The 57,671-nt window shown below is 38.6% G+C and carries 52 protein-coding genes, 3 rRNA genes and 4 riboswitches (2 of these 59 cut by a window edge); of the genes, 44 read left to right on the top strand and 11 right to left on the bottom strand.

Annotated features, from left to right (window positions below; genetic code table 11):
- The 3 genes in view from MHB65_RS21855 to dapF are tightly spaced (at most 55 nt apart) and all read left to right on the top strand, a layout consistent with a single transcriptional unit that may run on beyond the window.
- Nucleotides 1–294, top strand: the 3' end of a protein-coding gene (locus MHB65_RS21855) for an iron chelate uptake ABC transporter family permease subunit (protein ID WP_016993711.1). The gene continues 753 nt to the left of window position 1, outside the view; only the last 294 of its 1,047 coding nucleotides appear in the window; its start codon lies off the left edge, out of view; it ends in the stop codon at nucleotides 292–294.
- A 5-nt stretch (nucleotides 295–299) separates the two neighbouring features.
- Complete coding sequence (locus MHB65_RS21850; protein WP_205445813.1) at nucleotides 300–1,091, top strand: heme ABC transporter ATP-binding protein; 792 nt, start codon at nucleotides 300–302, stop codon at nucleotides 1,089–1,091.
- 55 nt (nucleotides 1,092–1,146) lie between these two features.
- Nucleotides 1,147–2,004 carry a diaminopimelate epimerase gene (gene dapF / locus MHB65_RS21845; RefSeq protein WP_342441702.1) on the top strand — a complete coding sequence of 286 codons (858 nt, stop codon included), beginning with the start codon at nucleotides 1,147–1,149 and terminating at the stop codon, nucleotides 2,002–2,004.
- A gap of 90 nt (nucleotides 2,005–2,094) precedes the next feature.
- Here dapF and MHB65_RS21840 read toward each other — a convergent pair whose 3' ends face one another.
- The 3 genes from MHB65_RS21840 to MHB65_RS21830 form a co-directional block, all read right to left on the bottom strand.
- Entirely contained in the window at nucleotides 2,095–2,409 is a 315-nt protein-coding gene (locus tag MHB65_RS21840) for an SMR family transporter (RefSeq protein ID WP_342441701.1), read from the bottom strand.
- Nucleotides 2,409–2,762: an SMR family transporter gene (locus MHB65_RS21835; RefSeq protein WP_342443777.1), complete on the bottom strand. Its 354-nt coding sequence runs from the start codon at nucleotides 2,760–2,762 to the stop codon at nucleotides 2,409–2,411. Before MHB65_RS21835 ends, MHB65_RS21840 begins: the two co-directional genes overlap by 1 nt.
- Nucleotides 2,763–2,836: 74 nt before the next feature.
- Complete coding sequence (locus MHB65_RS21830) at nucleotides 2,837–3,415, bottom strand: TetR family transcriptional regulator (RefSeq protein WP_342441700.1); 579 nt, start codon at nucleotides 3,413–3,415, stop codon at nucleotides 2,837–2,839.
- Between the two features lie 201 nt (nucleotides 3,416–3,616).
- Between MHB65_RS21830 and MHB65_RS21825 the strand changes: the two genes are divergently transcribed.
- The 4 genes from MHB65_RS21825 (at nucleotide 3,617) to MHB65_RS21810 (ending at nucleotide 7,235) form a co-directional block, all read left to right on the top strand.
- Nucleotides 3,617–3,787: a hypothetical protein gene (locus MHB65_RS21825; protein ID WP_205445806.1), complete on the top strand. Its 171-nt coding sequence runs from the start codon at nucleotides 3,617–3,619 to the stop codon at nucleotides 3,785–3,787.
- 71 nt (nucleotides 3,788–3,858) lie between these two features.
- Complete coding sequence (locus MHB65_RS21820) at nucleotides 3,859–5,025, top strand: endonuclease Q family protein (protein WP_342441699.1); 1,167 nt, start codon at nucleotides 3,859–3,861, stop codon at nucleotides 5,023–5,025.
- A 109-nt stretch (nucleotides 5,026–5,134) separates the two neighbouring features.
- A complete protein-coding gene (locus tag MHB65_RS21815; protein ID WP_342441698.1) occupies nucleotides 5,135–6,760 on the top strand; it encodes an S-layer homology domain-containing protein in 1,626 nt (541 codons plus the stop codon).
- A gap of 106 nt (nucleotides 6,761–6,866) precedes the next feature.
- Nucleotides 6,867–7,235, top strand: coding sequence for an ion channel (locus MHB65_RS21810; RefSeq protein WP_342441697.1), 369 nt, complete (start codon nucleotides 6,867–6,869; stop codon nucleotides 7,233–7,235).
- Nucleotides 7,236–7,283: 48 nt separating this feature from the next.
- On the opposite strand, the gene MHB65_RS21805 is transcribed toward MHB65_RS21810, so the two are convergent.
- Both MHB65_RS21805 and MHB65_RS21800 read right to left on the bottom strand, forming a co-directional pair.
- Entirely contained in the window at nucleotides 7,284–7,571 is a 288-nt protein-coding gene (locus MHB65_RS21805; RefSeq protein WP_004224435.1) for a DUF2653 family protein, read from the bottom strand.
- Nucleotides 7,559–8,023 (bottom strand): hypothetical protein, encoded by a 465-nt coding sequence (locus tag MHB65_RS21800; protein WP_205445799.1) that lies wholly within the window; start codon nucleotides 8,021–8,023, stop codon nucleotides 7,559–7,561. Before MHB65_RS21800 ends, MHB65_RS21805 begins: the two co-directional genes overlap by 13 nt.
- Before the next feature lie 184 nt (nucleotides 8,024–8,207).
- Between MHB65_RS21800 and MHB65_RS21795 the strand changes: the two genes are divergently transcribed.
- The 10 genes from MHB65_RS21795 (at nucleotide 8,208) to MHB65_RS21750 (ending at nucleotide 23,917) form a co-directional block, all read left to right on the top strand.
- Nucleotides 8,208–9,224 carry a YdcF family protein gene (locus tag MHB65_RS21795; RefSeq protein ID WP_342441696.1) on the top strand — a complete coding sequence of 339 codons (1,017 nt, stop codon included), beginning with the start codon at nucleotides 8,208–8,210 and terminating at the stop codon, nucleotides 9,222–9,224.
- Nucleotides 9,225–9,296: 72 nt separating this feature from the next.
- Nucleotides 9,297–10,583: a tetratricopeptide repeat protein gene (locus tag MHB65_RS21790; protein WP_342441695.1), complete on the top strand. Its 1,287-nt coding sequence runs from the start codon at nucleotides 9,297–9,299 to the stop codon at nucleotides 10,581–10,583.
- Nucleotides 10,584–11,212: 629 nt separating this feature from the next.
- Complete coding sequence (locus MHB65_RS21785) at nucleotides 11,213–12,505, top strand: globin-coupled sensor protein (protein WP_342441694.1); 1,293 nt, start codon at nucleotides 11,213–11,215, stop codon at nucleotides 12,503–12,505.
- Nucleotides 12,506–13,313: 808 nt separating this feature from the next.
- Nucleotides 13,314–14,708: a protoporphyrinogen oxidase gene (locus MHB65_RS21780; RefSeq protein WP_342441693.1), complete on the top strand. Its 1,395-nt coding sequence runs from the start codon at nucleotides 13,314–13,316 to the stop codon at nucleotides 14,706–14,708.
- Between the two features lie 99 nt (nucleotides 14,709–14,807).
- A riboswitch (SAM riboswitch) is annotated at nucleotides 14,808–14,908 on the top strand.
- A 92-nt stretch (nucleotides 14,909–15,000) separates the two neighbouring features.
- On the top strand, nucleotides 15,001–16,848 hold the full coding sequence (locus MHB65_RS21775) for a bifunctional homocysteine S-methyltransferase/methylenetetrahydrofolate reductase (protein ID WP_205445791.1): 1,848 nt from the start codon (nucleotides 15,001–15,003) through the stop codon (nucleotides 16,846–16,848).
- A complete protein-coding gene (metH, locus tag MHB65_RS21770) occupies nucleotides 16,841–20,272 on the top strand; it encodes a methionine synthase (RefSeq protein ID WP_342441692.1) in 3,432 nt (1,143 codons plus the stop codon). Before MHB65_RS21775 ends, metH begins: the two co-directional genes overlap by 8 nt.
- A 96-nt stretch (nucleotides 20,273–20,368) precedes the next feature.
- Nucleotides 20,369–20,869 carry an N-acetyltransferase family protein gene (locus MHB65_RS21765; RefSeq protein ID WP_342441691.1) on the top strand — a complete coding sequence of 167 codons (501 nt, stop codon included), beginning with the start codon at nucleotides 20,369–20,371 and terminating at the stop codon, nucleotides 20,867–20,869.
- 109 nt (nucleotides 20,870–20,978) lie between these two features.
- A complete protein-coding gene (locus MHB65_RS21760; protein WP_205445786.1) occupies nucleotides 20,979–22,010 on the top strand; it encodes a fatty acid desaturase in 1,032 nt (343 codons plus the stop codon).
- 271 nt (nucleotides 22,011–22,281) lie between these two features.
- Nucleotides 22,282–23,289 carry a sensor histidine kinase gene (locus MHB65_RS21755; protein ID WP_342441690.1) on the top strand — a complete coding sequence of 336 codons (1,008 nt, stop codon included), beginning with the start codon at nucleotides 22,282–22,284 and terminating at the stop codon, nucleotides 23,287–23,289.
- A gap of 16 nt (nucleotides 23,290–23,305) precedes the next feature.
- A complete protein-coding gene (locus MHB65_RS21750) occupies nucleotides 23,306–23,917 on the top strand; it encodes a response regulator transcription factor (protein ID WP_205445782.1) in 612 nt (203 codons plus the stop codon).
- A gap of 45 nt (nucleotides 23,918–23,962) precedes the next feature.
- On the opposite strand, the gene MHB65_RS21745 is transcribed toward MHB65_RS21750, so the two are convergent.
- From MHB65_RS21745 to MHB65_RS21735, 3 genes are all read right to left on the bottom strand, one after another.
- Entirely contained in the window at nucleotides 23,963–24,937 is a 975-nt protein-coding gene (locus tag MHB65_RS21745; RefSeq protein WP_342441689.1) for a proline dehydrogenase family protein, read from the bottom strand.
- A 74-nt stretch (nucleotides 24,938–25,011) separates the two neighbouring features.
- Nucleotides 25,012–25,764 carry an iron export ABC transporter permease subunit FetB gene (fetB, locus tag MHB65_RS21740; protein WP_205445779.1) on the bottom strand — a complete coding sequence of 251 codons (753 nt, stop codon included), beginning with the start codon at nucleotides 25,762–25,764 and terminating at the stop codon, nucleotides 25,012–25,014.
- Nucleotides 25,761–26,492 (bottom strand): phosphate ABC transporter ATP-binding protein, encoded by a 732-nt coding sequence (locus tag MHB65_RS21735; RefSeq protein ID WP_342441688.1) that lies wholly within the window; start codon nucleotides 26,490–26,492, stop codon nucleotides 25,761–25,763. Before MHB65_RS21735 ends, fetB begins: the two co-directional genes overlap by 4 nt.
- 94 nt (nucleotides 26,493–26,586) lie before the next feature.
- Here MHB65_RS21735 and MHB65_RS21730 point away from each other — a divergent pair, with 94 nt between their 5' ends.
- Nucleotides 26,587–27,087, top strand: coding sequence for a methylated-DNA--[protein]-cysteine S-methyltransferase (locus MHB65_RS21730; RefSeq protein WP_205445776.1), 501 nt, complete (start codon nucleotides 26,587–26,589; stop codon nucleotides 27,085–27,087).
- A 24-nt stretch (nucleotides 27,088–27,111) separates the two neighbouring features.
- Here the strand turns inward: MHB65_RS21730 and MHB65_RS21725 are convergent, their stop codons facing one another.
- The 3 genes from MHB65_RS21725 to MHB65_RS21715 form a co-directional block, all read right to left on the bottom strand.
- Nucleotides 27,112–27,414, bottom strand: a complete 303-nt coding sequence (locus tag MHB65_RS21725; RefSeq protein ID WP_342441687.1) for a hypothetical protein — start codon at nucleotides 27,412–27,414, stop codon at nucleotides 27,112–27,114.
- A gap of 96 nt (nucleotides 27,415–27,510) precedes the next feature.
- A complete protein-coding gene (locus MHB65_RS21720; RefSeq protein ID WP_205445772.1) occupies nucleotides 27,511–28,809 on the bottom strand; it encodes an ammonium transporter in 1,299 nt (432 codons plus the stop codon).
- Between the two features lie 14 nt (nucleotides 28,810–28,823).
- Nucleotides 28,824–29,165: a P-II family nitrogen regulator gene (locus MHB65_RS21715; protein WP_205445770.1), complete on the bottom strand. Its 342-nt coding sequence runs from the start codon at nucleotides 29,163–29,165 to the stop codon at nucleotides 28,824–28,826.
- Between the two features lie 312 nt (nucleotides 29,166–29,477).
- Here MHB65_RS21715 and MHB65_RS21710 point away from each other — a divergent pair, with 312 nt between their 5' ends.
- The 26 genes from MHB65_RS21710 to purL form a co-directional block, all read left to right on the top strand.
- Nucleotides 29,478–30,938 carry a nicotinate phosphoribosyltransferase gene (locus MHB65_RS21710; RefSeq protein ID WP_342441686.1) on the top strand — a complete coding sequence of 487 codons (1,461 nt, stop codon included), beginning with the start codon at nucleotides 29,478–29,480 and terminating at the stop codon, nucleotides 30,936–30,938.
- A gap of 19 nt (nucleotides 30,939–30,957) precedes the next feature.
- Entirely contained in the window at nucleotides 30,958–31,782 is an 825-nt protein-coding gene (nadE, locus tag MHB65_RS21705; RefSeq protein ID WP_342441685.1) for an ammonia-dependent NAD(+) synthetase, read from the top strand.
- Between the two features lie 160 nt (nucleotides 31,783–31,942).
- Nucleotides 31,943–32,263 (top strand): NAD synthetase, encoded by a 321-nt coding sequence (locus tag MHB65_RS21700; protein WP_205445765.1) that lies wholly within the window; start codon nucleotides 31,943–31,945, stop codon nucleotides 32,261–32,263.
- 206 nt (nucleotides 32,264–32,469) lie between these two features.
- Nucleotides 32,470–33,105, top strand: a complete 636-nt coding sequence (locus MHB65_RS21695) for a hypothetical protein (protein ID WP_342441684.1) — start codon at nucleotides 32,470–32,472, stop codon at nucleotides 33,103–33,105.
- Nucleotides 33,106–33,163: 58 nt separating this feature from the next.
- Nucleotides 33,164–34,435 carry a NosD domain-containing protein gene (locus MHB65_RS21690; RefSeq protein ID WP_342443776.1) on the top strand — a complete coding sequence of 424 codons (1,272 nt, stop codon included), beginning with the start codon at nucleotides 33,164–33,166 and terminating at the stop codon, nucleotides 34,433–34,435.
- Nucleotides 34,432–34,884 carry a nitrous oxide reductase accessory protein NosL gene (locus MHB65_RS21685; RefSeq protein ID WP_342441683.1) on the top strand — a complete coding sequence of 151 codons (453 nt, stop codon included), beginning with the start codon at nucleotides 34,432–34,434 and terminating at the stop codon, nucleotides 34,882–34,884. Before MHB65_RS21690 ends, MHB65_RS21685 begins: the two co-directional genes overlap by 4 nt.
- The gene (locus MHB65_RS21680) at nucleotides 34,884–35,684 is read left to right on the top strand and encodes an ABC transporter permease subunit (protein ID WP_342443775.1); all 801 of its coding nucleotides are present in this window, start codon (nucleotides 34,884–34,886) and stop codon (nucleotides 35,682–35,684) included. Before MHB65_RS21685 ends, MHB65_RS21680 begins: the two co-directional genes overlap by 1 nt.
- Nucleotides 35,681–36,361 (top strand): ABC transporter ATP-binding protein, encoded by a 681-nt coding sequence (locus tag MHB65_RS21675; RefSeq protein ID WP_342441682.1) that lies wholly within the window; start codon nucleotides 35,681–35,683, stop codon nucleotides 36,359–36,361. Before MHB65_RS21680 ends, MHB65_RS21675 begins: the two co-directional genes overlap by 4 nt.
- A gap of 194 nt (nucleotides 36,362–36,555) precedes the next feature.
- The gene (locus MHB65_RS21670) at nucleotides 36,556–37,500 is read left to right on the top strand and encodes a MoxR family ATPase (RefSeq protein ID WP_205445760.1); all 945 of its coding nucleotides are present in this window, start codon (nucleotides 36,556–36,558) and stop codon (nucleotides 37,498–37,500) included.
- On the top strand, nucleotides 37,497–38,678 hold the full coding sequence (locus MHB65_RS21665) for a DUF58 domain-containing protein (protein WP_342441681.1): 1,182 nt from the start codon (nucleotides 37,497–37,499) through the stop codon (nucleotides 38,676–38,678). Before MHB65_RS21670 ends, MHB65_RS21665 begins: the two co-directional genes overlap by 4 nt.
- Nucleotides 38,675–40,858 carry a transglutaminase domain-containing protein gene (locus MHB65_RS21660; RefSeq protein ID WP_342441680.1) on the top strand — a complete coding sequence of 728 codons (2,184 nt, stop codon included), beginning with the start codon at nucleotides 38,675–38,677 and terminating at the stop codon, nucleotides 40,856–40,858. The genes MHB65_RS21665 and MHB65_RS21660 overlap by 4 nt, the downstream gene beginning before the upstream one ends.
- 32 nt (nucleotides 40,859–40,890) lie before the next feature.
- A riboswitch (purine riboswitch) is annotated at nucleotides 40,891–40,992 on the top strand.
- 156 nt (nucleotides 40,993–41,148) lie between these two features.
- Complete coding sequence (gene guaA / locus MHB65_RS21655) at nucleotides 41,149–42,702, top strand: glutamine-hydrolyzing GMP synthase (protein WP_205445755.1); 1,554 nt, start codon at nucleotides 41,149–41,151, stop codon at nucleotides 42,700–42,702.
- 175 nt (nucleotides 42,703–42,877) lie between these two features.
- On the top strand, nucleotides 42,878–43,546 hold the full coding sequence (locus tag MHB65_RS21650) for an MOSC domain-containing protein (protein WP_205445753.1): 669 nt from the start codon (nucleotides 42,878–42,880) through the stop codon (nucleotides 43,544–43,546).
- Between the two features lie 209 nt (nucleotides 43,547–43,755).
- Nucleotides 43,756–43,857: riboswitch (purine riboswitch) on the top strand.
- Nucleotides 43,858–43,988: 131 nt separating this feature from the next.
- Nucleotides 43,989–45,290: an NCS2 family permease gene (locus tag MHB65_RS21645; RefSeq protein ID WP_205445752.1), complete on the top strand. Its 1,302-nt coding sequence runs from the start codon at nucleotides 43,989–43,991 to the stop codon at nucleotides 45,288–45,290.
- Nucleotides 45,291–45,737: 447 nt separating this feature from the next.
- A 16S ribosomal RNA gene (locus MHB65_RS21640) occupies nucleotides 45,738–47,289 on the top strand.
- A gap of 180 nt (nucleotides 47,290–47,469) precedes the next feature.
- Nucleotides 47,470–50,397 (top strand): 23S ribosomal RNA (locus MHB65_RS21635).
- A gap of 111 nt (nucleotides 50,398–50,508) precedes the next feature.
- Nucleotides 50,509–50,624 (top strand): 5S ribosomal RNA (rrf, locus tag MHB65_RS21630).
- Together the 16S, 23S and 5S rRNA genes form the textbook arrangement of a ribosomal RNA operon.
- Nucleotides 50,625–50,773: 149 nt before the next feature.
- Nucleotides 50,774–51,040, top strand: a complete 267-nt coding sequence (locus MHB65_RS21625; RefSeq protein ID WP_205445750.1) for a hypothetical protein — start codon at nucleotides 50,774–50,776, stop codon at nucleotides 51,038–51,040.
- A 141-nt stretch (nucleotides 51,041–51,181) separates the two neighbouring features.
- Nucleotides 51,182–51,376, top strand: coding sequence for an NETI motif-containing protein (locus MHB65_RS21620; RefSeq protein ID WP_205445749.1), 195 nt, complete (start codon nucleotides 51,182–51,184; stop codon nucleotides 51,374–51,376).
- Nucleotides 51,377–51,469: 93 nt separating this feature from the next.
- Nucleotides 51,470–51,568, top strand: a riboswitch (purine riboswitch).
- Between the two features lie 216 nt (nucleotides 51,569–51,784).
- A complete protein-coding gene (purE, locus tag MHB65_RS21615) occupies nucleotides 51,785–52,273 on the top strand; it encodes a 5-(carboxyamino)imidazole ribonucleotide mutase (RefSeq protein ID WP_205445747.1) in 489 nt (162 codons plus the stop codon).
- On the top strand, nucleotides 52,270–53,394 hold the full coding sequence (gene purK, locus MHB65_RS21610) for a 5-(carboxyamino)imidazole ribonucleotide synthase (protein WP_205445745.1): 1,125 nt from the start codon (nucleotides 52,270–52,272) through the stop codon (nucleotides 53,392–53,394). The genes purE and purK overlap by 4 nt, the downstream gene beginning before the upstream one ends.
- A gap of 13 nt (nucleotides 53,395–53,407) precedes the next feature.
- A complete protein-coding gene (purB, locus tag MHB65_RS21605) occupies nucleotides 53,408–54,703 on the top strand; it encodes an adenylosuccinate lyase (RefSeq protein ID WP_342441679.1) in 1,296 nt (431 codons plus the stop codon).
- A gap of 128 nt (nucleotides 54,704–54,831) precedes the next feature.
- Nucleotides 54,832–55,542 (top strand): phosphoribosylaminoimidazolesuccinocarboxamide synthase, encoded by a 711-nt coding sequence (gene purC, locus MHB65_RS21600; RefSeq protein WP_342441678.1) that lies wholly within the window; start codon nucleotides 54,832–54,834, stop codon nucleotides 55,540–55,542.
- Between the two features lie 2 nt (nucleotides 55,543–55,544).
- On the top strand, nucleotides 55,545–55,793 hold the full coding sequence (gene purS / locus MHB65_RS21595; RefSeq protein WP_342441677.1) for a phosphoribosylformylglycinamidine synthase subunit PurS: 249 nt from the start codon (nucleotides 55,545–55,547) through the stop codon (nucleotides 55,791–55,793).
- Nucleotides 55,794–55,795: 2 nt separating this feature from the next.
- Nucleotides 55,796–56,479 carry a phosphoribosylformylglycinamidine synthase subunit PurQ gene (gene purQ, locus MHB65_RS21590; protein WP_205445741.1) on the top strand — a complete coding sequence of 228 codons (684 nt, stop codon included), beginning with the start codon at nucleotides 55,796–55,798 and terminating at the stop codon, nucleotides 56,477–56,479.
- Nucleotides 56,466–57,671 carry the 5' portion of a phosphoribosylformylglycinamidine synthase subunit PurL gene (gene purL, locus MHB65_RS21585; RefSeq protein ID WP_342441676.1) on the top strand. The gene runs 1,029 nt beyond the window's last position, so only the first 1,206 of its 2,235 coding nucleotides appear in the window; it begins with the start codon at nucleotides 56,466–56,468; the stop codon falls past the right edge of the window. The genes purQ and purL overlap by 14 nt, the downstream gene beginning before the upstream one ends.

Raw genomic sequence — 57,671 nt, 5'->3', positions numbered from 1 at the left:
ATATTACTCGTTTCTCTGTTAACAGGTGTGCTTGTCGCAGTTAGTGGTTCTATTGGATTTGTGGGATTAATTATTCCCCATATTGTGCGATTAATTGTGGGCTCAAACTATAAATATGTAATACCTATTAGTGCTTTAATAGGTGGAATATTCTTAGTGTGGGCAGATGCCTTTGCTCGAATCATCATCGCTCCTCAGGAAATGCCAATTGGTATTATTACAGCTTTTTGTGGAGGACCATTTTTCATTTGGCTACTCCGTCGTAACAACTATTCTTTCGGTGAAGGAGATTAATTTCCATGACATTAGAAGCGAAACAAGTATCATTCTCCATTTACGATCAGCGTATACTACATGATGTAAGTATTCAAATAAAAGAAAAGCAATTTGTTGGATTAATTGGCCCTAATGGAAGCGGAAAATCAACATTGTTAAAAAATATGTATCGTCTCCTAAAACCCGAAAGCGGTACGGTATTATTAAATGAGCAGGATATTTTAAAGCAAACAAGTAAAGCAATTGCAAAAAATTTGGCCGTTGTTAGCCAAGAAACACCCGTTTTATTTGATTTCACTGTGCATGATTTAGTCAGTATGGGGAGAACGCCACATAAAAAGCTATTAGAGCTTGATCAAGAGCAAGATTTCCAAATTGTTAAAGATGCTCTTAGACAAACGGGTATATCTCATTTAGAGAAACGAAGCTTTAGCTCTCTTTCAGGAGGCGAGAAAAAGCGCGTAATGGTTGCACGAGCACTCGCTCAACAAGCACAGGTACTAATATTAGATGAGCCGACGAATCATTTAGATATTCAACATCAACTTCAACTCATGGATTTAATTCAGACCTTACATTTAACCGTAGTGGCAGCTTTGCATGACTTGAATATCGCTGCTATGTACTGCGATCAAATTTACGTTTTACAGCAAGGGCGGATCGTTTGTCATGGTACACCAGAGGAAGTGCTGACGCCAGCATTGTTGCAAGATGTATTTGGTGTCTTTGCCGATATTCAAACACACTCACTGACAGGTAAGCCTTATCTCACATATGTCCCTGACCAATTTGCGAAGAAGGTCAGCCAAGTTTAGGAAAGCAAGATCTTCTATTTAAATACATATAACATCCTTTATAGGGAGTGACTGTATGCAAATAGCCTTTACGAAAATGCATGGTATTGGCAACAGCTATATCTATCTTGATCTTTTTCAATATGATTACAAGGAAGATATCTTTTTTGAATTGGCTCAGAAAATGGCCAATGTTCATACAGGTATTGGCTCAGATGGATTAATTATTATCCAACCATCCAAAATTGCTGACTGTTGTATGCGTATTTTTAATAAAGATGGCTCTGAGGGGACAAATTGCGGTAATGGTCTTCGCTGTGTTGCTAAGTATATCTTTGACCGTCATATTATGCGAAAAGAGCTAATTACGATTGAAACAAAATCCGGAATTATGCTGGCACAGGTAGTGGTTCAAAACAATAGTGTGATAGAAGTGATTGTCGATATGGGCAAACCTCTCTTATTGCGCAAAGACATTCCGATGCTAGGAAACCCAAATGAACATGTCATCAATGAGGTATTTCCGTTACCCCAACAATCTCTTTTGGTAACGGCGTTGTTTTTGGGGAATCCAAATGCCGTCATTTTTGTGAATGCTATAGAACAGGCACCACTAAAAACATTAGGGGGGATTATAGCAAATGATGTGAGATTTCCTCATCATAGCAATGTTGAATTCGTAGAGGTCGTTCATGCGAAAGCATTAAAATGCCGAGTTTGGGAGCGAGGTTCAGGTATAACAGAGGCATGTGGGACAGGTGCTTGTGCAGCGGTAGTGGCTGCTATATTAAATGGTTTTTGTCAGAAGGAAGAAGAGATAGTAGTCCAACTTAGTGGTGGTGATTTAGTCATACGATGGGCCGAAAATGACCATATCTGGATGCGTGGTCCAGCAGAGTTTATTGCGGATGGAATCTACGAATTTTTATCTTAATTACTTCAATACTTCTTCGCCATGCCATATTAAATAAAATGAATAAAGGACGCCTCCGATTTAAGAGTGGCGTCCTTTATTGTAGAAACATTAAGATACTGCTTTTAAGCCTGCTACACCTATGATAATCGCTAGGATACTAATAATACGTGATAGATTTTTGGATTCACCAAAGAAAATGATATTTACTAGCACAGCTCCAACAGTGCCAATTCCTACCCATACTACATAGGCAATACTTAACTGTAAATAGTTGAAAGATGCATATAAAAGAGCAAAGGACACACCAAAGCCACCAATATATAAAATAAAGTTTCGTATTGTTTTATGCTGACTATAGAAGCGTAAGCCGATTACACCTATAATTTCAGACAATGCAGCTAAAATAATAAATACCCAACCCATTATACATTCGCTCCTTTCGTTTGATCTTGCTCTTTAGAGGAATTATCCGCTAATTTTAGACCAATCACACCTAATATTAAAATAAACATAAACAGTCCTTTAATGGCATTAAACTCTCCTTCGAAAATGAAAATATCCATTAATGTAGTACCGATTGCACCTGCTCCGGCGAAAATAGCATAGACTGTTCCAGTAGGTAAGCTCTCACAAGCCTTCGATAAGAAGTGAAAATCTATAGCAATGATTGTCACAATAATTATCCAGTGCCACCATGAGCTTGCAACATTAAAGCCAAATACCCAAAGCAATTCAAATAAACTTGTTAATACGACGTACATCCATTCTTTTTTCATCATTAAAATCCTTTCATGGGATAAGATTAAATGACTGACGTTCAGTCATTTTTAGAATAAAAGAGAACGTCACTTTATGGGTGACGTAGGCCAAGTGCATGATATAGGAAATCGATAAGCTCCAGCTTGAGCAATTTCATTGTTTCATCCTTGCTATCATCAAATAAATAAATTTGTTCGGCAGCAGATTCAATTAGACCAATCATCAGTTTAGCTGAACGAGTTGGATCAATAGAATCACGTATCATTCCTTGTTGCTGGCCAGATAGTAAGAAATGACTCATCCAGTCATAATAGGGAGCATAGATACTTTCCCATTCTTTTAAATGCTCTGTTTGTGCAATACCCGCATAAATAAGGGCAACGATATCTCCATATTCTTTCGTTATTAAGAAAACCATTTCCACAACCTCTTCAAGTTGCTGTTCAAAAGGCCTATGACTTGAAATACCTTCGTCTAAGGTAGCTATAATTCTTTCTACCATATTTTTTGCAATAGCAGGCATAACAGAAAGGCGTGATGGGAAATAAAGATAAAATGTTCCTTGAGCGATCCCAGCAGCTTTAACGATATCTGAAACCTTTGTTTTTTCTATTCCTTTTTCACGAAAAACCTCAATGGCAGCTTGAATAATTTTTTCTTCCTTTGACATGCAATCCCTCACTTTTGCCTTACTTATTTAGTATGTTACAGAATAAGAAAACCAATGTCAACAAAAAAATGACTGATAATCAGTCATTTTTTTTGTTCAATGTTCGTTTGAAACGCCATTATACAATCAGACACCATTATGCGGAGCAGGAGTATATTTTCTATATTTCGGGGAATTTTATGATTGAAAGGATTGATGATCATGAAAGAAATTAAGTTTGCACAATTAGACCCGCAGCAACTCGAAAAAATTAATGAGCTTGAAAAAAAGATTGGTGTGACATTAGTTGCCTATGATGCTTCCTCCACACCATCACATGGTTCTGGCGCTTTTGAGGCAAATAATAGCACTACTCAAAATCATCCATCATAATAAAGTGAGAAATGCCTTGCAGTAATGTAAGGTATTTTCATTTTATAGACGTACTAAAAGGAGTGATTGGATTGAAAGAATTCTATGCGGATTTACATATTCATATTGGACGTACTTCTAGTGGAAGAGCAGTGAAAATTACTGGCAGTAAAACGTTAACATTAGCACGAATTTTAGAGACGGCTAGTGCGAGAAAAGGATTAGATATTATTGGGATCATTGATTGTCACTCCCCAGACGTAATTGAAGAAATGATGGAGATGATTGCACATGGTGAACTGCAAGAACTAAAAGAAGGTGGTCTACGTTTTCAAGAAACAACTTTGATTCCAGGATCGGAAATTGAAATTTATGATCAACATTGTCATGGTCCTATTCATGTGCTTGCTTACTTTCCTACACTAAAGCTTATGAGGCAGTTCTCAGACTGGATGTCACAACATATGAAAAATATCCATTTAAGTTCACAGCGTATTTATTGTGACGGCCAGACCTTGCAGCAAAAGGTGCATGAATTGGAAGGGATTTTTATCCCTGCACATGTATTTACACCATTTAAAAGCTTGTTTGGCAAAGGGGTCCGTCGTAGTTTAACTGAAGTCTTTGATCCACACCTGATCGATGGCATTGAACTAGGTTTAAGCTCTGATACAAATATGGTAAGTCATATCAAAGAGTTACAAGCATATACATTCGTTAGCAATTCTGATGCTCATTCGCTTGGAAAACTGGCAAGAGAGTATCAGAAGTTACGATTAGCAGAAGCGAATTTTGTGGAATTAAAAATGGCCCTACATGAGCAACAGGGGCGAGCGGTAATAGCTAATTATGGCTTAAATCCTTTGCTTGGCAAATATCATCAAACAGTTTGTGCAAAATGTAGTGAACAGCTAAGTAAAGAAGCTGCGGTTTGTACAGTCTGTGGAAGTACTCAAATCATCAAGGGAGTAGCTACACGTATACAGGAGTTATCTGAAGATATCCCCAATGAGCGAAATAGACCACCTTATATTCATCAGGTACCACTTGATTTCATTCCAGGTGTTGGACCTAAAATGATGGAACGTTTAATCGAAGCATTTGGTACAGAAATGAATATTTTGCATCGTGTAACAGTAGATCAACTTGAACAAATTGTGCCACGTAAAATAGCCCAATTAATCGATTTAGCGAGAACGGGTCAATTAGCCATCGAAGTTGGTGGAGGTGGAATTTATGGAAAGATACAGATTGACTAGATAAAAAATGAAAAGTTTCAAAAAGATTGTTGTAATTTAACCTATTTTTAACGCTCCTCTAGTAAAATAGTGAAAACAATGACTATTTTATAAGTGGAGGAGAGAGTAAATGCGATTATCAAAGAAATTTCGTTTTTTAGCCTCAAGTATATTGGCTTTGCAATTAGCTATACCTGTAGCAGCTAATGCAGAAGAAATACAAGGTGACCACATAGCACCAAGTTGGGTTGTACAGACCGATTATGTTGCACTTGGTGATTCATTAGCGCATGGGATGAATGAAGTAGGTGTAATTGGATTAGGTTATACCGATTTTATTGCACAGGCTTTACAGCAAGATGGTTTCCTTACTTCTTTTAATAAGGGCTTTGCTATGTCAGGCTACACAACTAAAAATGTTTTAGCAGATCTACAAAATGATGTAGCAAAAACAGTGACTGGTTTCGGTTATACAAAGGAACAAGCAAAGTTACGAGCTTCTATTAAAGAAGCTGAAATCATCACATTAACAGCTGGAGCAAATGATTTATTGCCAATATTAAAAGAATCTCAAGCAACGGGCATTGACACTGTGGCTATCATAAAAGCTTCTAAAGAAGCTGTATCGAACATTGCTACTATTCTATCTGAAATCAAAAAGATTAATCCACAAGCTGAAGTATATGTGATGGGCTATTATAATTCCTTCCCATACTATAGTGAGAGCTTACAAAATCAATTTAAACTGTTATTAGCTACATTGAATTCAACAATCAAAACAACGACTGAAAAAGCAGGCGCTATTTTTGTTCCTACATATGATGTTGTTGCAAAGGATGTTGCTAACTATCTACCAAACCCAGAAAATATTCATTTAAGTGAAGCTGGTTATTTAGCGGTAGCAAATGAAGCATTTTTACCAATCATTAAAACAAGCTCTTTATGGGATGTAACGCAGGCTATTGGAGTAGAAATAAAAGATCGTACAACGGTAGAGGTTAGTTGGCAAGAAGCGACAGATAATGTAGGCGTGGCAAATTACAATGTCTATGTGAATGGAAAATTAACTTCAACATTAAGTGCTGATACTACTACGATTACGCTCGAAGATTTAACAGAAAATACAGCCTACAATGTATCCATCAAAGCAATCGATGCTGCTGGTAATGAAAGTGTTCAAAATCCTACAGTTACTTTCACTACGAAAGGAACAGTAAGTTTTACAGATACACAGAATCATTGGGCAAAAGACTATATTCAAAAAGCAGCAGATACGGGTATAATGAATGGCTATACAGATGGGACATTTAGACCTGAGAGTAGTGTTACACGTGCCCAAGCTGCAGCTATTCTTGTAAGAAGTTTAGGCTTAACTACAGAAGAAAAAGCACCATTTACTGATATTACAAATTATGATGCAGCAACACAGTCAGAAATTGCGGCTGCATATGTACATGGTCTTATCAAGGGAACGGGTGGAAAATTTAAACCTGGACAGCCTGTGACACGTGCTCAATTAGCTTTAATGATTCATCGCGCCTATGAGCAGCAATTTAATCAGCCGTATATTGCAAAAGGTGATGTGCCATTTGCAGATGTAGCTTCATATAATGCAGAAACAAAACGTGCAATCACAATGCTGTATGAGTTAGGAATCGTGACAGGGGATGGAGAGAAGTTCTTACCAGAGGCTGTCACAACAAGAGGTCAAGCAGCTAAAATATTTACAAACCTTAGTCAGCACCTCATTCAATAATAATTAAAAGGTAGGGGGAGTGTCACCTCTACCTTTTGACGTTTTCGTAAAAAACGAAGTATAGTCTAACTATGCTGTTGAACGTCCATCGATAAAGGAGAATGGGATGCTGTCATTTATATTATCTGCTAAAAGATTAGTAAAAGGTTTGTGGAGGTCCTTTAAACGTCCACAGTTCATATCATTATTTACTACACTATTCTTAATCATTCTATCAGGAACTCTATTCTACAAGGGGACAGAAGGGTGGTACTGGTTGGATGCCATGTATTTTGCTGTAGTGAGCTTGATTCCAACAGGTGTAGAAACAGGGCTATACCCAACAACAGCTTATTCTAAAGTATTTACAATGATCTATTTAATTGTTGGTACAGGAGTCATGTTTATCATGTTATTAATGCTGGGCCGCTCTATCGTAGATTTTTCTCTTAATGAGGAAGAAAAAGAAGAGGTTAAAAAACGTTTGAAAAAGTAAAATAGCAGTACAATGAATCTTTTGGACGATTCATTGTACTGCTATTTTTTATGATAGTTTGGCAATAATGCCTTCTTCGTCATCTAAAACAAGCTCAATCCCTGTCGAGAATGGATCACCATGCAAAACATCCTTGATCCAAACACGTAAGGCACCAATCATGGCTGCTGTATTAAGCACTTCTATTTGACCATTAACTTCAACCTCTGCACCAAAGCCTGCGTCATCTTCGTAAGTCAATTCAACAAGAACATCCTCTGGGCGAATGTTTTGATAATAGGCTTGAGATAAACAAATAGCATTAATAATATCTTGTTCGTTGATTATTTGTGCCATTGTGCTTCCTCTTTGCGCTTTTTATCTTTAAACATATTCATTATTTTTACAACAAGCATTACAATAACCGCAATTGCTGCCACGTTAATAAGTAAACCTAAAATATTCCCCAATATCCCCATACCACCAAATAGACTACCGAATAATAAACCAGCAAGTCCACCAAGCATTAATCCTTTCATCAGACCGCCTGAGAAAAAGCCACCTTTTTTAGTAGTATCTGCTTTATTAGTAGATGTTGAGTTGTTTTTATTTGTTGTTGCATTGTTTTGATCTTTAGAAGTATCCTTCGATTTTTGGATATTCGAGCTATTATTGTTGTTAGAGAAGCCTTTTTTACCCGATTTATACGATTTTGCTTCTGCCGTTGGTGTATCAGTAATAAATAATGTTGCACCAACAGTTGAAAATATCAGTGTCGCTGCAAAAAGAGCGGCAAGAATTTTTTTCATTACATACATTCCTCCAATATAATTTTGAATTTAATCATAAACTAGTTCTTATATAGTAATATTACATGAACTATATTAAAAAATAAAACAAACGCTTTCAATAATTGAGCTATATCAAAAAATATGAACAAATAGTGGCAGATGTAATGATTGTGGAAATTATGCAATAGAAAGGAGTGAAACGATGCTACTAACTTTATCAATCTTCATCACCATTTTTATCATTTTGTACTTAACAGAAAAAAGGCGCTTCCTCAACGCGGTAGCTCTTGGTCTGATAGGTATATATATTGTCAGAGCGCTTATTATTCATTATCCTTTATTGCTGCCAAATAATCAGGGAATTATTTCTGAAATGGGGATATTTATTATATTAGGAAGCTTTCCAAGCATTATGTTTATTTTATCGATAGCCATGTTTTTCAATAGTAAAGTATTATTAGAAAAGGAAGGGCGTAAATTTCGTAATTTAATGTTAGCCATATTGGGGCTAAGTTTTGTTATTATGATGATATGGTATGTATTTGTCATTTTTATTCAAATTGAAAATGTATTTTGGCATATTCTTTTCTTCTATGCGTTTTTGATTTTTGGCTATACAATGTTCTTATATACTAGTGTCCTTGCTTATGCGACATTGTATCATTTTACACCTATACGTTATGAACCAAATTACATCATTGCATTAGGCTCAGGGTTAATTGGCGATAGAGTACCTCCGCTTTTAGCAAGTCGCTTAGATGAAGCAGTAAAGCAATATATAAAGTATGCGAAGAAGCCTTTTATCATTGTCTCTGGCGGTCAAGGAAATGATGAAAAGGTATCAGAAGCATTTGCAATGAAACAATACTTAATAGAAGTTCATCATATTCCGACTGACAAGATTCTAATGGAAGATCGTTCAGCCAATACAGAACAAAATATGATCTTTTCAAAGAAAATGATGGACCACCATTCTCCTGAAGAGAAGTATCGTTCCATTTTTGTTACGAATAATTTTCATGTGTTTCGCGCAAGTATTTATGCTAGGAAAGCAGCATTAGATGCCGAGGGCGTTGGCTCAAAGACAGCTTTTTACTATGTTCCCAATGCATTTACGCGAGAATTTATAGGTTTATTAGTAATGTATAAATGGACCCATATCACAGTATTTTTAATTATTACGCTATTCGTAGGCTTACTATTGAGAGCATATGTGTAACCAAACTTCAACTGTCTTCCATATAATAGTGGCAAGGCAGTTTTTTTACATAGTGTGCAAGGGAGGAAAATAATGTACGAGCAAATTTTAGCCAAGCGAAATAAAGAACGAATAGATTCCCTACAAAATCTTACACAAACAGAAGATCCATGGTTTGCTCAAAATATAAAATTACTTACATTCGCTGAAATTAACCTAACAGCCTTGCAGAAAATTCTGTATCAAGTAGTGCGGGGGCTATTAAAAGAACAGCAACAGCGCCATTTGCAGATTGTCCATACAGCACAATCTCAATCCATACAGGAGAATGTATTAACGCTGTTAGCAGAATATGATGATGTCTTACGTGATGCCATATCCCAGCCTATCTATATACTTATCTGGCAAATTTCTTCGCTAGAAAAGTTAAAAAACAGTATAGAAGTAGTAGATGATGTGCTTGATATTGTCGAGTGGTACTTTTGCCATCAAGATGAACAAATCGCTATTTTAGATGAAGAGGATTTAGATCATGAGGTCATTATTGATTTGTATAAAGAGGCGGTTGAAGAGCAGGATGGAGATGCACAATATCAACTGGGAGAATATTATAATTCTAGAGAGGGTAAACATTTTCAACCAGAAAAATCATTGAAATGGTTTGAGCTAGCAGCAGCTCAAGGAAATGCAGATGCTCAATATGTGATGGGGAATTTTTGCTTTGGGGGCATAGGTATGGAGGAGAATTATTCCCTTGCCTTTTCATACTATGAAAAAGCGGCTTTACAGGGACATGCGGATGCCGCCAATAATTTAGCGGATATGTACTTTAATGGCGAGGGCGTACCAACGAATTATACATTAGCAAAAAAATGGTTTGACTATGCTGCAAAAAAGAATGTGGCAGAGGCAATGTTTACGTTAGGCATTATTTATGAGCAGGGGTTAGGCGTTGAGATAGATGTGGAAGCAGCTTTTAATGCCTATAAAAAATCAGCTGAGGCAGGGTATGTCGAAGCACAATATCGACTTGGTGGAATTTATTTAGAGGGGCGCTTAGGTCAAGCGAAAGATGTCAATCGTGGACTATTTTGGTATGAAAGAGCTGCGGAACAATATCATGTAGATGCCTTTTATGATTTAGGCTATATATGGAGTAATGGTCTAACAGGAATACGCAATATTGAAAAAGGTATTCATTGGTTTAAGCAGGCTGCCCTTCAAGGGGATGTGGATGCCAAGTTACAATTAGGACATATTTTCAATAAAGATAAAGGAATAGATAGAAATCTGAAAGAAGCTATCAAATGGTATGGACTCGCAGCAGATGCTGGCTCCGAAGAAGCGGCTAAAATATTACAGGAACTTAAAGGTTTGTAAATTTAGTGTTAAAAAGTATAGGTTTTTAGAATGATTTATACAGCAGTAGCGAATGGGTCTTTTAGTCTTGTAATGACTACTGTTTATGGGTATGTAGATAGATGTTAGTTGAGGGTAAAAAATATTAATATAGTGAAAATTAAAGATAACCAATAAAAAAATAGAATAAATATAAAACAAGTAAGCATAATAAACAAAAAAATGGTTAAAAAAGCTACCGAATAGTATTGTGGTAGCTTTTTTATTGTTTAGTACGGTTTATTTAACAACAAGGACTTTTTATACATTTTATGTAAAATAATGGTATTAATAAGATTGACAGCCATTTATAAAATGATTAATGTATATGAGTGATTTTGAAAAGAAGCATACGTAAATAAATTTACTGCTAGTCATGTAGTGACTATATCTGTTTGTTGAGAACAAATGACCTTATGAGGATTGAACAAATGGGTACTCGACACACTTTTGGAGGCAGTGTGTCATTTGAAATTGTACGAACCGATGTAACCATTAAATCTGGCCAAAGTTATTTTATCGGTATTTTTTCATGTATTCATCAATATGTTAAAAGGGATTTGATGTTTCTCAGCCTGATGAAAGTAAACGGAATGAAAGAGGGAAGATGTGTGATTTTTCAAAAACAGAGAAAGACGAAGGTATTGGATTTACAGCAATACACAGTGAAAATGGATTTGTCTTCTCGCCAATCAATGGCGAAGCAAATTGATATGCTGAACTTAACGAAGAAAGACTTACAATATTTAAAAGCTTTCCAGCCATATGTTATGGACAATGTAGATCACATCGTAAACCGTTTTTACAACATGATAGGAACAGAGCATCATTTGGTAGATATTATTAGTCATCATAGTTCTGTAGAAAAGCTTAAAGTAACATTACGGCAGCATATTATTGAAATGTTTAACGGAACCATTGATGAGTTGTATTACCAAAGACGTGTAAAGATTGCAAAGGTGCATGTCCACATTGGGCTTAGAACACAGTGGTATATCTGTGCATTCCAAGATTTATCGATATCATTTATTGATTTAGTCGAAAAAAATATAGAGTTTCCACAAGATCAATTCAATACGATCAGAGCTATATCGAAAATTTGTAATTTTGAGCAACAACTTGTTTTAGAAGCTTTTGAAAACACGGTGGAACAGCTGAAGGAAAAAATGGTGCATGAAAAAGATGCGATTGAACGACAAATTGTAGATTCTTCGGAAGCTCTTGCAACAATCTCGCAGGAAACAAATGATTCATTTTGCTGCTTAAGCAAACAATCTGACGAAATTAAACAATTGGCCAAAAAATCACTCGAAGTGTCTACATTGGCTGAAAATCAAGCACTTGAGGGTCGCGAACGTTTAAAAAATCAATCACAAAATATGCTCAATATTATTCATTCTCTTCATGATATAGAAGAAAATATTGAACAATTATCAGGTATGTCTAGGGAAATGGAAACAATCATGAGTGTTGTGACCAATATTGCGAATCAAACGAATCTGTTGGCTTTGAATGCTGCAATTGAAGCAGCACGCGCTGGGGAAGCAGGGAAGGGCTTTAGTGTAGTGGCTGACGAAGTGCGTAAATTATCGATTCAAACAAAAGAATCAGTTACAGCGGTTGCTTTGTTATTGAAAAAAACGGGTGAACGAACCGAGAAATTAGAGCATTCTTTGACAAATATTCAAGATGAAGTAGCAGCTGGTGAGGAAAATATGTTACAAACTGAAGGTCAATTTACGAGTATATTGGGAGCCATGACAGAAGCAAAAGATCAAAATGATTGTATGGCAACGAAAATACAAGCAATTGTAGGCATATTAAGTGAATTAGGCACTTCATTTACTGAGGTAACGAATTCAGCAGAAAAATTAGCGAACTTTGCGCAAAATTTAAAAGGATAGACTACTAACATTTACATCTATTTGTATTTTTAGAAGTATTAAACACTATAGTACCTATTAAAATGTTTGTTGTGTAAATATTGCAATAGAGGATGGATCTTTTAGAGATTCAGAAAGCAAGAGCTATTTCACTGATGAAATAGCTCTACATGTTGTTGAAAAAAGAGGATGTCAACGGCAGAAAAGGCAACTTTGCAGGGTGAGGGGTTGATTTCCGTTCCGCCAGCGTCCTTTCCAGGGGGCGTCCGAGGAGCCGCTTCACTCACTTCCGTTCGTTCCAGGGTCTCCTCTGTGACGCTAAATCCCCTAGGAGTGACGCTGGCTCCACTCCAATCATCCATTCTGCAAAGTGTCTTTACTTTTTTTCATAGTAGCATAGCGATCAAATCGCCTATTATCTGTATTCTTAGCGGGGATAAGCTCTTATTTTCAGTGTGGAGAAGTGATGCGTGACAACACCTCTTCATAAAGAGTAGTGAGCACCTTCACTTTATTTGAAAACCTTTGCTAAAAAGTTAGTGGGTTGAAGTGGAAGGCTACTTGACTCCCGTGGGATAGCGAGACAGGCGAAACCCTGCACGGAGCGGTAGCGGAGGAAGCGATTCGGCGCTCGCCCACAGGAAAGCAAGTAGACTGCAACGGAAATCCATTTCTACCTTTCAATTGACTGTTTTGTTTTTCAACACTAAGGAGAGCTATTTCACTGATGAAATAGCTCTATTTTTGCTAAATTTGTAAAGGGTTTAACGTAATTTTCAATGAAAAAAAGATTATACTGTAGAAAGAACTAAAAATAGGGGCGGTTACTATGAAAACAGTTGTTGTTTTAGGCGGCGGAATTACAGGACTATGTACAATGCATTATTTACAACGTCAAGTGAAGGAGAATAATTTAGATGTTCGTCTAGTGCTTGTAGAAAAAAATACATATTTAGGAGGCAAATTATATTCAGCACATGAACAAGGCTTCATTATGGAAACAGGTGCTGATTCTATTGTAGCCCGTCATCAAGGCGTTATGGAACTCGTACAGGAGCTTGATTTTGAAGCGGAGCTAGTTTACAACGAAACAGGTATTTCTTATATTTATACGAATAATGAGTTACACGCTATACCAACAGATTCAACATTTGGTATACCGATGAGTTTGGCATCCTTAGAAGAAAGTACACTTATTTCAGAGCAAGGAAAGAAAGAAGCGTTAAAGGATTTAACATTACCAAACAACGGCTTCACAAAGGAAAGTTCAATAGGAGAATTTTTAACTTACTATTTAGGGGAAGAACTGGTGAAAAATCAAATTGCACCAGTACTTGCAGGTGTTTATTCAGGAGATTTACATCAGCTTTCCATTGGCTCTACTTTACCGTATTTAATTGATTATAAGAATAATTATGGAAGTATTATTAAAGGTTTTGATGCGAATCGTGAGCAATTTGTTAAAGCAGCGAACAAAAAATTTATATCCTTTAAAAATGGTTTATCTTCTTTAATTGATCGACTTGAACAAACATTATCAGATGTAGAAATCATCAAGGGCGTTACTACTCTAAATGTTCAAAAACAAGATAAAAACTACACAATTTCCTTAGCTAATGGTGAAAATATTGAGACAGATTTTGTCGTTTTAGCATTACCGAATGATGCTGTTCAAAATCTACTACAGGATGAATCTTTAAACCGCTATTTTGACCAATTTACCACAGCGTCAGCCATTACCATCTATTTAGGCTTTGATGTGCCAGACTCTAGATTGCCAGCAGATGGAACGGGCTATATTGTTTCGCATAATTCGGATGTTACTTGTAATGCAGCAACCTGGACGAGTCGTAAATGGAAGCATACATCGAAAGAACATAAATTACTTGTACGACTCTTTTATAAGAGCATCAATCCAGCCTATGAGCAACTACGTGCCATGACGGATGAGGAATTGGCAGCTGTAGCTTTAGAGGACGTGAGAAAAAGCCTAGGAATTGAGGAACAGCCAACAGTTGTGAATGTAACAAAATGGATTGATCAAATGCCTAAATATGATCTAGCTCATCGTGAAGCGTTACAAGGATTACTACAGGAATTACATGAAAAGTATCCACATTTATCGATTGCTGGGTGCTCATATTTTGGCGTAGGTATCGGCGCTTGCATTCAAAACGGGAAAAAAATTGGTGAAGAGCTTGCGAAGGAACTTGCCAATTTCTAAGGTTTTAAGTGGAAAAAAACTTTGTTATGTGAAATAGTCTTGACTCATTCGTCAGTAAACGATATGATTCTTTTAATTATTTAAAAAATTCATACTTAATTCTTATCAAGAGAAGCAGAGGGACTGGCCCATTGAAGCTTCAGCAACCAACTTTATTGTCAGGTGCTAAATCCAGAAGACCGTTGAGTCGAAGATGAGAAGGAACAACAATGATGAATCGTTAAAGCCTTCTTTTTTTATGAAAGAAGGCTTTTTATTATTATATAGAGACATAGGAAGAGAGGCTAGTTTTATGGGATTGCTTGAAAGGTTAAAAACGCATGTATTGACAGCAGACGGTGCAATAGGCACAGTGCTATATGGCTATGGATTGGAGTATTGCCATGAGGAAATGAATGTTCAGAGACCTGAGTTAATTGAAAAGATTCATAGAGAATATATTGCAGCTGGTGCTGACATCATTCAAACGAATACGTACGGTGCAAATGCCATTAAATTAGCTCGCTATGGATTAGAATCACGGGTCCAACAATTTAATGAAGCGGCTATTACCATTGCAAAACGAGCAGCGGCAGATGGCGGTCAATTTGTCTTAGGGACAATTGGAGGTATTCGAGGAATTCGTAAAAGTGATGCAACATTAGATGAAATATTAGCGACAGTTGAAGAGCAAGCAAATGTTTTACTTGCAGGAAATCCAGACGGCCTTTTACTCGAAACCTATTATGATTTTGAAGAATTAACTGCAACCTTAAAGATGCTACGTGCAAAAACAAATTTACCGATTATTGCACAAGTATCTATGCATGAGCCTGGTGTTTTACAAAATGGAATGTCTTTAAATAATGCCCTGCATGAGCTAGAAACACTCGGTGCAGATATCGTGGGTGTCAATTGTCGACTAGGTCCACATCATACGATTCAAGCATTTGAAGGTGTAGAACTTCCTAACAAGGCATTTATGTCTGCCTATCCGAATGCCTCACTTCTTGACTTAGAAGATGGACGTGTCGTTTATGAATCAGAATCGGATTATTTTGGTCGAGCGGCTGTCGAATTACGTGATCAAGGCGTACGCTTAATAGGGGGCTGCTGTGGTACGACACCGAAACATATTGCAGCAGCAAAGAAGTATTTAGAAGAGTTATCACCGGTTCAGGAGAAGCATGCGAAACCTGAAAAGATTGAGATTGTTCGTGAAGCAGAGCCACCAAAGTATGAGCCTCTTCATGAAAAAGTAAAACGTGAACGCTCTGTCATAGTAGAATTGGATACACCTAGACATTTAGAGATTGATGGGTTCCTTGAAGGAGCAAAGCAACTGTATGATGCAGGTGCAGATGTAGTCATGATGGCAGACAATTCACTGGCCTCTCCACGTATTAGCAATATTGCAATGGGAGCATTGTTAAAGAGTACACACGGTGTACGCCCACTAACACATATTACATGTCGAGACCGTAATTTAATTGGTCTACAATCGCATTTAATGGGATTAAATGCTTTAGGTATTCATGACGTGTTGGCCGTTACGGGTGATCCAACAAAAGTTGGAGATTTCCCAGGTGCGACAAGTGTTTATGATGTATCTTCAATGGAGTTAATCCAATTAATTAAGCAGTTAAATGAAGGGGTTTCTTTCTCAGGCAAGCCACTTCGTAAAAAAGCAAATTTTTCAGTTGCTGCTGCATTTAATCCAAATGTCCGTGTGTTAGATCGTGCTGTGACACGCTTAGAGAAGAAAATTGAGCATGGAGCAGACTACTTCATTTCTCAACCAGTATATACGAAAGAAAAAATTGTAGAAATTTATGAGGCAACAAAGCATTTACAAGCACCAATTTACATCGGCATTATGCCTGTTACGAGTTATAAAAGTGCTGAGTTTTTACATCATGAAGTGCCAGGTATCAAATTATCCGAAGATGCCTTAGCAAGAATGAAGGCATGTGGGGAAGATAAGGAACGGGCAACATTGGAGGGAATTGCTATTGCCAAAGAATTAGTAGAAGTGGCTGCGCAATATTTCAATGGTATTTACCTTATTACACCGTTTTTACGTTATGATGTGACCCTAGAGTTGATGAAATATATAGAGCAATTGGATGAACAGAAAAAAGGAGTAAGTATACATGGCTAAGCACTCGATTGAAGAGCAACTAGAGAAACGTATTTTAATTCTTGATGGCGCAATGGGAACAATGCTACAAAACGAAAATTTATCAGCAGAGGATTTTGGTGGCGAGGAGCTTGATGGCTGTAATGAAAATCTTGTCCTTACTAGACCTGATGTCATTGAGAAAATTCATCACAAATACTTAGAGGCAGGCGCAGATATTATTTGTACAAATACATTTGGTGGGACGCCTCTTGTGTTAAATGAATATGATCTTGGCGCAAAAGCCGAAGAAATTAATAAGCGTGCAGTGGAAATTGCTCGCCAAGCAGTGGATAGTTATTCGACATCGGATTGGCCACGTTTTGTCGCAGGGGCTATGGGACCAACAACAAAAACCTTATCAGTTACAGGTGGTATTACATTTGATGAGCTAGAGGAAAATTTCTTTGTACAGGCAAAGGCATTAATTGAGGCAGGAGCCGACGTTCTGTTATTAGAAACAAGTCAGGATATGCTCAATGTCAAAGCAGGCACCCTAGGCGTAAAGCGTGCTTTTGAGGAAACTGGAAAAGAACTACCAGTCATGATTTCTGGAACAATAGAACCAATGGGTACGACACTTGCAGGGCAAACAATTGATGCCTTTTATATTTCAATCGAGCATATTAAACCATTATCAGTTGGCCTAAACTGTGCGACAGGACCAGAGTTTATGACAGATCATATTCGTTCATTAGCAGAGCTTTCAACAGGCTATATTAGCTGTTACCCGAATGCAGGCTTACCAGATGAAGAAGGATGTTATCATGAATCACCAGAATCGCTATCGCAAAAATTAAAAGGTTTTGCAGATAAGGGTTGGCTTAATATTGTAGGTGGATGTTGTGGAACGACTCCAGCTCATATTGCAGCCATTCGCGAGGTTTTAAAAGATGAACAACCTCGACAATTACCTGAAAAAACACATGGTCATGCGGTATCGGGAATCGAACCCTTATTGTATGACGATTCTATGCGTCCGTTATTTATCGGGGAGAGAACAAATGTTATCGGCTCTCGTAAATTTAAGAATTTGATCATTGATGGAAAGTTTGAGGAGGCAGCAGAGATTGCACGTGCACAAGTAAAAAATGGTGCTCATGTAATCGATATTTGTTTAGCCAACCCTGATCGTGATGAATTAGCCGATATGCGTGGATTTATGCAGGAGGTTGTAAAAAAGGTTAAGGTGCCTCTTGTGATTGACTCGACTGATGAAAAAGTTATTGAGGAAGCGTTAAAGTTTTCTCAAGGGAAAGCCATCATTAACTCTATTAATCTTGAGGATGGTGAAGAACGATTTGATGCAGTAATGCCACTCGTGAAGAAGTACGGAGCCTCATTGGTAGTTGGAACCATAGATGAGATAGGAATGGCCGTTGATCGTCATCGCAAGCTTGAAATTGCTGAACGTTCCTATAAACTATTAACTGAGAAATGGGGACTTGCACCGGAGGATATCATTTTTGACCCGTTGATGTTCCCTGTAGGAACTGGGGATGAACAGTATATTGGTTCAGCCCTTGAAACGATTGAAGGCATTCGTCTCATCAAAGAAAAATTGCCGCAGACATTGACGGTACTTGGCGTAAGTAATATCTCATTTGGTTTACCACCAGTTGGCCGTGAAGTACTGAATGCTGTCTATCTCTATCATTGCACACAGGCAGGCTTAGATTATGCCATTGTGAATACAGAAAAACTGGAGCGTTATGCATCCATTCCTGAAGAGGAAATTAAACTTGCAAATGACTTGCTATTTAATACAAATGATGAAACATTAGCTGTGTTTACAGATTTTTATCGTGATAAAAAGAAGGAAAAAACGGAAGCGGATATTCCGAAAACGGTTGAAGGTCGTTTAGCTTACTATATATTAGAAGGTACCAAAGAAGGGCTAATAGAGGATTTAGATGCTGCACGAGAAATCTTTGAGGCACCGTTGGATATTATTAATGGCCCTTTAATGGAGGGCATGGCTGAGGTAGGTCGATTATTTAATGATAACCAGCTCATTGTAGCGGAGGTTTTACAATCAGCAGGTGTAATGAAGGCCGCTGTTGCTCATTTAGAGCAATTCATGGAGAAGGATGAAGAGAGTGCTGGTAAAGGGAAAATGGTACTTGCTACCGTAAAAGGTGATGTCCACGATATTGGGAAAAACCTTGTTGATATTATATTAAGTAATAATGGCTATAAGGTTGTCGATTTGGGCATTAAAGTAACGCCTGCCCAATTGATTGAAGCGATTCGTAAGGAAAAACCAGACTTTATTGGGCTGTCAGGTTTACTAGTGAAATCAGCGCAACAGATGGTCATTACTGCTCAGGATTTTAAAGAGGCGGGGATTGATGTACCTATTTTAGTTGGTGGAGCTGCACTTTCTCGACGTTTTACTGAAACAAAAATTGCAGATGAATATGGCGGTCCTGTTATTTATTCAAAGGATGCCATGCAAGGCTTAGAGCAAGCTAATTTATTAATGGGTGAGGGGACACGTGCAAATTTCTTAGCAGAAATTGAAGAATCCCGTCAAAAACGTTTAGAGGCCGATGAAAAAAGAGCTGCTCGTCCCGCAAAAGAGGTAACAATAAAGCCTGTACGAACAGTAAAGGGAGCGCCAGTATTTTTACCAGCCGATTTACGACGTCATGTAAAAAAAGACTACTCTGTATCGCATTTATATCCTTATGTTAATATGCGTACATTACTGGGACACCATTTAGGCTTGAAAGGGCAAGTTCAGCAATTGCTTGATGCGGGCGATTCAAGAGCAACAGAGCTAAAGGATTTAGTAGATGATTATTTAAAAAGTGATCTATTAAAGCCATCAGGTTTGTATCAATTTTTCCCTGCTCAAGCAGATGGTGATGATGTCGTTGTGTATGATCCGGCTGATAGTAAGACAGAAATTGAACGTTTTACCTTCCCTCGTCAGCAAGTTGAACCATTTTTATGTCTTGCAGATTTCTTAAAAACAGTAGAGAGCGGTGAAATGGACTATATTGCACTCATGGTAGTAACAGCAGGTCAGGGAGTTATGGCTAAAGCTCGCCAGTTAAAAGAGGATGGTAAATTCCTTGAAAGCCATGCCTTACAATCGACTGCATTAGAATTAGCAGAGGGCTTTGCTGAACGTATGCATCAGGAAATTCGTGACCAATGGGGCTTCCCTGATGCAACAGATTTCACTATGAGAGATCGTTTTGCAGCAAAATATCAGGGACAACGTTTTTCATTCGGTTATCCTGCATGTCCTAACTTAGAGGATCAAGAAAAACTATTCGGCTTATTAAAACCCGAGGATATTGGCGTTCATCTTACAGAAGGCTTTATGATGGAGCCAGAAGCATCTGTATCTGCAATCGTTTTTGCTCATCCTGATGCTCGCTACTTCAATGTTTAAGGCATAATAATAGGAGGAGATAGATAGTCAATGCTATGACTGTCTATCTCTATTTCATTGCGGATGATGACAATTTGGTTAAGGGAAGTGAGCAGGATGATTCGATTCATGGAAGAAAAAGATATACCTGAGGTTTTGGACATCTATAATGATATTATTTTAACAAGCAAGGCGGTCTATCGATATGATATACAAACTTTAGATGAAAAAGTACAATGGTTTAAGGAGCAACAAGTATTAGATAATCCTTTGCTTGTATTTGAGGAAAATGGGCTTGTCGCTGGCTTTGCTACCTATAGTCAATTCCGTCCTTATCCAGGTTATCAATATACAATGGAGCATTCTGTCTATGTGCATAAAGAGCATTATCAAAAAGGAATTGCGACAAAGCTTATGCACAAGCTGATAGCGATTGCTGAAGAAAATGGTGTGAAAACGCTTGTCGCTGGCATTGATGGAGAAAACATTGGTAGTATTAAAGCACATGAAAAATTAGGTTTTGAATATGCGGGAACAATCAAAAATGCAGGTTATAAGTTTGAGCAATGGCTAGACCTTGTGTTCTATCAATTGCATTTGACTGGACCGAAATCATAAAAGGATATGACAAATGTCATATCCTTTTTGTGATGTTTGCGTCTGTTGCTGACTTGTACTCTTGTTTTATGATGAGGTCATAAGAAAAAAAGAAACGAGGGAGTAAAAGATGGCAACTATTAAAGAAAAAACAAAAAAGTTACGCCAAGATGTAGCGCCATTTGCTAAATCAGATACGCGTAAAAGTGTTTTTCAGATTATAAATACAATTGTTCCGTTAATTGCATTATGGGTGGCTGGTTACTTGTTAGTGGATGTATCACCTTGGCTAACAGTCGGCTTAAGTGCCATTTCAGCAGGTTTTGTCGTACGAACTTTTATTATTTTTCACGATTGTACACACGGGTCATTTTTCAAAAGTAAAAAGGCAAACGACTGGGTTGGATTTTTTACTGGGGTGCTAACATCATTCCCCTATGAAAAATGGAAACGTGAGCATACAATTCACCATGCAACAAGCTCAAACTTAGACAAGCGTGGTATTGGTGATATTGATATGATGACAGTGGAAGAATATATGCAAGCCTCAAAAGGTCAACGTCTATGGTATCGCTTTTATCGTAATCCATTTGTGATGTTTGGTTTAGGCCCACTTTATATGGTACTTGTTTTAAATCGCTTTAATCGTAAGGATGCTAAGAAGAAGGAACGTTTAAACACAATTTTAACGAATATCGTCATGGTCGGAATTTGTGCAGCTTTAATTTTCTTCATGGGCTGGCAAGCGTTTTTATTAGTGCAAGGCGTTACTTTATTTATTGCTGGTTCTTTAGGAATTTGGTTATTTTACATTCAGCACACATATGAAGATTCTTACTTTGAACATGATTCTGAGTGGGATTATGTTAAAGCCGCAGTAGAAGGTAGCTCATATTATAAATTGCCAAAAATTTTACAATGGGTAACAGGGAATATTGGTTTCCATCATGTTCACCATTTAGCCCCTCGTGTACCTAACTATAATCTTGAAAAGGCACACAATGAAACACCGCCATTACACATGGCAACTACGATTACTTTACGTACAAGTTTAGAATCACTACGTTACAAGTTATATGATGAAGAACAAGGTAAATTTGTTACGTTTAAAGAGGTAAATGAAATTATAAAACGCAAAGCAAGAGGCAGTATTGCCGCTTAGTTGATAACAGCCATCTCTGCAAGGGAGATGGCTGTTTTATGTAAAGAGAAGAGTCTTAGTCAAAGCGTGTACAGGCATAAATTTAATTTTCTTGTTATAATAAGGGAAAAGTAGGAAAGAGCGTGAGATTATGTTGAGGAAATGGCATAGTATTATTCCGAATAGTCCTATGCTCAGTGTATATTTGTGGATTATTTTTTGTTTCCTACCGTTTTTCTTCATTTTTAGGAAATCATCTTATATTGAAATCTCGATAGGGATTACGTTTTTAATGCTTTATTTTATTTTCTATCGATTTTCCATGAATTCGAAAAGCGGTTTAGTTTATATGTGGATCAGCTTTGAAATGGTCATCAATATTATCATGACCATCTTATATGGCTATGTGTATCTATCCATTTTCACAGCATTTTTTATTGGCAATATCCGAAGACCCGTCGGCTTTTATATTATGTATGGTCTACATATTGGGTTTACAGTTATTTCTACCGGAGCTGGCTTTTTTGTGGAGCTTCACCTATTTTTATCGCAGCTACCTTTTGTTGTGTTAACCATTTTAGCTGTTGTCCTTTTACCGTTAACGATTTATTCCAAAAATAAACGTGAAAATTTAGAGGGGCAGTTGGAAACGGCCAATGAACGGATTGCTGAGTTAATTGTTTTTGAGGAGCGACAACGGATAGCTCGAGATTTACATGATACATTAGGGCAAAAATTGTCCATGATTGGTTTGAAGAGTGATCTAGCTTCTAGGTTGATTGAACGAGATCCTCAGCAGGCTTTGATTGAGATTAAGGATATACGCCAGACGGCAAGTATTGCTTTAAAAGAGGTTCGGGAATTAGTGTCAGATATGCGCACGGCAAAATTTGAAGATGAGTTAATGCGTATTTCACAAATACTAAAGGCGGCTGAAATGGAGTTTGTCTTTGAGGGCGATAAAAACGCATTGCAAGTTCCACCACTTGTAGAAAATGTTTTATCTATGTGCTTAAAAGAGGCGGTTAATAATGTTGTTAAACATAGTGGGGCAACAAAATGCGAAATTGCTTTCCATCAAAATTTTAAAGAAGTTTACTTAGTAGTGCGCGATAACGGACAAGGCATTAAGAAAAAACAAGCATGGAGAACTGGTAACGGATTGAAAGGAATGCGGGAACGTTTAGAGTTTATTAATGGGTCCTTTAAAATTGAAAGTGTTGAGGGCACTACATTAACGGTAACTATCCCAGTAGCTATTACGCATCAGAATGTCAAAGACAATCTGAAGAACATATAGAAAAGAGGATTGTGACATGATACGAATTGTGATTGCTGAAGATCAGGGGATGCTATTAGGCGCCCTTCGCTCTTTACTTAGTATGGAGGAGGATATGGAGGTCGTTGGCTTAGCAAAAAATGGTGAGGAAGCATTGATGCTTGTGGAAGAGCATCGACCTGATATTTGTATTATGGATATTGAAATGCCAGTTAAAACTGGACTAGACGCTGCAGAAGAAATACATAGCACTGGCTCAGATTGTAAAGTTATTATTTTAACTACATTTGCTAGACCAGGTTATTTCGAGCGTGCTAGAAAAGCGAGTGTAAGAGGCTATTTATTAAAAGATAGCCCTATAGAGGAGTTAGTAAGTGCAATCCGTACAATAATGGATGGTAAACGTATTTATGCGCCAGAGCTCGTTGATTTTGTCTATGAAGATGATAGTGAGAACCCTTTGACGGAGCGAGAGAGTCAGGTACTGACACTTGTGGCAGAGGGCAAGACGACAAAGGAAATTGCTGCAGAGCTGTTTTTGTCTGCTGGAACGGTTCGTAACTATATTTCAACGATTTTAGAAAAATTAAATGTTGGCAATCGAATTGAGGCCATTGCGCGCTTTAAGGAAAAAGGATGGAATAAATAAAATGAGAACCTTATCGCATCATAAGCGACAAGGTTCTTTTTAATTTTACTTTTTGCTTTTTGTTAAACGTCCCAGAACGAATGCACCTGCTGCTACTGCAAGAACTGTATTCGTTTTTTTCGTAAATACTTGTTTTGTGACAAGGTTAAGATTTTGAGGACGCTCAGCTAAACGGCGCATGAAATAGCCGTACCAATCTTCGCCGAATGGCACGTACACACAGAAGTTATAGCCTTCTTTTGCAAGTTCTTTTTGCATATCAGTACGGAAACCATATAGCATTTGGAATTCAAATTTATCTAGTGGGATATTATGATCAGCTACAAAGCGTTTTACGTGCGCAATAATATTGTGATCATGTGTTGCGATTGACGTAAATTTGCCGTTTAGTAGGTGATATTCAATTAACTCAATAAAGTTTAAATCAATATCTAATTTATCTTGATAGGCCACTTCTACTGGCTCTTTATAAGCACCTTTTACAATACGTAAACGGTAGTCCTTGAATTTTTCAATATCATCTTTTGCACGGTAGAAGTATGATTGGATGACTGTACCAACATTATTAAATGTTTTAGATAATTCTTCCACCATATCAAAGGATGTTTGTAGACGGCCATAGTCTTCCATATCAAAGTTAACAAAGATATCATATGAAGCGGCTTTTTCTACAATTTCATACAGATTGTCATAACAAAAATCAACATCAATATCTAAACCTAATTGAGATGGCTTTAAAGAAACATGTGCAGCTACACCGTTTTCATGAATAGCTTCAATCACAGCAAGGATTTTTTCTTTAGCAGCAGTTGCTTCTTCTTTACTTGAAACAAATTCACCTAGGTTATCTACTGTACAAGAAATATTATGTGCATTTAGTTCTTTGATGCTTGCAATTGTTTCTTCGATATTTGTACCAGCTACTACACTTTGTGCTCCTAATTTTAGGCCATATTTCTTTGCAGCACTATTTAATAGTTGGTTCTCAGATAAATGGATGAAAAAATCGCGTAATAACATGGTCATTCTCCTAACTGCATTTTCTTTTTAGTATAACATAAATTATTTAAACTATATTCATTTCAGCCTAACAATTATTTCATTTCAAGTAATTGCATACGTTCATTAAATAGCGCAGGATAGCTTAAAAAACCAATCATAATACTGGATAATGTTGCAGTTGTTAAGAGAGCAAAGATGATTAAAAGTTGAAATTGGACCGCATGAATAGGGTCAGCTCCCCCGATAATCTGACCACTCATCATACCTGGTAGCTGTACTAAGCCGATTGTTTTTTGACTCTCAATAGTAGGAATCATACTAGCTTTTATGGCATTAATCAGTTGGCGATGAATCGCTTGTTTTGGAGTGCCACCTAGCGATAAAATTAGTTCCATTTGATCTTTCTGACTAGTAATTTCAGCTATAAAACGATTTAAGAATAAAATGGATAGCACCATGGAATTACCGATTAACATCCCGCTAATAGGGATGATATACTGAGCAGTTGCTGGAACAATTTTAAAGCCTAGCAAGACACCTTGTGTAACCATTTCTATCACAATAAGCGTCAGTGCTATTTTCCAAGTGATTCCTTTTATACCTGTTCCTTTTTTCCTTGCATTGAAGGTAGCAACGATAATCATTAGCGCTACCATGAGAAAAATATAGATGTAACTATTTGCGTCAAAGACAAATTTTAATATATAGCCGACAGCAAGCAATTGAAAGATGGAGCGCAATGTTGCAATGAGCGTATCTTTTTCAAGCTCTAACTTTAATATTTTGGATAAGAGTAAAGGAATACAAACAAAAATTAATGTCAGTGATAAAGCTGTATAGGTCATTTGTTTACCCCCTGTACAAACTCTGCAACACGTGGATTCGTTGGTGCACTGAGCAAAGTACTTTTACCAGTTTCAATTAACTCCCCATTCATCATAACCCATGTATAGTGACCAATCGTTAATGCTTGTTGCAAATTATGCGTAATCCAAATCATGGTGACATTGTATTTTTTGTTAATGGTGACAATCAATTTTTCTATGTCCTGTACGGATTGACGATCCAGGGCAGATGTTATTTCGTCTAATAATAAAATAGAGGATTGATTGATAAGCGTCCGTGCAATAGATACCTTTTGACGTTGTCCGCCTGATAGTTCATTTGTAGATTGATGTAAGAAGCTTTCGTTTAACCCAACGTCTTCTAAATATTGAACAGCCTCCTGTTGCGAAAGTTTTTGTCCTTGCAGTGTACGGGGAAGGGCGAGATTCTCTAACACTGTACCTGCTAGCATAGGAGCTGCTTGTAAAGCAATGCCAACATGTCTTCTTAAAGCTGTAGGCTCATATGTAGAAATAGGCTGATTATTAACGAGTATATGCCCATTTGTTGGTGAAAGAAGGCCATTACATAATTTAAGTAACGTTGTTTTACCAGCACCAGAAGGGCCAACGAGAGTGGTGATTTGCCCTTTTGGAAATGACCCAGTAATTGACTTTAAGATTATTTTATCATTTACTGAAAAATGAACTTGTTGAAAGTGAATGGCAGGCTCATATAACGTATTCATCTATTGAAACTCCTTTGTTATAGTCAGTAAAATAACTGTAGCATGAAATGACTGGAAGTTGCAGTTGAAATAGAAGAAAGAAGGGGATTTGGGAATGGAAATATTGTATTTCGATACATTAACGTATGCACAAGGTGATATGTATGTAGTGGCTTCAGACAAAGGCCTTGTTTATATAGGCACCCCCAATGCATCATTCGATGAAGTGCAAGATTGGGCTAAAAAACCCTTTAAAGGATATTGCTTTGAAGAGAGTTCAGAAAAATTGCAACCATATAAAGATCAGCTAACAGCTTATTTTAAGAAGGAACTTACTGAGTTTGACCTGCCAATCCATGTGAAAGGAACAACATTTCAATTAGCAGTTTGGGATGCTTTAAAGGAATTACCCTATGGGACAACAACGTCCTATGGAAATATCGCACAACGCATTGGTAATCCGAAAGCAGTTAGAGCTGTAGGGACTGCTATTGGAGCAAACCCAATACTAGCGATTATTCCATGTCATCGCGTCATTGGTAAAAATGGTCAATTAACAGGCTTCAGAAGTGGACTAGCTATGAAGCAGTTTTTACTTGAATTAGAGAAGGAATAGATCGATTGAAGCGAAATAATTTAATTATAAAAGGTAATCGGTTGCTAAATTAAAGGAAAAGAGCGGTTCAAACAAAGGAAAGAGCACTTTTGGTAAGGAAAAGAGCGGTTCTAACAAAGGAAAGAGCGGTTTTGGTAAGGGAAAGAGCGGTTCTAACAAAGGAAAGAGCGCTTTTGGTAAGGAAAAGAGCGGTTCTAACAAAGGAAAGAGCACTTTTGGTAAGGAAAAGAGCGGTTCTAACAAAGGAAAGAGCGCTTTTGCTAAAAAATTGATCGCTTTTAGCAAAATAAAGAGCACTTTTTCTATAGATTCGATCACTGCAAACAAAGAAACTTGCCTCCTCCGTAAATGAACAAGGTAGGAGTTCACCAAAAAGAAATCTGCCCCACTATCCAAAGATAAAGGAGCAGATTTTTCTATTTGCTATACATGTTGTTCTTCTTGAACATTATTCTGTGTTTTACCGAAATGTGTTAAACGATGAGCAAAGGTTTCTCCTCGTACAGCAGAGCTTTTGAAAATATCTTGGTATTCATAGGCAGGCGTTCCGTGTTCCATTACATCTAACCCAGCAATTTCTTCTTCAGCCGTTACGCGTAGTGGAATAAATGCTTTGATGATCAATAAGCCAACTGCTACTGATACACTAACCCAAGCAATAGTTGCAATAACACCGATTGCTTGAATACCAAATAGACCAATACCACCGCCGTAGAATAAGCCTTGACCTCCAACATCAAATAGACCAACTGCCAGTGTTCCCCAAATACCACAAATACCATGAACAGCAATCGCTCCAACAGGATCATCAACTTTTAGTTTCCACTCTAGGAAGCGTACTCCTTCGACAAGTAGGGGTGCAGCAATTAAGCCAATGATAAGCGAGCCAAAAATGCTGACATTTGCTGCACCAGCAGTAATCCCTACAAGCCCTGCTAATGCGCCATTTAATGTAAGTGAGCCATCGATATGTCCGTAACGGAATTTTGTATAGAAGGCAGTAGCCACTACACCAGCTGCTGCTGCAAAAAATGTATTGGCAATAACACTAGGAACTAGCTCTGGATCGGCAGCTAACGTAGAAGCACCATTGAAGCCGAACCAACCAAACCAAAGTAAAAATACGCCTAAGGCTCCTAATGGAATACTGTGTCCTGTAATAACATTTACTCGACCATTTTCATATTTACCAAGTCGCGGTCCAACCATGACAGCTGCGACAAATGCTGCCACAGCACCTGTTAAGTGGACAACTGTCGAGCCAGCAAAGTCAACAAAACCTAAATCTGTTAACCAACCTTGCCCACTCCAAACCCAGTGGCCTACTACAGGATAAACAACTAAAGACATAAGTATAATGATTCCGACATAAGCAAAAATATTAGTACGTTCTGCCACAGCACCCGATAAAATAGTTGCTCCTGTTGCAGCAAACATTGTTTGGAAGATAAAGAAGGAAAGATCATCCACCCCTTTTAAAGCAAAGCCACTAGTGCCGAAAATGCCACCTACTGTGTCGCCAAACATAATGGCGTAGCCACATAAAAAATAGACGATGCCACCTAGGGAAATGGTAAGGAAATTCTTCATGATGATATTGACTGCATTTTTCGAGCGGGTAAAACCTGCCTCGACCATGGCAAAACCTGCGTGCATAAAGAATACTAAAATAGTGCCAAGCATCACCCAAATTAAATTAACAGATAATAGTACTTCATCCATCTATATCGCCCCCTTTATTCTACTGCAATCGATCCGACTTCTTTTGTTCGGATACGAATTGCTTGTTCTACTGGATAAATGAAAATCTTCCCGTCCCCAACTTTACCAGTTGCTGCTTCACGCAATAAAATCTCTACGATGGCATCAACTTTTCTGTCGTCCACAATCATTTCTAATTTTAATTTAGGTAAAAATTCGATTTCATACGTATTGCCGCGGAAGAGTCCCGTTCTACCTAGCTGACGTCCACAACCAGCAATTTCAGAAACGCTTAACCCTGCAATTCCTTCCTGTGCAAGTCCATCCCGAACTGCTCCAAAAACTTCAGGTCGAATGATTGCTTCAATTTTTTTCATGTGTACCAGCTCCTTGCGTGAATTTAATTTACATGTTAAAACGGTATTAAAAACAGTGCAATTGTTTTTTTAGAATCTATGTAAGGTTACTTAACATAGAATATTTCTACACTCGAAATATTTTAGAAAAAAGGTTTTTATAAAGGGAATGAAAGCGGTACTAAAATTTGTGTCTAAAATGTGTACAGTTCTAAATTTTCTGACTATTTATGTTAGAAAACCTAACATCTATAAGAGGGAATGTAATACGCAAGAATTTGGGTATATAGTGTATACTAGGACTAATTATCAAAGCGGAAGAAGGGGTTTCTTTTGAGATCAAACTATGCAGATGATAGCTTAGCGCTACACACAGACTTATATCAAATCAATATGGCAGAATCCTACTGGGCGGATGGCATACATAATAAAAAAGCAGTTTTTGAATTGTATTTTAGAAAATTACCTTTTGGTAATGGCTATGCCATATTTGCTGGGTTAGAGCGAATGCTTGATTATCTACGTGACTTTCATTTTAGTGAATCGGATATTGCGTATTTACGTGATGAAGTAGGTTATAAAGAGGATTTTATCGAGTATTTAAAAAACATTCGATTCACTGGGGATATGTATTCCATGGTAGAAGGGGAGTTAGTTTTCGCTAATGAACCAATTGTCCGAATTGAAGCTCCGTTAGTGGAGGCACAGCTAATTGAAACAGCATTACTTAATATTGTTAACTATCAAACATTAATTGCCACAAAGGCTAGCCGTATAAAGCAAATTATCAAAAATGAAGTGGCGATGGAATTTGGCACAAGGCGTGCACAAGAGATGGATGCTGCTATTTGGGGAACGCGTGCAGCGTTTATTGGTGGTTTTGCTTCCACAAGTAATGTTCGAGCAGGTAAACTTTTTAAGATTCCTGTCTCTGGTACACATGCCCATGCGTTAGTACAAGCTTATAAAAATGATTATGATGCATTCCGTGCTTATGCTAAACGTCATCGTGATTGTGTTTTTTTAGTAGATACTTACAATACATTGAAATCAGGTGTGCCAACTGCTATTAAAGTAGCTAAAGAGCTAGGAGACAAAATTAACTTTATTGGCATACGTTTAGATAGCGGTGATATCGCGTTTTTATCAAAAGAAGCTCGTCGTATGTTGGATGCTGCAGGCTTCCATGATGCCAAAATCATTGTCTCGAATGATTTAGATGAATACACAATCTTAAATTTAAAATCTCAAGGAGCAAAAGTAGATGTTTGGGGAATTGGTACAAAGCTTATTACAGCTTACGACCAGCCTGCATTAGGTGCTGTTTATAAAATGGTGGCTATCGAAAATAGCGAAGGGCAACTTGAAGATACAATCAAAATTTCGGCTAATGCGGAAAAGGTATCAACGCCGGGATTAAAAAATGTCTATCGTATTATCGATAAAAAGAATGGAAAGGCAGAGGGAGATTACATCACAATGCACGATGAAAATCCTCAAGCTGAGGAACGTATTAAAATGTTCCATCCAATTCATACGTTTGTCTCAAAGTTTGTCACGAATTTTGAAGCAAAAAATTTACATCAGCATGTTATTAAAAACGGAGCTATAAATTATCAAAATCCTACATTAGAGGAAATGCGTGATTATGCTGCGGAAAATTTAGAGTTGTTATGGGATGAATATAAGCGTGCGATGAATCCTGAAGAGTATCCGGTCGATCTCAGTCAAAAATGCTGGGATAATAAGATGCGTAATATTGAAGAAGTGCACGCGATGGTTAAACGAATGTAAAAAAGGAGTGACAGGTGCAATGACTTTACAACAACAAATTATTGAGGAATTACGTGTATTACCTAATATTGATGTACAGGAAGAAATACGTAAATCCATTGATTTTTTAAAGGAATATGCAAAACGCTATAGCTTTGTAAAAGGATTTGTTCTTGGTATTTCTGGTGGTCAAGATTCAACATTGACAGGAAAACTAGCGCAGTTGGCGATTGATGAATTAAATGCAGAAGAGGGAGAAATGAAGTATTCATTTTTCGCTGTACGTTTACCATATGGCGTACAAGCTGATGAACAAGATTGTAAGGATGCCATTGATTATATAAAGCCAACAAAAGTTTATACGGTAAATATAAAAGATGCTGTTGATGCTAGTGTGAAGGCTCTAACAAATGCTGGTGTTGAGCTAAATGACTTCGTGAAAGGGAATGAAAAAGCTCGTGAGCGTATGAAGGTCCAATATTCAATTGCTGCAATGAATGGAGCGGTTGTGTTAGGAACGGATCATGCTGCGGAAGCTATTACAGGCTTCTATACGAAGTTTGGAGATGGTGGAGCAGACTTAATGCCAATCTTTCGTTTAAATAAACGACAAGGAAAACAATTGTTGGCAGAGCTTAAGTGTCCTGAGCATCTTTATAAAAAGGTGCCGACAGCAGATTTAGAAGAAGACCGTCCCTCATTACCAGACGAAGTGGCGCTAGGTGTGTCGTATGATCAAATTGATGATTATTTAGAGGGTAAAGAAATTCCTGAAGAACCTCGCCAAATATTAGAAGGATATTATTTGCGTTCCCAACATAAACGGCATATGCCGATTACAATATTTGATGATTTTTGGAAGTAAGATGAGCGAAAAGAGTTATAAAGAAAGTGGATTCCGCTTTTGAAAATAGCTCTTTTCACTCTTTTTTTATGCATTTTGGTTCTATGTTGTTAATTGTCAGCATATAATGTCGATATAATTACCTATAAGGATAATAAAATGTAGGGGAGGGTAACTTTTTATGAGGACTTCTAGAGTGAGTGCAACGACAAGTAGTGTTTTTCGGCAGGAACAACAGTATTTACATGCGGGTGATCTCAGCCATAATTTTAGTCAAAATCCACAAAAGCAATTTAAAAATAGATTACAAAAAAATAAAGAGAAGACGCATAGTTCAACGATTGCTTCAGCAAATTCACAACCACATCAACAGATCGCACCTAGCCATGTAGATAGTGCTAGTGATTTGCAAATTCGTCGTGAATTAAATGAAACGGCATTAAAGCTAAGTCGTTTAAACAAACAAAAGAAGCGACTCAATAGTTACCGTTCTTCCATATAAGCCAAACTCTCCACATCCGTGTGGGGAGTTTTTATTTTTGAGGAGGAAGTAAATGAAAGCACTAAATTCAAAATATTTGAAGTGAAGATGTTCATTTAATGTTCAAGAAAATTTTTCCAATATTTCACTGCGATTTTTAACTAATTTCACAACTAATCTGTAATGTAGGATATGGCAACAGAAAACGAAATTTGGAGGAAAACGTTGTGAAAAAATTATGGTTACCTGCACTAATATTATTATTTGTACTTGCAGCATGTGGCAGCGAAAAAGCCCAGGTAGAAGAAAATGAAATTGGGCAAGAAGCGACGCAAAATGAATCAGAAACCGTGAAAAATTCTGTACAAGTTGCTTCGCTAGTAGATACACGATTACAAGAGCCGAAGGAAGATACAATTTGTGAAATGTGTAACATGAAGGTTTATATGAAAGATCATGAGATGGGCGTATTTTCAGCACAAGCAATAAAAGAAGATGGAACCATCGCTTTTTATGATGATATTGGCTGTTTATTAAATGCAGAGGTTGCAAATGAAGAAAAAAACGAAAAATTTGTGCGTGATTTTGTGACGAAAGATTGGGCAAAGATTGAAGATGCAACCATTGTAAAAACAGAGCTGAAATCTCCGATGAATTGGGGCTATATTTATTTCGTGGACAAGGCTGAAGCAGATAAATATATGCAAGAAAATCCGAAAGCTTATGTGGAAGAACTACAAAAAATTAAAGATGACGCATTGGAGAGACGGAAGAAAATGATGCAAAAAAAGGCTGAGGAAGAAAACGATGCATCTGGATCCATGCATTCGAATGAGATGAATCAAGAAGGACACAGTCATTAAATCATAGACTAGGGAAATTCCTCTAGTCTTTTCATGCTGAATGAGGAGGTAAAGAGTGATGAAACAAATAGGCTTACTCTTATTGTTTTTTCTATTTACAAGTCAAACGGCATATGCGGAATTTGATATTCAATTTGCTATTGATCAAGCAAAAGCTGGAGATAGTATTCATATTCCTGCTGGTCGTTACCAAGGGAATTTTATCGTGAGGAAACCGATCAAACTGTACGGACATAAAGGGACTGAGCTTTATTCTCAAAATGATGAACCTGCATTGAAAATTGACCATGCAACAAATGTTTCGATAGAAAATATAAGGATAATAGCAAAAAATAAAGGAATTGTTGCAAATGAGACGGAGAATTTAGAGCTGAGAGCGATCGAACTAAAAGATGTCCAAGCTGGTATACATATTCAACGGTCAAGGCATATTCGAATTTTAGAAAATAGGATCATTGGTAATGAGTCACACTTTGCTGAAAAAGGAAATGGAATTGCGGTTTTTAAAAGTGAGGATGTCGCGATCGAACAAAATACGATTGAACAAGTGCAGGATGGTATATACGTTGAAGAAGTGAAGCGAATTGATGTGCAACGAAACAAAGTAACAAAAAGTCGTTATGGAACACATTTTATGTATTCAAGTGGTGTGAAGGTGCTGTTCAATACATATTTACATAATGTCACAGGTCTTATGGTCATGATGACTACTGATTTAGAAATAAGTAGTAATACAGTGAGTACTCATAATGGTTTCAATAGTTATGGAGTTTTGATGTATGACACACAGGAAGCGATGATAAGAAAAAACAGCTTTCAACATAATCGTGTGGGAGTAGCTTTGCAGAAAAGTTCCATCATTCAAATACAAGAAAATCGCTTTCAAATGAATCAAACGGCATTAGAAGGTACAAAAGTCGATGAGCGTTCAACCATTATGGATAATCAGTTTACAGGAAATATATTAACGGCAAGGTCAGACAGTCAAGGTTTACGTCTAAAGCATAATTTTTATGATGATTATACAGGGCTAGATGTTGCAGGTGATGGTTTTGGAGATGTTCCCTACGTGGCTGTATCAAGTTTTGGACAATGGATGGTGAGACAGCCAGTTTATCAATTTTTTGTGGCATCACCAAGCGTTGTTATCCTGACGTCACTAGATCAACACATTAATAAAACAGAACGAAACCTACTGGTAGATAATGAACCGAAATTAATGAGTAATATGAAAGAGACAGAACTTTCGTTAAATAACGTACAATTGCTTATCGGTTTAGTGGTATCTATGTGTAGTTTATGGCTTTGGAAAAGAGGGATACGAGTATGACTAGATGGATAACGATGCTAATTTTATGTGGAGTTATTTTAGTAGGTTGTGGTGAAAAAACATATCCTCCACGGGAAATTATTAGTGAAACAGATGTTTGTAAAGTTTGTAATATGAGCATTGTTCATAATGAATATGCTGGACAAATTGTATTGAAAAATGGAGACTATGAGATTTTTGATGATATTGGCTGTCTGCTAGACTACCTTGAGCTAAATGGCGAGAATGAAGTTGGCGCAGCCTATATTAAAAATAAAGCAAATAATGAATGGATTGACGTTTATAAAGCGATTTATGTGTACAACAAAAATTATTGGACGCCAATGAACTATGGAGTTATTGCATTTGCTACAAAAGATGAAGCACAGGTATGGATGAATGATGAAGGAGAGGGTCAACTATTAGCCTATCATGATTTGCTGACATTAAATTGGGGGATCCATGAGTGATGTTTGTAAAAATAGAGCTGAAGCAGATTTTAAGAAGTAGATGGATGCAGCTAGTAGCTTTTCTTTTTACGTTTATTTTCGTTGCCATTATCGTCATTCAACAAATGGCTTTACCAGATATGGAGGGCTTTACGCGTCAAACGGCATCGTTTTTAAATGTGTTATTGTTTCTGTTGCCATTATTTATCTTAACCATTGGCAGTATGAGTATAGCTGGTGATATAGAATCTGGTTGGTTTTCATTATTAAAAACATATCCAATGAGAAGTATACAATTTATTATAGGCAAATATGTGGCTACAGTACTTGCGTTTTTATTAGTGGTACTAGTGGCATTGGGTGTTGTGTTAACAGTAGGTAGTTTACTAGTTGGCGTACGGTTACCGATTGTTTTAGTTATCCTTACGCTATTATGTATCTTTATCTTTGTGTCTTTAGGAATCGTGCTAGGGGCATTTGCCAAAACAAGATTATTTGCGCTTGCATTATCCCTTGTTGTATGGTCCTTTCTTTTATTGCTCATTTCTTATGCCTTAATGGCTCTAGGTGCAGTGGTTCCCGGTCATATATTGCAAAAGCTTACCATCATAACGATACATATAAATCCAGTAGAATGGCTGCGCTTTGGTTATTTTATATTCAGCAATCAAGCTAGTGTGCTTGGCCCTGCCTTTTATGGTGTAACGAAGTTCTACTTATCACCTTATGGTCATGCAGTGTATGGAATCGTCACGATACTTTGGATTGCACTACCGCTAATACTTGCTTCGAAGTTATTAAAGGAGGGTCATCAGCGATGATTCTGTTAGAAGGAAAAAATGTAGTTAATGTTTATGAAAATGATAGAGGTTTAAAAGATGCCTCCTTTGCGCTGCATGCTGGTCGAATTCTCGCATTGGTTGGAGGAAACGGGGCTGGAAAGAGTACCTTGATTCGTTTATTAACTGGTCAAGAGCAGCCGCAGTCCGGTGAAATGATATGGCATATACCACAAATAATCCGTTACATGCCTGATGATATAAATTTTCCAACTATGCTAACTGCCGCTGAAATATTAGAGCTGTTGGCATCTTTAAAACAAGTAGATAAATATGAACAAGAAAGTGTGTTGAAGCGTGTTTCCTTATGGGATGTTCGGAAGCAAAGAGCGAAACACTTTTCCAAAGGGATGCTACAGCGGCTAAACCTAGCCCAAAGCCTACTTGGTAGCGGTTCTTTACTAATATTAGATGAGCCAACCAATGGCCTAGATCCATTTTGGATAGCACAGTTGAAAAATATGATGTTGGAGGAAAAGGAAAAAGGGAATACGGTTATATTCTCTACTCATTTGCTGTCTTTTGCTGAAGAAATAGCGGATGATGTGTTAGTTTTACATGAAGGAAAAATTATTATTTCTGGGGCGATAACTGAAATTTTTTCACAAGAAAATTCTACATCTTTAGAAGAAATATGGTTAAAAAGATTGAAATTGTAACATTCTAATGGATAATGACGTTATATAATAAGGATTGGGCTTGTTTGGATGTTGTCAAACAAGCCTTTTTTATGAGTGCTAGTAGGAAGTAGAAGTTTCAGATAATTGTTTTACAAGACAGATTTCGCTATGCTTAGAATAAGTTTGCTTGCAATTCACGCAATTGCTGGATGGAATGGGAGGCTTTTCGATAAATGAATGCTCAAATACAGAACGTTTTAGAAAATATAGAAAAAGTAATGATTGGTAAAAGAGAAGTTGCTGAGCTCAGTATTGTCGCATTATTAGCAAGGGGACATGTATTGTTAGAGGATGTACCTGGAGTAGGAAAGACAATGATGGTGCGAGCACTTGCAAAATCTTTTGATGCACAATTTAAGCGTATTCAATTTACACCGGATTTATTGCCTTCAGATGTAGTTGGTATTTCAATTTATAATCCAAAGACTATGGAGTTTGAATTTCGTCCTGGGCCAATCATGGGGGATGTTGTATTAGCCGATGAAATAAACCGAACGTCGCCAAAAACTCAATCAGCCCTGTTAGAGGGAATGGAGGAGGCCTCTGTTACAATTGATGGAAAAACGCTGATAATTAATCAGCCATTTTTTGTTATGGCCACACAAAATCCGATTGAACATGAAGGTACCTATCCTTTACCTGAAGCACAGCTAGATCGATTTCTCTTAAAGATAAAAATGGGTTATCCATCTAGGGGGCAGGAAGTTGAAATTTTGCGAAGAGCTGAGAATGGTAAAGCCATTGAAAAAATCGAAGCAGTGTTATCTGTGGCGCAATTAATTGAATTACAGGAACTTGTTCAAGGTGTGTATGTAGAAGATTCTGTTAAAAATTATATGGTGGAGCTTGCTGCCCAAACAAGGGAAAATAATTATGTCTATTTAGGTGTGAGTCCGCGAGCAACAATAGCGCTAATGAAAGCTTCTCAAGCTTACGCATTTTTGAAAGGTCGAAGCTATGTAACACCTGATGATGTTCAATATCTAGTGCCATTTGTCTTTAGCCATCGCTTAGTTTTAAAACCAGATGCACGCTATGATAACGTGACACCGGACGAAATTATCCAGCGTATCATTGCCAAAACACCAGTTCCAACAAAGAGGTTTGCAGAACAATGAGGCGATGGAAAGCTTTTGTAGAAAAAAGTAAGCATTTCCTATTAATCGCTTTCTTGATGATCGTAACATTTTGTTATGCAATGTTCCAAGGTGGTTTTGTCAGCTGGTTTGTATTTTTTACAGTTAGTCCATTTTTAGTGTACGCATTCCTGTTCTTTATCATTAGAGAAGATATTTTACTAATAGAACGTAAGATTGACCCGATGCATATAGAACGGGGTCAATCGGCGAAGGTGTTTATTACGATAGAACGAAAAACACGTTTCCCATTTGCCTATATCATAATGGAGGAACTTGTAGATAGTGAAGGATTAGTGCAAGCTAAAATACAAAATGCGAATGCTATTAAGTTCGTTGGATTTAAAAAAAACTTTAGCTGGCATTATGAATTAGAGAATATGCCACGTGGAGAACATCGCTACCTGGGAGTTACAATTGTTTTCTATGATTTCTTTGGCTGGGCAAAAAAGATTGTTGTAGCAGAAAAGGAACAAACTATTTTGGTCTATCCAAGAATACAAGAGATGAAATACGCTGCGCTTCAAACAAAATATGATGTTGGCCCTATGATGTCACCTTATTCTATTGTGAAGGACACGTCTATGGCTGTTGGTTTAAGAGAGTATGTTCCAGGAGATCGTTTTTCATGGATTCATTGGAAATCGTTTGCACGAACACAAACCTTACAGTCTAAGGAATTTGAGGATCGACAATCATCTGAATTAATGTTAGTACTGGACGCTACAAATTCCTTAATGTTTGAAGAAAAAGTGGAGTTAGCAGCATCAATGTTACAGATGATCGTTCAGGAACGTGGAGATTTATCATTTATTTCCGCTGGAGAAATGACGAAAGTATTCCCTGTTATACAGGGTAACAAGCAGTTGGATCAGGTTATGTATCATTTAGCTGCTATAAAACCTACAGAAAATGTGAAATTTCGATTCCATGACCAACAAGCCTTTAAGCAAGTTGCCACACTACTTTATGTGACAAGTAATGTTTCGGATGAATTACTACATATGCTTGCAAATATAGTAAAAAGCTGTATTTGTTTTGTAGTGGCAAAGCAGCCACCTGAGCAATCTGAACATACGATGCGGTATAAACATATTCAAGTTATCTATGTAAATCCAGCAGATTTCTATCATTTATTCACGGAGGTGATGAAACCGTGAAGCAATCATTGGGAGAATTTTTAGAATTAGCCATCGCTTATGTTATTGTATTTTTTATTTTGCGTGAATGGCTTATCCCTATTATGCAATTAACGAGTACTGGTGGGATGCATCTTTTCTTAGTCTTTATAGGCATGTCTCTTGCGCTAAGTTTATTCCGCGTACATCCTTTGTTATCGGGATTAGTGAAGTTTGGTTATATTACCTGGTTTATCGTTTTTATCTATAGCCCTAGTCCTGTATTATCTGGTGATACTTTGCCTTTCTTATTGGCTGAATGGAAAGGAAATATGGCGACTATCTTGACGGGTGACTTTGGACAGGTTTCAGATTCTTTTAGAACAGTCTTATTTCTTGTGTTGATTTGGATGTTGGTTTATTTAATTCACCATTGGGTTTCGGTACGGAAAAATATATTCTACTTTTTTGCTATGACCGTTTTCTTTATTGCCACTTTGGACACATTTAGTGATTATGATGGTAAAGCGGCAATTGTGAAAGTCGTTGTTCTAGGATTAATCATGACAGGCGTACTATTTGTCAAACGTTTATGGCTTCAAGTGGAAACGACAAGTACGGTAATAGAGAAATGGAAAATTGTTATTCCGATGCTTGTATCCGTATTGCTTGTAAGTTCTGTAGCGTTCTTTTTACCGAAGACTGGACCAACATGGGCTGATCCTGTGCCGTTTATCCAAGGAGTTACTGGACAAGATGGAAGTGGGAATGGTCAAAAATCAGTTGGTTATAGCCAAGATGATAGTCAGCTAGGTGGCCCATTCCAAGGAGATAATACATTAATTTTCACTGCCTCTTCTCGTGATCGTCACTATTGGCGCATTGAAACAAAAGATACGTATACATCAAAAGGCTGGATTGTTTCAGAGGGGAACTTTGGGAAAAACGTTTATGAGTCAAACACACCGATTCTGACATCTTTACAAGTAGGACCACCCGAAAATGAACGTCAGATTCAATTAGACATTGCTGTTCCAATGCCATTTTTAATTCAAACATATGGTATGATTTCCGTTTCTGCTCAAGATTCCACGCTATTCATTCAAGACGAGCAAACTGAAAGAATGAACATAGAGCAACAGGTAGGGGAATCAAAATCATTATCAAACTATTCGTTGGCATATAGCGAACCAGTTTATAGTATGGAGCAACTCCAATTGTCATATCCTGCAACACTTGAAACAATGGACTCTTCTTTTGATCGATTTTTGCAGTTACCAAACCAACTTCCCCAACGTGTAAGGGACTTAGCTTCTGAAATAACACAAAAGAAAGATACGGTTTATGAACAAATTAAGGCTGTAGAAAGTTATTTTAGAACAAATGGTTTTAAGTACGATAAAACGGAAGCTGCAATTCCTGCTGAAAATCAAGATTACGTCGATCAATTTTTGTTCGATACAAAAGTAGGGTATTGTGATAATTTCTCCACTTCAATGGTGGTACTCTTACGTTCAGTAGGGATTCCAGCACGGTGGGTGAAAGGTTTTGCACCTGGAACTGCAGGGCCAATGTCAGATGGATTACGCGAATATCGCATCACAAACGACAATGCACACTCTTGGGTAGAAGCATTTATACCTGGAACGGGATGGATGGAGTTTGAACCGACAATCGGTTTTTCGGGGAATGTGAACATTGATTATGATATCCCATTAGATACGTCTGATGAGGAAGAAGTGTTGCAGCCAGAACAAAAGCCTGAGCAACCACAACCGGAAGAACAGGTAACTGAGAAGGAACAGCTGAAATCAGCCTTTAGCTTTGATGCAATGTGGATATGGCTGAAAAAGTTTACTTATGTTTGGGTGATAATTCTTGTAGTATTAATAATCACGAGTATTTCTTTATTCTTACAGCGTAAAACATGGATTCCAAAGATGCATGTACGAGCATACCGTAAAAAAGTAGCGGATTGGTCAAATTTCGATTCTTCTTACCTTGTTTTACTGAAGCAATTATCTCGTATTGGTTTGCGCAGAAAAGATGGAGAAACGCTAAGTGCATTCGCAGAGCGTGTAGATGCAGCATTAGAAACAGATGAAATGCAGAAGTTGACGGTAGTCTATGAGCAACATATTTATGGGAAAGACAAAGAAGATGTTGATTTTGTAAAGCTGAAAGAAAGTTGGGAATATTTAATCAATCGCACTATCAGTTGATTTTAGCGTAGACAAAGAGTAAAATGAAAAAAATTAAATGCAAGGATTGCTTTCATATAAGTTCGATAATAGGGTTCGGATGTTTCTACGAAATCACCTCAAATGATTTCTCTATGAAGGCGGATGTTTTCGCTAGGTGAAAAGTATAGTAAATCACTTTACTTTGCTACGCATTCGCCTTTATCAATATTCTAGAGCTTATGAACGCGTAGAAGGTTTTTTTACTTTCTTCGCGTTTTTCTTTGAACAAATGAAAATATCCTTTAAAAATAATAGAAGAGGTGGAAATTTTGACAGCTAGCCCTTTAATAAAAGAGCAAGAAAAAATCGTTGTACTGGACTTCGGTAGCCAATTTAACCAATTAATCACACGTCGTATTCGTGAATTTGGTGTTTTCAGTGAATTACATCCACATACGGTGACTGCAGAAGAAATTAAAGATATGAACGCAACAGGTATTATTTTTTCAGGTGGTCCAAACTCTGTTTATGACGAAAATGCTTTCCATGTGGATCCAGCTATTTTCGAATTAGGTTTACCGATTTTAGGTATTTGCTATGGTATGCAATTAATGGCACATACAAACGGCGGTAAAGTTGAAGGTGCTGAAACACGCGAATATGGTAAAGCTGAAGTTCAAGTAACAACGCCAAACAAATTATTTGGTGAGTTACCTACAGAACAAATCGTTTGGATGAGTCATGGTGACCATGTAACAGAAGTTCCAGCTGGATTTGAAGTCATCGCAACTAGCGCATCTTGTCCGATTGCTGCAATGGCAAACGTTGAACGTAAGCTATATGCCGTACAATTCCATCCAGAAGTACGTCACTCTGTATATGGTAATGATCTATTACGTCAATTCGTATTCGACATCTGTGGAGCGAAAGGCGATTGGTCAATGGCAAACTTCATTGAGCTTGAAATTGCAAAAATTCGTGAAATGGTTGGCGATAAAAAAGTATTATGTGCTCTTTCTGGTGGTGTAGACTCATCGGTTGTAGCAGTGTTAATCCATAAAGCAATCGGCGATCAATTAACTTGTATGTTCGTAGACCACAACTTAAACCGTAAAGGTGAAGTTGAACAAGTAATGAAAACATTCACAGAAGACTTTGACATGAATCTTATTAAAATCGATGCACGTAAACGCTTCATGGACAAACTTGCTGGCGTTTCTGATCCAGAGAAAAAACGTAAAATTATCGGTAATGAATTCATTTATGTATTTGATGAAGAAGCATCTAAGCTTGAAGGTATGGATTTCTTAGCACAAGGAACTCTTTACACAGATATTATTGAATCTGGTACTTCAACTGCACAAACAATCAAATCACACCATAACGTTGGTGGTCTTCCAGAAGATATGCAATTCCAACTAATCGAGCCACTGAAAACTTTATTTAAAGATGAAGTACGTGCACTAGGCTTAGAGCTTGGACTTGACGAAAAAATCGTTTGGCGTCAACCATTCCCAGGTCCTGGATTAGGTATCCGTGTGCTTGGTGAAGTAACAGAAGAAAAATTAGAAATCGTTCGCGAATCGGATTTCATTCTACGTGAAGAAATCGCAAAAGCTGGCCTTGATCGTGACATTTGGCAATACTTCACGGTATTACCTGATATCCGTTCAGTTGGTGTAATGGGCGATGCACGTACGTATGACTATGCAATCGGTATCCGTGCGGTAACATCTATCGACGGTATGACTTCTGACTGGGCACGTATTCCTTGGGATGTATTAGAGAAAATCTCTGTCCGCCTAGTAAACGAAGTAAAACATGTTAACCGCGTACTGTACGATATTACATCTAAGCCACCTGCAACTATTGAGTGGGAATAGTAGCAATAGCCCTAAAAGCCCTGAGAGGTTTTTAGGGCTTTTTTTGATTTAATTCTTGCTGAATTTATGGCCAAATGAAGTATCTCAACATGCAAAAATTGCTGGTAAAGTGTTGTGTGTAGTAAACTAAAAGAATGCAAAAGAAATTATACTATTTAGATTAGGGGGGATTTAAATGGAGAAAAATATACCAATGATTCATACATTAGCTGTTGGGATGCCAAAAGAATTGGTTGATAGTAAAGGGCGTTCAATGATTACAGGGATTGAAAAGCAACGAGTGCAAGAAGTTTATTTGTCCTCTCAAGGCTTTGAAGGGGATGATGTGGCAGATAAAAAACATCATGGTGGCCCTGACCGAGCAGTTTGTTTATATCCTGCGGAGCATTACATACAATGGGAACAGGAACTTGGAAAAACGTTACCCACTGCTGCATTTGGGGAAAACTTAACCGTAACGAATATGTTAGAAGCAGATGTTTGTATTGGTGATATTTATAAAATTGGTGATGTTGTCATCCAAATTACACAAGGACGTATTCCGTGTAGTACGATTGATAGATATACAGAGGCCAACATATTACTCAAACGTTTAATCGAAACGGGCTATACAGGCTTCCTTGCGCGTGTACTAGAAGAAGGAACAATTTGCGCAGATTCATCAATTGAGCTTGTAGAAAAGCATCCTGCACGTATATCAGTTTTGTATTGCAATGAAGTGTACTTTAAAAACAAAGATGCGATCGCTATGAAACAAATACAAGCAGTAGATGCACTAGCGGAAGATTGGAAAGAGAAATTAGAAAAAAGAATTCAACTCTTGCAAAGTAAAGTGATGAGCTAAGGCATAAATTCAAAGGAAGGATCCTCTAGAAATCTAGGGGGTTTTTTGCTTTATATTGGTTGGTGGAATGTTCAGTACATCGTTTATTTAGTAGCGATTTTAGTAGAACATGAACATTAAATAAGAATTTTACACGAACTTTCGTATTTCTTTTTAGAAAAATGTTCGGAAATAGGGTTGAAATCTAAAAAATGAAATGATATATTACGAATGTAAATTAAATACGTCGTCGTATAATGTCGGGGATAAGGCCCGTGAGTTTCTACCAAGTTACCGTAAATAACTTGACTACGATTTAGGTTTATACAAAAATGTATAAACACTAATTTGTTTCACACACTATTTGTGATGAAACATATCGTAGACATGCGACTAGTAGAGTAGTCAGCGTGTCTTTTTTGTTTTCGATATTGAAGACGACCACACGGAGGATTTTTTGATAATGAAAAAATATTTCATGTTCGATGAATTAGGAACTAATTATCGCCGCGAAATCATAGGTGGTATTACAACCTTCCTTGCAATGGCATATATTCTAGCTGTTAACCCAGGTATTCTAGAAAATGCAGGGATGGATAAAGGTGCTGTTTTCGTAGCAACAGCATTAGCAGCAGCAGTCGGTTCTTTGATTATGGGGATTTTCGCTAAGTTCCCGATTTCACTTGCTCCTGGGATGGGGCTAAATGCATTCTTTGCATTTACTGTAGTCGGAGCATACGGTATTCCATGGCAAACTGGTTTAACAGGTGTATTCTTCTCGGGGATTATCTTTATTATTTTATCTTTAACAGGTATCCGTGAAACCGTTATTAACGCTATTCCGGTACAACTTAAATATGCTGTTTCGGCAGGTATTGGTTTATTTATCACATTCGTTGGTTTACAAGGTGCAGGGATTATTGTTGATAGCCCAGCGACATTAGTCACTTTAGGAAGTTTCACAGGCGCTACATTATTAGCAGTATTCGGAATTATACTTTCAGTTATTCTTATCATTAAATTACGCAGTGTTGGTATTTTCTTAGGGATGGTGATTACTGCAGTTATTGGGATGATTACAGGTATCATCGATCCTCCAACAGCGGTTGTTTCAGCTATCCCAAGTGTAGATTCTACATTCATGGTAGCATTAGAACCACTTGGTGACTTCGGTACATTATTTAACGTGAAGTTTTTAGTAGTAGTGTTAACATTCTTGTTTGTTGATTTCTTTGATACAGCTGGTACTTTAATGGCTGTAGCAACGCAGGCAGGCTTAGTAAAAGATAATAAATTACCACGTGCAGGACGTGCTTTAATGGCAGATGCACTAGCAACGACAATCGGTTCTTTATTTGGTACATCTACAACAACTGCTTATGTAGAGTCAACTTCTGGTGTTGCAGCAGGGGCTCGCTCAGGATTCTCTGCAGTCGTAACAGCAGTACTATTCTTAGTTGCTCTATTCTTCTCACCATTATTAGCGGTTGTAACGCCAGCAGTTACTGCTCCGGCTTTAGTAATCGTAGGGGTACTGATGGTATCGTCATTACGTTTAATTGATTGGGATAAATTCGAAATAGCAGTACCTGCATTCTTTACCGTACTAATGATGCCACTCGGTTATTCAATTGCTACTGGTATTGCAATCGGCTTCGTATTCTACCCAATTACAATGTTATTAGCAGGTCGTAAAAAAGAAATTCACCCGATGATGTATGGTTTATTCTTTGTCTTCCTTGCATACTTCATTTGGGTACGGTAGTTAAACAGACACTTCAATTGTTAGGTAAGGTACTAACAATTGAAGTGTTTTTTTATTGTTTAAGGAAATCGAAAAAAGTGTAAATCCTAAACAAAAGAAGTTATTATTTTTATACATTATATAGAAGAAACTCGATTTTTAATAATGTGAATAGTTTTACTTTAATGAAACACTTGCAAACTTAAATTTATGATGATATATTTAAACACGTTGTTACGAAACAAACGAACAACTTAAAAAATATTAACATAAACGGTTGACAGTAAGTTAACATTATGTTAAATTATAAAAAGTTACTTAGTATAACTACTAAATGAACCTTGAAAACTGAACAAGCAAAACGTAATCAATAAAGTTTTAAGTAGCTAGCTTCGGCGAGTGAACGAAACAAAAATTTTGGACATCAAAATTGATGCCAGCAAAACAATTTGAGCTAATCAAATTTCTTTTATGGAGAGTTTGATCCTGGCTCAGGACGAACGCTGGCGGCGTGCCTAATACATGCAAGTCGAGCGAACAGAGAAGGAGCTTGCTCCTTCGACGTTAGCGGCGGACGGGTGAGTAACACGTGGGCAACCTACCCTATAGTTTGGGATAACTCCGGGAAACCGGGGCTAATACCGAATAATTTGTTTCACCTCATGGTGAAACACTGAAAGACGGTTTCGGCTGTCGCTATAGGATGGGCCCGCGGCGCATTAGCTAGTTGGTGAGGTAACGGCTCACCAAGGCGACGATGCGTAGCCGACCTGAGAGGGTGATCGGCCACACTGGGACTGAGACACGGCCCAGACTCCTACGGGAGGCAGCAGTAGGGAATCTTCCACAATGGGCGAAAGCCTGATGGAGCAACGCCGCGTGAGTGAAGAAGGATTTCGGTTCGTAAAACTCTGTTGTAAGGGAAGAACAAGTACAGTAGTAACTGGCTGTACCTTGACGGTACCTTATTAGAAAGCCACGGCTAACTACGTGCCAGCAGCCGCGGTAATACGTAGGTGGCAAGCGTTGTCCGGAATTATTGGGCGTAAAGCGCGCGCAGGTGGTTTCTTAAGTCTGATGTGAAAGCCCACGGCTCAACCGTGGAGGGTCATTGGAAACTGGGAGACTTGAGTGCAGAAGAGGATAGTGGAATTCCAAGTGTAGCGGTGAAATGCGTAGAGATTTGGAGGAACACCAGTGGCGAAGGCGACTATCTGGTCTGTAACTGACACTGAGGCGCGAAAGCGTGGGGAGCAAACAGGATTAGATACCCTGGTAGTCCACGCCGTAAACGATGAGTGCTAAGTGTTAGGGGGTTTCCGCCCCTTAGTGCTGCAGCTAACGCATTAAGCACTCCGCCTGGGGAGTACGGTCGCAAGACTGAAACTCAAAGGAATTGACGGGGGCCCGCACAAGCGGTGGAGCATGTGGTTTAATTCGAAGCAACGCGAAGAACCTTACCAGGTCTTGACATCCCGTTGACCACTGTAGAGATATAGTTTCCCCTTCGGGGGCAACGGTGACAGGTGGTGCATGGTTGTCGTCAGCTCGTGTCGTGAGATGTTGGGTTAAGTCCCGCAACGAGCGCAACCCTTGATCTTAGTTGCCATCATTTAGTTGGGCACTCTAAGGTGACTGCCGGTGACAAACCGGAGGAAGGTGGGGATGACGTCAAATCATCATGCCCCTTATGACCTGGGCTACACACGTGCTACAATGGACGATACAAACGGTTGCCAACTCGCGAGAGGGAGCTAATCCGATAAAGTCGTTCTCAGTTCGGATTGTAGGCTGCAACTCGCCTACATGAAGCCGGAATCGCTAGTAATCGCGGATCAGCATGCCGCGGTGAATACGTTCCCGGGCCTTGTACACACCGCCCGTCACACCACGAGAGTTTGTAACACCCGAAGTCGGTGAGGTAACCTTTTGGAGCCAGCCGCCGAAGGTGGGATAGATGATTGGGGTGAAGTCGTAACAAGGTAGCCGTATCGGAAGGTGCGGCTGGATCACCTCCTTTCTAAGGATTATTTCGGAATACAAACCTTGGGTTTGTAAGATTACGTTTTGCGTTCAGTTTTGAAGGTTCATTCTTCTGAATGAAACACTTCAAAACTTGTTCTTTGAAAACTGGATAAAACGACATTGAAATTGTAACAAACACATTTATTTTTTAAGTTTTTTATAGGCTTAATAACTTGGTTAAGTTATTAAGGGCGCACGGCGAATGCCTTGGCACTAGGAGCCGAAGAAGGACGGCACTAACACCGATATGCTTCGGGGAGCTGTAAGTGAGCTTTGATCCGGAGATTTCCGAATGGGGGAACCCACTACGTTTAATCGCGTAGTATCTTGACGTGAATACATAGCGTCTTGAAGGCAGACCCAGGGAACTGAAACATCTAAGTACCTGGAGGAAGAGAAAGAAAAATCGATTCCCTGAGTAGCGGCGAGCGAAACGGGAAGAGCCCAAACCAAGAGGCTTGCCTCTTGGGGTTGTAGGACACTCAATACGGAGTTACAAAAGAGCGAGTTAGATGAAGCGACTTGGAAAGGTCCGCCAGAGCAGGTAAAAGCCCTGTAGTCGAAAGTTCGTTCCCTCCTGAGTGGATCCTGAGTACGGCGGAACACGTGAAATTCCGTCGGAATCCGGGAGGACCATCTCCCAAGGCTAAATACTACCTAGTGACCGATAGTGAACCAGTACCGTGAGGGAAAGGTGAAAAGCACCCCGGAAGGGGAGTGAAAGAGATCCTGAAACCGTGTGCCTACAAGTAGTTAGAGCCCGTTAATGGGTGATAGCGTGCCTTTTGTAGAATGAACCGGCGAGTTACGATTACGTGCGAGGTTAAGCTTTAGAAGGCGGAGCCGCAGCGAAAGCGAGTCTGAATAGGGCGAAATAGTACGTGGTCGTAGACCCGAAACCAGGTGATCTACCCATGTCCAGGGTGAAGGTGAGGTAACACTTACTGGAGGCCCGAACCCACGCACGTTGAAAAGTGCGGGGATGAGGTGTGGGTAGCGGAGAAATTCCAATCGAACTTGGAGATAGCTGGTTCTCTCCGAAATAGCTTTAGGGCTAGCCTCGTGATGAGAATACTGGAGGTAGAGCACTGTTTGGACTAGGGGGCCATCCCGGTTTACCGAATTCAGACAAACTCCGAATGCCAGATATTTATACACGGGAGTCAGACTGCGAGTGATAAGATCCGTAGTCAAAAGGGAAACAGCCCAGACCACCAGCTAAGGTCCCAAAGTAATCGTTAAGTGGAAAAGGATGTGGCGTTGCACAGACAACCAGGATGTTGGCTTAGAAGCAGCCATCATTTAAAGAGTGCGTAATAGCTCACTGGTCGAGTGACGCTGCGCCGAAAATGTATCGGGGCTAAACGATTCACCGAAGCTGTGGATTGACATCTACGATGTCAGTGGTAGGAGAGCGTTCTAAGTGCGTTGAAGTCAGACCGGAAGGACTGGTGGAGCGCTTAGAAGTGAGAATGCCGGTATGAGTAGCGAAAGACGGGTGAGAATCCCGTCCACCGTATGACTAAGGTTTCCTGAGGAAGGCTCGTCCGCTCAGGGTTAGTCGGGACCTAAGCCGAGGCCGATAGGCGTAGGCGATGGACAACAGGTTGATATTCCTGTACCACCTCCTCACCGTTTGAGAAATGGGGGGACGCAGTAGGATAGGGTAAGCGCGCTGTTGGATATGCGCGTCCAAGCAGTAAGGCGTGTGTGTAGGCAAATCCGCACACTGTAACGTTGAGCTGTGATGGCGAGTCCGTATGGACGAAGTTCCTGATTTCACACTGCCAAGAAAAGCCTCTATCGAGGTGAGAGGTGCCCGTACCGCAAACCGACACAGGTAGTCGAGGAGAGAATCCTAAGGTGTGCGAGAGAACTCTCGTTAAGGAACTCGGCAAAATGACCCCGTAACTTCGGGAGAAGGGGTGCTCTTGAGCGTGCAAGCGCATGAGAGCCGCAGTGAATAGGCCCAGGCGACTGTTTAGCAAAAACACAGGTCTCTGCAAAACCGTAAGGTGACGTATAGGGGCTGACGCCTGCCCGGTGCTGGAAGGTTAAGAGGAGTGGTTAGCGCAAGCGAAGCTGCGAATTGAAGCCCCAGTAAACGGCGGCCGTAACTATAACGGTCCTAAGGTAGCGAAATTCCTTGTCGGGTAAGTTCCGACCCGCACGAAAGGCGTAACGATCTGGGCACTGTCTCAACGAGAGACTCGGTGAAATTATAGTACCTGTGAAGATGCAGGTTACCCGCGACAGGACGGAAAGACCCCGTGGAGCTTTACTGTAGCCTGATATTGAATTTTGGTACAACTTGTACAGGATAGGTAGGAGCCAGAGATCTCGGAGCGCCAGCTTCGAAGGAGGCGTCGGTGGGATACTACCCTGGTTGTATTGAAATTCTAACCCATGCCCCTTAGCGGGGCAGGAGACAGTGTCAGGCGGACAGTTTGACTGGGGCGGTCGCCTCCTAAAAGGTAACGGAGGCGCCCAAAGGTTCCCTCAGAATGGTTGGAAATCATTCGTAGAGTGTAAAGGCACAAGGGAGCTTGACTGCGAGACCTACAAGTCGAGCAGGGTCGAAAGACGGGCTTAGTGATCCGGTGGTTCCGCATGGAAGGGCCATCGCTCAACGGATAAAAGCTACCCCGGGGATAACAGGCTTATCTCCCCCAAGAGTCCACATCGACGGGGAGGTTTGGCACCTCGATGTCGGCTCATCGCATCCTGGGGCTGTAGTCGGTCCCAAGGGTTGGGCTGTTCGCCCATTAAAGCGGTACGCGAGCTGGGTTCAGAACGTCGTGAGACAGTTCGGTCCCTATCCGTCGTGGGCGTAGGAAATTTGAGAGGAGCTGTCCTTAGTACGAGAGGACCGGGATGGACACACCGCTGGTGTACCAGTTGTCTTGCCAAAGGCATCGCTGGGTAGCTATGTGTGGACGGGATAAGTGCTGAAAGCATCTAAGCATGAAGCCCCCCTCAAGATGAGATTTCCCATTACGCAAGTAAGTAAGATCCCTCAAAGACGATGAGGTAGATAGGTTCGAGGTGGAAGTGTGGTGACACATGGAGCTGACGAATACTAATCGATCGAGGACTTAACCAAAACGTTTGAACCATTCAATGCACGTTTATCCAGTTTTGAAAGAATAATTCTTTCAACAAAAAGAGAACTTCAAGACACAGTAATACGCCGTGTATTGGAGGTCGAACATAGTCTAGTGATGATGGCAAAGAGGTCACACCCGTTCCCATACCGAACACGGAAGTTAAGCTCTTTAGCGCCGATGGTAGTTGGGGGCTTCCCCCTGTGAGAGTAGGACGTCGCTAGGCACTTTAAGAAAGTCATGGATTTATTCCATGGCTTTTTTTATTTTGTGAACTATTCATAAAATGATATAATAGATTAAATACTTCCATACGATTTATGGGCAAATTCATTAAACTAGATACATATTGGGTTTAATAATGGAGGAATCACAATGAGGCAGAACATTTTTTCTGCAATTTCGATCTTGAGTCTACTACTCACATTCTTTATGTTTGGTTATGATTCAACGAAATGGTATGGAAACTTTTTTACATTTCTCTATCATGTAAATATGTTTATGCCGTTTATTTTAGGTGGTTTAGGCATCGTCAGTGCCCTATTAGGCATCAAAGGGTATCGTATGGTTCTTGTTGTCCTTCATTTATTCCTACAGCTATTATTTTTTTGTATCTATTTAAAAGCTTTTTATGGTTCATGAGCCTTAATCAAAACTGCGGAGAGAAATATCTGCAGTTTTTTCTATTTATTTAAGTTCTTACATACGTCTGTAAGCAACAAAAGGTATAATAAATTACAAATTAGTTGTGATTTAAAATGTACTGTGGAAAGGAAGAAAAAGTTGGGAAAAAAGCAAATTTGGTATGAGGTACAAGAAAACGAGTCAATCGAGGATTGTTTGGCAAGAATGCGGAAAGACGGCTTTATGGCCATAGGACGAAAAGAAGAGCCGCTTTTTCATATAGTAGATGGCGAACCAGCTTATTTACGGCAGAAAATCCAGTTTAAAGCTATACCTGCTCAAGATATCGAATGAATTTGACTAAAAACCGAACGTTTTTTTTAACATAATAAAAAATGTTCGCATTTTTGCATTGACGATAAGACAATCCCTTGTTAAAATGTGAGAAGGAAAAACAAATAGATCCCACATATATGCTAGAGAATTGGCTCTAGTGTCTCTACCCGGCACCGTAAATGCTGGACTATGCGGGAAAGCACTTTTGGCATATGATGAGAAGGTCACTGTACAGCTAGCTATGTACATGGAGATGTTCTTGTCCTAATAGTCCTCAAGTAAACTGCTTTCACGTGTAATGGTAGAGAGTAGTTTATTTGAGGATTTTCTTTGTAAATAGATAAGAATTGCAGTAGCTATTCAAAATAGTTGCTTGCACAATAAATAATTGATCATTTTTCTATCGTTTAAAAGGAGCGACAATTTATGAATCCGAAAATCGGTGTCATTATGGGTAGTTCAAGTGACTGGGAAACAATGAAACATGCATGTGATATTTTAGATGAATTACAAGTACCGTACGAAAAGAAAGTTGTTTCTGCACATCGTACACCTGATTTAATGTTTGAATATGCAGCGACAGCTCGCGAACGAGGCATTCAAGTAATTATTGCTGGAGCAGGTGGGGCTGCACATTTACCAGGAATGGTGGCAGCTAAAACAACATTACCTGTCATTGGTGTACCAGTTCAATCACGCGCACTTAATGGACTTGATTCACTATTATCCATCGTTCAAATGCCTGGTGGCGTACCTGTAGCAACTGTAGCGATTGGCAAAGCAGGAGCGACAAATGCAGGATTACTTGCAGCTCAAATTTTGTCAACAACAGATACAGAACTTGCAAATAAATTAGATGCTAGACGAGAAGCAACAAAGCAGCAAGTATTAGAAAGCACAGGTGACTTAGTGTGACGAAGATTATTTATCCTGGACAAACGATAGGTATTATAGGTGGAGGACAACTTGGTCGAATGATGGCGCTTGCTGCAAAGGAGTCTGGTTTTAAAGTGGCTGTTCTTGAGCCAGCAATGGACTCGCCGTGTGGGCAGGTAGCTGATATTCGTATTGTAGCTCCATATGATGATGAAGCTGCTTTAGAAGAACTTGCAGAAGTAAGTGATGTTATCACATATGAATTTGAAAATATTGATTATGAAGGCTTAAAGCGTTTATCACAAATGGCTTATGTTCCTCAAGGAGCGGAGTTGGTACGTATTACACAAAACCGTATAACAGAGAAAGAAGCTATTGTGAAAGCTGGTTGCCCAGTAGCACCATATATTGTTGCAAAAACTTATGAAGAATTAGTAGCCAATATTGATTCGATTGGTTATCCTTGTATAGTCAAAACAGCAAGAGGTGGTTATGATGGCAAGGGACAGCAGCTTTTAAAATCAACTGAAGATTTACCTTTAGCGAAAGAATTATTCAAGCATTCTCAATGTATTGCAGAAGGATTTGTTCCTTTCGTAAAGGAAGTATCGGTCATTGTTCAAAGAAATGGTCATGGTGAATCGTATTGTCAGCCAGTTGGTGAGAACATTCATGTTCATCATATTCTACACGAGACAATTGTGCCTGCTCGCATAACTGAAAGCACAGCTCAAGCTGCTGAACGAGAAGCTTTAAAAATTGCAGATTACTTACATTTAATAGGAACGCTAGCGGTAGAAATGTTTGTGTTAGAAGATGGTGGCATTGTTATTAATGAATTAGCGCCAAGACCTCATAATTCTGGTCACTATTCAATTGAAGCATGTAATGTTTCACAATTCCATCAGCATATTCGTGCTGTTTGTGGATGGCCATTACGTAAGCCACAACTATGGGCACCATCCATTATGGTCAATGTATTAGGGCAGCATGTCGTGCCACTCAGTAACTCAATTGCTAAATATCCTGAATGGTCTATACATCTTTATGGGAAAGCTGAAGCTAAGGTCAACCGTAAAATGGGCCATGTAACGATTATGACAAAAGACTTAGAAGCAACACTACAACAAATCGAGAGTTCTGGCATTTGGTCAGAATAGAAGGAGATACGCGATGATTGAACGTTACACAAGACCCGAAATGGGCGCAATTTGGACAGAACAAAATAAATACCAAGCATGGCTAGAGGTTGAAATTTTAGCTTGTGAGGCATGGGCAGAGTTAGGTGATATTCCAAAAGAGGATGTTGCTAAAATTCGTGAAAATGCTTCATTTGATGTGAATCGTATATTAGAAATTGAACAAGAAACTCGTCATGACGTTGTAGCCTTTACCCGTGCTGTTTCTGAAACACTTGGTGAAGAACGTAAATGGGTACATTATGGTTTAACTTCTACAGACGTAGTAGATACAGCCCTTTCTTATTTAATCAAACAAGCAAATGATATTTTACGTAAAGATATCGTAAATTTCATTGATATTATTGCTGTTAAGGCAAAAGAACATAAACATACAGTTATGATGGGACGCACACATGGTGTTCATGCAGAACCAACAACTTTCGGTTTGAAACTTGGTTTATGGTATGAGGAAATGAAGCGTAACCTTGAACGTTTTGAAGCAGCTGCCAAAGTAATTGAAACAGGGAAAATGTCTGGAGCTGTTGGAACATATGCCAATATCGATCCTCGTGTTGAGCAATATGTTTGCGATAAATTAGGCCTTGCAGCATCACCGATTTCAACACAAACTTTACAGCGTGACCGCCATGCGCAGTATTTAGGTGCATTAGCTTTAATCGCTAGCTCAATTGAAAAATTTGCAACAGAAATTCGCGGGTTACAGAAATCTGAAACACGTGAAGTGGAAGAAGCTTTTGCAAAAGGTCAAAAAGGATCATCAGCAATGCCACATAAACGTAATCCAATCGGTTCGGAAAATATGGTTGGTATGTCTCGTTTAATGCGTGGATATATGGTGACAGCTTATGAAAATGTGGCTTTATGGCATGAACGTGATATTTCGCATTCATCTGCAGAGCGCGTTATTTTACCGGATGCAACAATTACTCTTAACTATATGTTAAATCGCTTCGGTAATATTGTGAAAAACTTAACAGTATTCCCTGAGAACATGAAACGTAATATGGATCGTACATTTGGTCTTATTTATTCTCAACGCATCTTACTAGCATTGATTGACAAAGGCTTAGTACGTGAGGAAGCTTATGATACAGTACAACCTTTAGCAATGCAGGCTTGGGACGAGCAAGTTCAGTTCCGTGCATTAGTTGATGCAAGTGAAAAAATCACATCTTATTTAACGAAAGAAGAGTTGGATGATTGTTTTGATTACAACTACCACTTACAGCACGTTGATATGATTTTTGAACGACTAGGACTTAACTAATATTTATTTAGCCATCTTAAAATAAATGTTAGAGCCACCAGTAAAAGTTTCAGAGTTGAATCGTAGAAATACGGTTCAATTCTGAACATGATTACAAGCGTATCTCATAATATCAGGGGGAAAACGAAATGACTAAAGGTCAACTTTTGTATGAAGGTAAAGCAAAAAAATTGTTCACAACAGAGGAGCCAAATGTGCTACTTGTTGAGTACAAGGATAGTGCAACAGCATTTAATGGTGAAAAGAAAGAGGAAATTGAAGGTAAAGGCATTTTAAATAATCGCATTACTTCATTAATTTTCGAAAAATTACAAGCTAACGGAATTGCGTCACATTTCGTAAAACAATTATCAGATACACAACAACTTGTAAAAAAAGTAGAAATTATTCCGATTGAGGTTGTTGTTCGTAATATCGCTGCTGGAAGTTTAGCAAAACGTCTGGGTCTTGAAGAGGGGACACCTTTAAAACGACCAATCGTTGAATTTTATTATAAAGACGATGAATTAGGCGATCCACTTATTACGACAGAGCATATTGATGTTCTTGAACTTGCCACACCTACTGAAGTAACAGCTGTTTATGATGGTGCACTAGCCGTTAACAAAGTGCTACAGCCAATCTTTGCAGATGTCAATGTGACATTGATTGATTTTAAATTAGAGTTTGGTCGTGATTTGGATGGTCATGTATTACTGGCAGATGAAATTTCACCAGATACATGCCGACTTTGGGATGCAACAACAAAGCAAAAGTTAGACAAAGATGTTTTTCGTCGAGACCTTGGTAATTTAACTGAAGTTTATACTATTATACTTTCTAGACTCGGAGGCAAATAACAATGAAAAAAGTAAAAATCTATGTAACATTACGTGAGAGCATTCTTGATCCTCAAGGCTCTGCAGTACAAGGTTCTTTAGCTAAAATGGGCTACGGTGAAGTAGAAGATTTACGTATCGGTAAATATCTTGAACTATCAATTAAAGATACAGAACGTGACATTGATACGCTAGTAAAAGAAATGTGTGAAAAGGTTTTAACGAACGTTGTAATTGAAGACTACCGTTACGAAGTCGAGGAGGCTAATTAATCATGAAATTCGCAGTACTCGTATTCCCTGGGTCAAACTGTGATATCGATATGTATCATGCGATTAAAGACGAGCTAGGTGAAGAAGTAGAATATGTATGGCATACAGCAACAGATCTAAGTGGTTTTGATGGCGTATTAGTACCTGGAGGATTCTCCTATGGAGATTATCTTCGTTGTGGTGCAATGGCTAATCAATCTAACATTATGGCAGAAGTTAAGAAAGCAGCAGATGCTGGTAAACCTGTATTAGGTGTATGTAATGGCTTCCAAATCCTAACGGAAGCAGGTTTATTGCCAGGAGCTTTATTGCGCAATAAAAACTTAAAATTTATGTGCCGTACAGTGCAGCTTAAAGTTGAAAACAACAATACATCATTCACAAATCAATATGAGCAAGGTCAAATCATCAATATTCCAATCGCACATGGTGAAGGGAATTACTACTGTGATGAGGAAACTTTACAATCACTAAAAGATAATAATCAAATCGTATTCACATACTCAGGTGACAATCCAAACGGTTCTTTAGAAGATATCGCAGGGATTATAAACGAGCGCGGCAATGTATTAGGGATGATGCCACACCCAGAGCGAGCTGTTGATGCACTGGTGGGCGGCGCAGACGGTCTAGCAGTATTTAAATCAATCGTGAAGCAGTGGAGGGAAAATCATGTCAACAACTAAGTTTGAGCCAACAGCACAGCAAATTAAAGATGAAAAGCTATACGCTGGAATGGGGATGTCAGACGAAGAATTTGCAATGGTAGAAGGTATTTTAGGACGTCTACCTAACTGGACAGAGACAGGTCTTTTCTCAGTAATGTGGTCTGAGCACTGCTCTTACAAAAATTCAAAGCCAGTACTACGTAAATTCCCTACAAAAGGGCCTCAAGTTTTACAAGGACCAGGTGAAGGTGCAGGTATTGTTGATATTGGTGACGAACAAGCAGTAGTGTTTAAAATGGAATCACATAACCATCCATCTGCAATAGAACCTTATCAAGGAGCTGCAACTGGTGTGGGTGGTATTATCCGTGATGTTTTCTCAATGGGTGCACGTCCAATCGCCATGTTAAACTCATTACGCTTTGGTGAATTAAAATCAGCGCGTGGTAAATATCTATTTGAAGAAGTAGTTGCTGGTATTGCAGGGTATGGTAACTGTATCGGAATTCCTACAGTAGGTGGCGAAATTCAATTCGACCCTTGCTATGAAGGTAATCCACTTGTAAATGCTATGTGTGTCGGTTTAATCGACCATAAAGATATTCAACGTGGTATTGCGGCAGGTGTCGGTAATACAGTGATGTACGTTGGTGCGAAAACAGGTCGTGACGGAATTCATGGTGCAACATTTGCCTCTGAGGAATTAACAGAGGAGTCAGAAAACCAACGTCCAGCAGTACAAGTAGGGGACCCATTCATGGAAAAACTTTTACTTGAAGCATGTTTAGAAGTTGTAAAATCTGATGCTTTAGTTGGTATTCAAGATATGGGTGCAGCTGGTCTTACTTCTTCTTCGGCAGAAATGGCTTCAAAGGCTGGTTCTGGTGTAGAAATGAACCTAGACTTAGTGCCTCAGCGTGAGACAGGTATGACAGCGTACGAAATGATGCTATCTGAGTCTCAAGAACGTATGCTATTAGTGGTGAAAAAAGGTCGCGAAGATGAAATTAAAGCGATTTTCGATAAATATGATTTAGATGCTGTAGCAATCGGTCGAGTGACAGATGACAAAATGCTTCGTCTTTTACACAAAGGACAAGTAGTTGCAGAGGTATCTGCAGACGCGTTAGCAGAAGATGCACCTGTTTATCATAAACCATCTGCAGAGCCTGCATACTATGCTCAGTTCCAAGCAATCGAAAACACTGAA

The sequence above is a fragment of the Lysinibacillus sp. FSL K6-0075 genome (assembly GCF_038592945.1).
Classification (GTDB): Bacteria; Bacillota; Bacilli; order Bacillales_A; family Planococcaceae; genus Lysinibacillus; species Lysinibacillus fusiformis_F.
This window is presented reverse-complemented; position numbering and strand designations above follow the sequence as displayed.

What these genes read in the sequence shown, in the direction of transcription:
- MHB65_RS21850 (WP_205445813.1), top strand. Translation starts at nt 300, where the DNA reads ATGACATTAGAAGCGAAACAAGTATCATTCTCCATTTACGATCAGCGT.
- dapF (WP_342441702.1), top strand. Translation starts at nt 1,147, where the DNA reads ATGCAAATAGCCTTTACGAAAATGCATGGTATTGGCAACAGCTATATC.
- MHB65_RS21840 (WP_342441701.1), bottom strand. Translation starts at nt 2,409, where the DNA reads ATGGGTTGGGTATTTATTATTTTAGCTGCATTGTCTGAAATTATAGGT.
- MHB65_RS21835 (WP_342443777.1), bottom strand. Translation starts at nt 2,762, where the DNA reads ATGAAAAAAGAATGGATGTACGTCGTATTAACAAGTTTATTTGAATTG.
- MHB65_RS21830 (WP_342441700.1), bottom strand. Translation starts at nt 3,415, where the DNA reads ATGTCAAAGGAAGAAAAAATTATTCAAGCTGCCATTGAGGTTTTTCGT.
- MHB65_RS21825 (WP_205445806.1), top strand. Translation starts at nt 3,617, where the DNA reads ATGAAAGAAATTAAGTTTGCACAATTAGACCCGCAGCAACTCGAAAAA.
- MHB65_RS21815 (WP_342441698.1), top strand. Translation starts at nt 5,135, where the DNA reads ATGCGATTATCAAAGAAATTTCGTTTTTTAGCCTCAAGTATATTGGCT.
- MHB65_RS21810 (WP_342441697.1), top strand. Translation starts at nt 6,867, where the DNA reads ATGCTGTCATTTATATTATCTGCTAAAAGATTAGTAAAAGGTTTGTGG.
- MHB65_RS21805 (WP_004224435.1), bottom strand. Translation starts at nt 7,571, where the DNA reads ATGGCACAAATAATCAACGAACAAGATATTATTAATGCTATTTGTTTA.
- MHB65_RS21800 (WP_205445799.1), bottom strand. Translation starts at nt 8,023, where the DNA reads ATGAAAAAAATTCTTGCCGCTCTTTTTGCAGCGACACTGATATTTTCA.
- MHB65_RS21795 (WP_342441696.1), top strand. Translation starts at nt 8,208, where the DNA reads ATGCTACTAACTTTATCAATCTTCATCACCATTTTTATCATTTTGTAC.
- MHB65_RS21790 (WP_342441695.1), top strand. Translation starts at nt 9,297, where the DNA reads ATGTACGAGCAAATTTTAGCCAAGCGAAATAAAGAACGAATAGATTCC.
- MHB65_RS21780 (WP_342441693.1), top strand. Translation starts at nt 13,314, where the DNA reads ATGAAAACAGTTGTTGTTTTAGGCGGCGGAATTACAGGACTATGTACA.
- MHB65_RS21775 (WP_205445791.1), top strand. Translation starts at nt 15,001, where the DNA reads ATGGGATTGCTTGAAAGGTTAAAAACGCATGTATTGACAGCAGACGGT.
- metH (WP_342441692.1), top strand. Translation starts at nt 16,841, where the DNA reads ATGGCTAAGCACTCGATTGAAGAGCAACTAGAGAAACGTATTTTAATT.
- MHB65_RS21765 (WP_342441691.1), top strand. Translation starts at nt 20,369, where the DNA reads ATGATTCGATTCATGGAAGAAAAAGATATACCTGAGGTTTTGGACATC.
- MHB65_RS21760 (WP_205445786.1), top strand. Translation starts at nt 20,979, where the DNA reads ATGGCAACTATTAAAGAAAAAACAAAAAAGTTACGCCAAGATGTAGCG.
- MHB65_RS21755 (WP_342441690.1), top strand. Translation starts at nt 22,282, where the DNA reads ATGCTTTATTTTATTTTCTATCGATTTTCCATGAATTCGAAAAGCGGT.
- MHB65_RS21750 (WP_205445782.1), top strand. Translation starts at nt 23,306, where the DNA reads ATGATACGAATTGTGATTGCTGAAGATCAGGGGATGCTATTAGGCGCC.
- MHB65_RS21745 (WP_342441689.1), bottom strand. Translation starts at nt 24,937, where the DNA reads ATGTTATTACGCGATTTTTTCATCCATTTATCTGAGAACCAACTATTA.
- fetB (WP_205445779.1), bottom strand. Translation starts at nt 25,764, where the DNA reads ATGACCTATACAGCTTTATCACTGACATTAATTTTTGTTTGTATTCCT.
- MHB65_RS21735 (WP_342441688.1), bottom strand. Translation starts at nt 26,492, where the DNA reads ATGAATACGTTATATGAGCCTGCCATTCACTTTCAACAAGTTCATTTT.
- MHB65_RS21730 (WP_205445776.1), top strand. Translation starts at nt 26,587, where the DNA reads ATGGAAATATTGTATTTCGATACATTAACGTATGCACAAGGTGATATG.
- MHB65_RS21720 (WP_205445772.1), bottom strand. Translation starts at nt 28,809, where the DNA reads ATGGATGAAGTACTATTATCTGTTAATTTAATTTGGGTGATGCTTGGC.
- MHB65_RS21715 (WP_205445770.1), bottom strand. Translation starts at nt 29,165, where the DNA reads ATGAAAAAAATTGAAGCAATCATTCGACCTGAAGTTTTTGGAGCAGTT.
- nadE (WP_342441685.1), top strand. Translation starts at nt 30,958, where the DNA reads ATGACTTTACAACAACAAATTATTGAGGAATTACGTGTATTACCTAAT.
- MHB65_RS21700 (WP_205445765.1), top strand. Translation starts at nt 31,943, where the DNA reads ATGAGGACTTCTAGAGTGAGTGCAACGACAAGTAGTGTTTTTCGGCAG.
- MHB65_RS21690 (WP_342443776.1), top strand. Translation starts at nt 33,164, where the DNA reads ATGAAACAAATAGGCTTACTCTTATTGTTTTTTCTATTTACAAGTCAA.
- MHB65_RS21685 (WP_342441683.1), top strand. Translation starts at nt 34,432, where the DNA reads ATGACTAGATGGATAACGATGCTAATTTTATGTGGAGTTATTTTAGTA.
- MHB65_RS21680 (WP_342443775.1), top strand. Translation starts at nt 34,884, where the DNA reads ATGTTTGTAAAAATAGAGCTGAAGCAGATTTTAAGAAGTAGATGGATG.
- MHB65_RS21675 (WP_342441682.1), top strand. Translation starts at nt 35,681, where the DNA reads ATGATTCTGTTAGAAGGAAAAAATGTAGTTAATGTTTATGAAAATGAT.
- MHB65_RS21670 (WP_205445760.1), top strand. Translation starts at nt 36,556, where the DNA reads ATGAATGCTCAAATACAGAACGTTTTAGAAAATATAGAAAAAGTAATG.
- MHB65_RS21665 (WP_342441681.1), top strand. Translation starts at nt 37,497, where the DNA reads ATGAGGCGATGGAAAGCTTTTGTAGAAAAAAGTAAGCATTTCCTATTA.
- MHB65_RS21650 (WP_205445753.1), top strand. Translation starts at nt 42,878, where the DNA reads ATGGAGAAAAATATACCAATGATTCATACATTAGCTGTTGGGATGCCA.
- MHB65_RS21645 (WP_205445752.1), top strand. Translation starts at nt 43,989, where the DNA reads ATGAAAAAATATTTCATGTTCGATGAATTAGGAACTAATTATCGCCGC.
- MHB65_RS21625 (WP_205445750.1), top strand. Translation starts at nt 50,774, where the DNA reads ATGAGGCAGAACATTTTTTCTGCAATTTCGATCTTGAGTCTACTACTC.
- purE (WP_205445747.1), top strand. Translation starts at nt 51,785, where the DNA reads ATGAATCCGAAAATCGGTGTCATTATGGGTAGTTCAAGTGACTGGGAA.
- purB (WP_342441679.1), top strand. Translation starts at nt 53,408, where the DNA reads ATGATTGAACGTTACACAAGACCCGAAATGGGCGCAATTTGGACAGAA.
- purC (WP_342441678.1), top strand. Translation starts at nt 54,832, where the DNA reads ATGACTAAAGGTCAACTTTTGTATGAAGGTAAAGCAAAAAAATTGTTC.
- purS (WP_342441677.1), top strand. Translation starts at nt 55,545, where the DNA reads ATGAAAAAAGTAAAAATCTATGTAACATTACGTGAGAGCATTCTTGAT.
- purQ (WP_205445741.1), top strand. Translation starts at nt 55,796, where the DNA reads ATGAAATTCGCAGTACTCGTATTCCCTGGGTCAAACTGTGATATCGAT.